This window comes from Streptomyces sp. NPDC046716, assembly GCF_040645755.1.
Lineage (GTDB): Bacteria > Actinomycetota > Actinomycetes > Streptomycetales > Streptomycetaceae > Streptomyces.
In genome coordinates this window covers 112,897-168,115 of the sequence record NZ_JBEYYU010000001.1, presented here as the reverse complement: position 1 = coordinate 168,115, position 55,219 = coordinate 112,897, and the positions used below count along the sequence as shown (strand labels likewise).

The window sequence follows — 55,219 nt, the reverse complement described above, 5'->3', positions numbered from 1 at the left end:
ACATGGCGGACGGCGACTTCGACGCGGCGTTCGGGCGGGTGACCGCGATCAGCCCGGCCGGGAGTCTCCCCGCGTACGTCGCACATGCGGCCTGGGTCTTCTTCGACCTGGTGGAGGCGGCCGTGCGCACGGACCGGCGCGCGGCGGCGGCTGCGCACACGGAGGCGCTGCGCGGGACGAACATCGCCGGTCTCTCGCCGCGCCTCGCGTTGCTGGCGGACGGCGCACGGGCGCTGGTCGCGGAGGACGACGCCGAGTCGGCCCGGCTGTTCGCGCGGGCCCTGGCCACACCCGAGGCGGAGCGGTGGCCGTTCGCCGTGGCTCGGGTGCGGCTGGCGCAGGGGGAACGGCTGCGCCGCTCCCGCGCGCTGTCCGACTCCAAGGCCCCGCTGTCCGCCGCGCTCAAGACCTTCGAGCGGTTGGGGTCCGTCGCGTGGGCCGAGCGGGCCCGCAAGGAGCTGCGGGCGGCGGGCGGGTTCGCGGTGCGTGCGGACGACGGGCCCGGTGCCGCGCTCACCGCGCAGGAGCGGCAGATCGCGGAGCTCGCCGCCACCGGCCTGACGAACAAGCAGATCGGCGGGCGGCTGTTCATCTCGCACCGCACGGTCGGCGCGCACCTCTACCAGATCTATCCGAAGCTCGGGATCGCGTCGCGGATGGCGCTGCGGGATGCCCTGGATGCCCTGGACGTCACTCCAGAGTGAGCAGTCCCGTCGTGGAGAGGTGCAGAGCGCGGCCGAGCCGGTCGGCGAAGTCGACCTTGGTGTCGGCGAGTTCGGGGTCCTGCTGCGCCTCGACGACCGCCGGTGAGGGGTGCGCGAAGGGCCACAGGCCCGCGGTGTACACGACGGTCAGGGACACCAGTTCCCGGGCGGCGGCCGGGGACAGGGCGGGCAGGTGACCGCGCAGCAGTTCCGCCAGGTCCCCCAGGAGCCGGGTGTGGACGCGCTTGAAGTCGCGTGCCGACTCGGCGGAGATGTTCCGCTCCAGCTCGGAACCGAGCGCCGCGAACAGTTCGCACAGCAGGGTCCGGCCCGTCAGGGAGCGGGCCAGCGTGCCCGTCAGGGCCCGGGGCGACGCGGCCGCGTCGGCGCCGGACGGTGCCAGCTCCGCGGGCAACTCCTCGATCCACCGTGCCAGTTCGCGGTTGAGCAGTTCGAAGAAGACCGCTTCCCTGGTCTCGAAATAGCGCACCACGTTCGTCTTCGACAGCCCGACCCGCCGGCTCAGCTCCCGCAGACTGATGTCGCGCACGGGCAGCTCGGCAAGGAGCTCGGCGGCGGCTTCGAGGATGGTCCGCTTGCGGACCTCGCGCTGCTCGGCGCTGCGCGCACGCCGGAATTCCGTCGGCCGGTCGTCTGTCATCGTCGCTTCCTCGGGGTCCCTCGTCGCGACCCGCACCCGGCGCCGCCTGCGGCAACCCTACGCCGCGTCGGGTGACACGGATCAGACGGACTCGCTCACCGCGCGCCACTCGGCGTCCGAGGCGGCGCGCTCCGTGGCCGCGTGGGCGGCGACGGCCGCGGCGTCCTTGCCGAGGAGCAGTCGCAGCGGCGGCCGCTCGGCCTCGGCGACGTCCAGCAGCACCCGCGCGATGCGGGCCGGGTCGCCGGGCTGCTTGCCGTCCTGGCTGCGGATGCCCTCGACGGAGGCTCCGACGACGGCACGGTAGGGCTCGCTGATCGGCGGGGTGGCCATGGAGGAGCCCGCCCAGTCGGTGCGCATGCCGCCCGGCTCGGCGACGGTCACCTTGATGCCGAGCGGCGCGACCTCCTTGGCGAGGACCTCCGAGAAGCCTCCCACGGCCCACTTGGCCGTCTGATACGCGCCGAGGCCGGGCACACCCACCCGTCCGCCGACGGAGGAGATCTGGATGATGTGCCCGGACCCCTGCTCGCGCAGGACGGGCAGCGCCGCCCTCGTCACGTTGACGACGCCGAAGAGGTTGGCGTCGATCTGGTCGCGGAAGGCCTGCTCGGACGTGTCCTCGATGGCGGCCATGTCGGCATAGCCCGCGTTGTTCACCACCACGTCCAGCCGCCCGAACGACTCGACGGTGGCCTCGACGGCACGGCGCGCGGCGGCCGGGTCGGTCACGTCCAGGGTGATGAGCCGGACCCGGTCGCCGTACTCGTCCGCGAGATCGGTGAGGGTCTCGGTGCGCCGGGCGGTGGCGGCCACCTGGTGTCCGGCGGCCAGGGCCGTCTCGGCGAGGGTGCGGCCGAGTCCGCGGGAACTGCCGGTGATCAGCCAGGTCTTGCTCATGATGCTGCCTCGTTTCACTGCTGCGCCAAATAAAAGGCCGGTGGACCTTTACGTGTTCCACCATAAGAGTCCACTGGCCTCTTGTCCAGTTCGGGAACGTCAGTCGATCGACTGATCCCGGGGCGCCGAGGAGTCACGACACTGGGGCGACTGCCACGTCCGAGCCACTACCGCGGAAAGGACCCGCACACTCATGACGGTCATCAACAGCCCCCTGCCGGACAAGGAACGCGCGATCGCGGGCGAGGCCCTCCAGGCGACGCTGGTCGACCTTCTCGATCTGTCCCTGGTGGCCAAGCAGGCGCACTGGAACCTGTACGGGCCGCGCTTCCGCTCCATCCATCTGCAACTCGACGAAGTGGTCGTCACCGCCCGCGACTTCGCTGACGCGGTGGCGGAGCGGGCCGCCGCGCTGGGGGTCAGCCCGGACGGCCGGGCCGCCACGGTCGCGGCCACCAGCGGCGCGCCCGCCTTCCCGGCCGGCTGGACGAAGGACGTCGACGCCGTCGACGCGCTGGTCCGGACGTTCGCCGCCGTCATCGCGCGGGCCCGCACCCATGTCGAGCTGACCGGTCCCGCGGACGCCGTGACCCAGGACCTGCTCATCGGACTGACCGCCGCGCTGGAGAAGCAGAGCTGGATGTTCCAGGCCGAGAACAGGGCCTGACGCCACCCGAGGGGCCCGCGGCCCCCGGGGGCGGCCCGACCCGTCGGGCCGCCCCCGCAGGGGATCATCCGGTGGCGCCCAGATGCGTGGCGAAGTAGTCGGCGAGCTTGTCGACGGCCTCGTCGATGTACTCCTTCTTGTCGTACAGATCGACGTGGCTGGCGCCCTCGATCCGGTACAACTCCGCGCCCCCGGTGGCCCGCTGGTGCGCCTCGACCGCCATCCATGCGGTGACGGCACGCCCCCCGACGATCTGGAGCATCGGGCGCGGCCCGATCAGCGGGACGGCGAAGAAGGCGTCGTAGAAGGCCAGTTTGTCGATGCTCTCCCAGGCCAGGAACTTGGCGGACCGCTCGTGCGCGCCGCGCGCGGTGCAGTAGTACTCGAACCCCTCGACGCCGTGTTCGCCGCCGAGCTCGCGGGCCTGCTCCGCCGTCTCGGGGAACATCGTCATCACACCCGGGTCCGTGCCCCGGGCGGCGGCGGTCCGCGCCTGTCCGGCCGCGTCCAGCAGGGACCGGAAGACGGCCGGGTCCTGGCCGCCGTCGGCGCCGAGGCGGAACTGGCGGGACGGGTCGGCGGTGGAGACCGTGGCCACGGCGCGGACGCGGTGGTCGCCGCCGGCGGCGGCCAGCGAGTAGCCGCCGGAGGCGCAGATGCCGAGCAGACCGATCCGCTCGGCGTCGACCTCGTCGCGGGTGGCGAGGTGGGAGACGGCGGCCTTGAAGTCCTCCACGCGCTGCGCGGGGTCCTCGAGGCCGCGCGGGAGTCCGCCCGACTCGCCCTGGTGGGCCGCGTCGAAGGCGAGGGTCACGAAGCCGCGCTCGGCCATCAGTTGCGCGTAGGTACCGGACGTCTGTTCCTTCACTCCGGTGCCGGGGTGCCCGACCACCAGAGCGGGCCACGGACCGGATCCGGCCCGCTCGGGCGTGTAGAGGTGGGCGGCGATCTCGATGCCGGCGCTGTCGAAGGTGACGCTGGATCTGGCCATGGGGCACTCTCCTTGGAATCCGGTGTCCGTCCTGAACACGTTTCTACGATCGCGACTGCGGACGCCCTCGAAAAGAGACAGGTTTCTGCCGGGGAAAGAACCTTCCCCCTCACATGTACGCCTCTTGCCCTCACTGTCGTCACCTGTCAAAGTGGTGACGAACAGAGATTGACGCTTTGTCCGTACGCCGCGCACTCGGCGATCCAGGAGGAATCCCATGAAGAGCAGCAACCCGGTCTTCACCCGCTGGGGCGCCGGCCGTGACCGCGGACCGGACTCGGTCGAGCCCGTGGCCGACCGTTCGACCAACCCCTACGCCGGCACGGGCGTCGCCCTCGCCGACAAGGACACCGCCACCTCGGCGATGACGGTGGACGACGTGGTGGTGCGCACCGGCACGACCCTGGGGACCGTCGTGCTCGGCGCGGTGCTGTCGTGGCTGCTGCTGCCCGTCGACGAGGCCGCCGTCGGACGCTCGTACGCGATCGCCGTCGGTGCCGCCCTCATCGCCTTCGTCCTGTCGATGATCCAGACACTTCGGCGCACACCTTCACCGGCTCTGATCCTGGGATACGCGGCGTTCGAGGGGGTGTTCCTGGGTGTGCTGTCCAGCGTGACCTCGACCTACATCGCGCCGGGTGTGGTCGTCCAGGCCGTCCTCGGCACCTTCGCCGTGGCCGCGGGGATGCTCATCGCCTACCGCATGCGCTGGATCCGGGTGACGCGCCGGTTCACCGGGATCGTCGTCTCCGCCGCCACCGGATTCGTCCTGCTGCTGCTCGCCGACTCACTGTTCTCGGCCTTCGGCGCGGGGAACGGTCTGGGCTTCCACAGCGGCGGCCTGGGCGTCGTCTTCGGAGTCGCGGGGATCCTGCTCGGCGCGTGCTTCCTCGCGCTGGACTTCCGGCAGGTCGAGGACGCCGTGGCCTTCGGCGCACCCCGGGACGAGGCGTGGTTCGCCGCCTTCGGCCTCACCATGACGCTCGTGTGGATCTACCTGGAGGTGCTGCAGGTGCTGACCGTCTTCAACAGCGACAACTGACTCGGCCGACGGCCGTCACCGCCGAATTGAGGTGCGGTGACCGGGTGGGCGTCCCTACCCTCGGCCCCATGCGCCACGAATCCGCCCTGCTGAACGTCATCGACGTGGAAGCCACCTGCTGGGACCGGCAGCCGCCGCCCGGCGAGGTGCACGAGATCATCGAGATCGGTCTCACCGTCGTCGACCTGTCGGCAGGGCGCCGTGCGTCCCGGCATCGTCTCCTGGTCCGCCCCGCCCGCTCCACGGTGAGCGCCTTCTGCACCGAACTGACAGGCCTGACGCAGGCCGAGGTGGACCGGGGCGTCTCCTTTGCCGAGGCGTGCCGGATCCTCGTGGAGGAGTACGCGGCCGGAGAGCGGCCCTGGGCGAGCTGGGGCGAGTACGACCGCCGGCAGTTCGCCCGGCAGAGCCGGGCCGACGCAGTGCCCTACCCGTTCGGCTTTCCCACGGAGCGCACCCACACCAACGCCAAGGCCGTGTTCGCCGCGGCCCACGGGCTGCACCGGCAGCCCGGCATGGCCGACGCCCTGCGGATGGCCGGACTGCCGCTCGAGGGTCGCCATCATCGCGGGGAGGACGACGCGTGGAACATCGCCGCGCTCGTCCTCGACGCATGGCCGACCACGCGTGCCTAGGGCACACACCGAGGGGCATGCGCACAGCGCATGCCCCTCGATCGGTCTTCCGCGCGACGGCCGTCAGACCGTGCCGGTGCGCAGTTGGCGGGTCTTCCAGCCCAGCAGTCCCGCCTGGGCGATGAAGAAGACCCCGCCGCCCGTGGCGTAGACGGACAGCACGTCGAGGGACGGATCGTCGCCCGCGGCCTGGAAGTTGTAGAACACACCGACGAGGAACGACAGGCCGCCCGCGATCAGCATGGGCCACTGCTTGCCCAGTTCGGGGCCGCGGCGCCGGATTCCCACGGCCACCTGGGCCGCGCCGGAGAGAACGGCCCAGGCGCCGAACACGTGCAGCACGGGCGCGACACCGCCGGCCCCCGCGATCCCCACCGCGACGGCGGCCAGGGCGCTCAGGACTCCGTTGAACGCCGTCACCCGGCGCTCCGAGCCGTCGGGCAGGGCCCGGTGGTCGATCCATGAGGACACCGCGTCGATCAGCGGGTAGACGACGAGCAGTGTGATCGCCACGGCGTCGACGCTCTCGTGGGCCCCGGCGAAGACGAGCGCCCACACCACGGCCAGGGCTCCGCGGGCCAGGTACAGCTTCAGCAGGGAGGAACGTTCACCGGTCGGCGTGTGCGCGGGCGGCGTCGGGATCTGCGTACTCATGAGGGTTCGGCCTTTCTCAGGGGCGTCGGGAAAGAAGGAGGTGCGTGGCCCGGGCGATGCCGGGACGGGATGGCACGGCGTCACACTCGCCGCGCCAGGTGTGTCCCGGCTACCGTCATGTGACTGCCGGGACCGGTCACACCAGAGGGGGTCGGACAGCTTCGGTCCGGGCTACGGCGCGGAGTTTGCGCAGGGCGTGGTGGTGGCGGCTCTTCACGGTGCCGGACGGCACCCCGAGGATTCCGGCGGTCTCCTTGATCGTGCGGTCGCACAGATAGATGTGGACCAGGACGGCCCGGTGTTCGAGGGACAGCCGGCTCAGCAGCGGCCGGACCACGAGGGCGTGCTGGACCGCTTCGATGCCGTCCGTCGTCGACACGGGCTCGTGGTGGCCGTCCGTGATCATCTCGCGCCGGGTGTGCGGCTTGCGCACCCAGTCGATGACCAGGCGCCGGGTCACACTGAAAAGCCAGCCGCGGACGGATCCCTCCGTTCCGGCCAGGCGGTCGGTGTGCCGCCAGGCCCTGATCATGGCCTCCTGGACGATGTCCTCGGCATGAGGGTGCCGAGCAGTTCGGAACGGGACATGACCGGGTGAGGCGTAGCCATCGCCGCCGCACATCAAGAAGACCCAGGATGGTTCCGTACGCCGGTGTCCCTCCTGGTTGTCGAATACATGTGTCCGGTGCCCGTGGCTCTGCGGGATGAGCGTCCGCGTCCCGCGCGCACCAGCGCCTCGGCTACTTTTCGTGAAGAGTGAACATGCCCTTCGAACATGCCGATGGGCCACCGGGTATCCACACGCATCTGCACGGCACTCTTCACATGGGTAGCATGCGCAGCGACATCCATATGGAGGGAGTGAACGGTTGTGAGCAGCCGATCAGCCGCCACGCTCCGGTCGCGGTACGCAGAACAGGCCGCGTCGGATCTGACGGACAACCGCCGGCGTCAGCAGGAACTCGCGGACCAGCTCGCGGTCCTGAAGCAGCAGGAAGCGCTGCTGGTGGACATCCTGAACCTGGCGGAGCGGTACGAGGGTTTCGCCGACGCCTCGCGCCTGCCGGAACAGGTGCAGGACGAACTCGGCGCGCAGGACGCGCCGTCGGCCAAGAAGGCCGCCGCGGTCACCAGGACTCCGGCGGCCACGAAGACGCCGGCCCGGAAGGCTCCCGCGGCCAAGAAGGCCACGGCGTCCACGAAGGCGAAGAGTGACGCGAAGGGCAAGGGTGACGCGAAGGGGAAGTCGCGCCAGCCACTGCTCGGCGATCTGCTGGTCGACCTGCTCGCCGGTCACGACACCCCGCAGCCGGCCTCGGATCTGCGCGAGGAACTGCTGGCGAAGTACCCGGACCGGAATCCGACGCCGCAGGTGGTGCGCAACACCCTCGAGTCGCTGGTCGCCAAGAGCCGCATCCGACGCCACAAGAAGCAGCGGTCGGTGATGTACACCCTGGTGAAGTCCGCGAGCTGAGCGGGCACACCCCGGCGGGCGACGGCCGGAGACACATCCTTTCCTCCCGCGGGCGGTGGCCGCCGACCCGCCGCGGGAGGGATGTGTCCGGCGGTCCCGCACCCCTCCAGGAGCCTTTCCGGGCGGGCCGCTAGGCACGCCATATGTTGTCGAACGCGTCGTCCTCGATGGCGCGGCGCAGCCGTACGGCCTCCAGTTGTGTGACCGCCTCGCCCACAGCGGCGAGCACGGTGGTGACGGCGTCGTCGGCCCGGTCGTCCTGCCGGAGCCACGACGTCGTTTCCTGACGTCTCGTGGCCGCCAGCAGCCCGGCGAGTACGGGCTCGCAGGACGCGGCGCGCGCCTGGGCGGCGCGGCGTGCCGGGGAATCGGCCCGGTCGGTGCCCGCGCTCCTCCGCCAGAACCCGTGGCGCTTCGGCCGTGGGCGGGCGATCGCTCCCGACCGCTCCAGCTCGGTCACGTAGGCGGCGGCCAGTCCGGGGCCGCGACGCCACAGCCAGCTCTCCACCGTCTCGTACGGCTGCGTGCGGACGAGCGCCGCGGACGCGCGGTCCAACAGGCCGTCGACCTCGGGTCGTCGCGGGCCGGGCACCACGAGGTCGCCGTCCAGGGACAGTGCCCCGCTCGCGAGAAGGTCGATCGCCTCGGCGCCCGCGAGCGCGAGGGACAGGCCGCCCGGTTCCGGCCGCTCCTCGTGCGGCACGTCCAGGGCGACCAGGGTGAGGTCTTGTGCGGTGGTCATCGGAGGAGCTCCTTGTCCGGCGGACGTGTTGACGCCTTTTCCACGGTGACGCTCCGCTTCAGAGGAAGGCCGAGGCCGACGGGCCGTAGCCCCACATGACCGCCGTCGCGGACCAGCTCCACAGCTGTGTGGTGTCGGACCGCTCGTGGTCCGTGAGCGGGGCGGCGTCGGTGGGGTGGGGGACGGTGCGGGCCGGCGAGGTGTCGGCGACGGTACGGCGCCGCTCGGGGGTCCGGGTGCGGGTGTACGTGACGGAAGCCATGGCGTGTGCCGTCTCTCTCCGGTCGGCGGTGCGTACGGGGGTGGGAGGGGAGCGCGAGGGGGGTGCGGGCCCCGTGCCGGGGGAAGGGGCACGGGACCCGCGGTCAGGGGAAGGTCAGGCGGCGGCGCGGGCGTCGATGACGACCGGAACGTTGCCGCGCGTGGCCTTGGAGTACGGGCAGATCCGATGGGCGGCCTCGGCGAGCTCCTGGGCGGTGCTCGCGTCGACGCCGCCGAGCACCGGCGTCAGGACCGCGGAGAGGGAGAACTCGCCGTCGTCGCCGTGCGTGAGGGTGACCTCGGCGGTGATGGCGGTGCTGGTCAGCCGGATCTTGCGGCTCGTCGCGGCCCGGCGCAGGGCGCCCAGGAAGCAGGCGGCCCAGCCAGCGGCGAGCAGCTGCTCGGGGTTGGTCGCTGCGCCCGATCCGCCGAGTTCCTTCGGCAGGGCGAGGCCGGTCTCCAGCAGTCCGTCCGAGGAGCGGACGCGGCCGCCGTTGCGGCCCTCTCCGTCGACGTCGACAACAGCGGTGTAGCTGACAGCCATGACTCGTGCTCCCCATCTGGGTCGGAAAGTGTTCGAGCGCCACGATCCGGGCCCGATCGGGGGCACCGGTTGAGGCGGTGATGGAATCGTGGCAGACATTTGCATCACCCGTCAAGACGGTTACAGCGCACATTCGCGCCCCTCGCGGCACTCACACCCGCACCCTTCGTTCGCCTTGACAGGTCACACCCGATCGTGCGAGCGTTCGTCACCAGTCAGACCAGTTACTTTCTGTGAGGGGAATTCCCATGGCAGTCGTCCGCTTTCATCTCGTGTCCACGCTCGGCCCGTCCGAGGTCCTGGCGGTGCTGACGGACTTCGGCCCCTCCCGCGCCGCGTCCTGGCCCACGATCGACGCCGACCACTTCGAGGTGCACGGCCTCGGGGACACCTGGGCCGAGGTGACCGAGGGCACCGCTGCCGCGTGGGAGCGGGCGCGCTACGAATGGCAGCCCGGGGGTGACACGGTCACCGTCACCACCCTCGACTCGAAGCTGTTCGGAGCCGGCGGCGGCTGGGTCTTCCGGATGACCCCGGAAGGCGCCGGCACCCGGGTCGATGTCGAACTGACCCGCACACCCGGCACGTTCAAGGGCAAGGTGCTGGCCTCACTGCTGCCGCTCGCGGCCCCCGCATCCCTGCGCAAGTCGTTCGCGAAGCCGCTCCAGGCAGCATGACACATGTGTCGTCGGCGAGCAGCACTCGCCGCCCATCACTCACACCTCCCAGCCGCCCCACCCCCGTCACACCTCGCCCCACCAGGAGTCTCCGATGACCGCATCGCCCAGTCAGGGCGCCAGCCCGCTCTCCCCCGGCACTCACACCTATCAACTGGCCGGCATCGTCCAGCGGTATCATGTGCACGGTTCCGGACCGATGTGCGTGGTCCACTCCGGTGGGCCCGGTATCGCCTGGGAGTACCTCCGCATGCCCGTGCTGGAGGAGCATCTGACGATGGTGTACGTCGAGCCCATCGGGACCGCCGAGGACAACCGGCTGCCCTCACACCCGCACGGCTACACCCGGGAGCGGTACAGCGGCTTTCTCGACGTCCTCATCAGCCGCCTGGGCGTGCCCGAGGTGTATCTGCTGGGGCACTCGCACGGCGCGTTCGTGGCCGCTCACCACGCGCTGCACCGGCCCGAGCGGCTCGCCGGCGTGGTGCTCTACGAGGGTGCTCCCGTCACCGGGCCCGAGCACGGGGCCGAGGCGGGCCGCAGGGTGGAGGCGTGGGCGGCGCGGCACGCGGGGCACCCCGGACTGCCCGACGTACTGGCCGCGTTCGGCGCGATGTCCCGCATCTGCGACGACGAGGGAACCGTGGCCGTGGCCCGTGGTGTGCTGCCGTCGTACTTCGCCGACTACTGGGCCGACGAGGCACGGCTGGCTCCGTTCCGGGACGCGATCCGGGCCACGTACATCTCCGGCCTGGACGAGGACCTCACACCCGACGTCATCGACGACCGCGTCGCGCTCAAGGGACTGACCGTGCCCGCCCTGGTCGTGGTGGGCCTGCACGACGTCATCTGCGGTCCGCGCTGGGGCCGCGAACTGCACGAACTGATCCCGGACGCCCGGCTGCTGACGCTGGAGAACAGCGGGCACTTCGGCCATCTGGAGGAGCCCGGGCTCTTCGCGGGCGCCGTGCGCGACTTCGTCCGGAGCACCGGCGCCGGAGAGCCGGACGACCGTCGCCGGCCGACGGGACCTACGGCCACGGCCTGATGACCGGACTCCGCCGTCACGGGGATGGGACGGCGGAGCCGGCACCCCCATTGTTCCCGGTTCAACTTCGCCGCCGCCAGAGGGCGTACCCGGCTCGCGGAGGCGCGGCACACACGTCGCTAGACTCCCCCGCATGTCCGACATCGACGCGATCCGCCGCGCCACCTACATCAGCCTGACGACGTACCGGAAGGACGGCACTCCGGTCGCCACGCCCGTGTGGCAGGTGCCGCGGGCCGACGGCACGGTGCTCGTCGTGACGCCCGCCGACTCGTGGAAGGTCAAGCGGATCCGCAACAACGACGCGGTGACGGTGGCCGTCTGCACCGTGCGCGGCCGCACCGCCCCCGATGCCCCCGTCCTGTCCGGCACCGCGCGCCTCCTCGACGAGGCGGGCACCGCCGACGCGCAGAAACTGCTCGGGAAGAAGTACGTCAGCTCGCGGATCGGCAACGGATTCCTCAAGATCCTCCGCGTCCGCAAGAAGCCCAACATCGGTATCGAGATCACTCTGTGAATGTTCCCTTCTGATCGATTCGATTGATCAAATTCGGGCCGAAGGGCACACGAAAGCGCACGAGTACGCGCGTAAAACGTCTCTGGCTGCCGTTTTGGGCATATGCCATACCGAGTTGCCGTCAACTGCCTAGGGTTCCGGCGGGGGTTGGAGAACCGGCCCTCGCATCCCGTGGAGGAGAACCCGTGACCAATGTGGAAGTGTCCCTCAAGACCCTGCTGACGGAGGTCGAGGGTGCGCTGGGTGCCGCCGTCGTCGACTACACGAGCGGTATGGCGCTGGGCACCCTGGGCGGCGGCAAGGAATTGGACCTGACCGTCGCGGCGGCCGGCAACACCGATGTGATCCGCGCCAAGATGCGCACCATGGAGACGCTCGGCCTCGAGGCCGAGATCGAGGACATGCTCATCACCCTCGGCACGCAGTACCACCTGATCCGCCCCGTCTCCGGGCGGACGGGGAACGGGCTGTTCATCTATCTCGTCATCGACAAGGGCCGGTCGAACCTCGCCATGGCACGGCACCATCTCCGGCGCGTCGAGGAGCAGTTGGACGTCTGAGCCCCGCTCCTTTTTCTTTGCTCACCACTTGAAGACTTCTTCAAGTCTCGATCTCTGCATCCGTCGAACTCTCGGATCCGACGGCCCCCGGCCGGGAAGGATGGGACGGCACAGCGGGCGCGGCGGCGGGCGTGGCCGCCGCTCCGCGTCTCCACACCCGCATCCGCAATCCGAGCCAGGGAAGTGAGCGATCCCGTGCAGGCGCCCCTCTACCAGGTCAAAGCAGAGTTCTTCCGCATGCTCGGGCACCCGGTCCGGATACGTGTTCTGGAACTGCTTCAGAACGGACCGGTATCGGTACGCGACCTGCTGATCGACATCGACATCGAACCCTCGAACCTCTCCCAGCAACTCGCCGTCCTGCGCCGTTCCGGCATCGTCGTCTCCACCCGCGAGGGCGCCACCGTCAACTACGCCCTCGCCGGTGGTGACGTCGCCGAACTCCTGCGCGCCGCCCGCCGCATCCTCACCGAACTCCTCACGGGCCAGAGCGCCCTGCTGGCCGAGCTCCAGGACTCCGAGCTCCCCGGGGATCACGAGCGCCCGGAACACACCGACCGTCCCGGGCAGCCCGCCGCGCACGTCCGCCATTGACAGCATGGGGGCATGACGACGACTCTCGGTGCCTTTGTCCTCGGTACACCCGACCCGCCCGCGCTGGCGGACTTCTACCGGTCCCTGCTGGGCTGGGTGGAGGTGGACCGCCAACCCGACTGGGTCCGGCTGCGTGATCCGGAACGCGAACGCCCCGGTCTCAGCTTCCAGAGGGAGCCCGACCACACCCCGCCCGTCTGGCCCCCGCGCCCCGGCACCCAGCAGATGCAGGCCCACCTCGACATCCAGGTCGACGACCTGGTGGCGGAGACCGAGCGGGCCCGCGCGCTGGGGGCGACGCTCGAGGACCATCAGCCGCAGCGGGACGTACGGGTTCTGCGCGACCCGCACGGTCATCTGTTCTGTCTCTTCCTGCCCGGCGCCTGACCGGCAGCGCTCACCCGGACACGGGTTCCTGGTCGCCGGGGCCGGGCGCGGCGACCTGGGCCACCACGGTGGACAGCGCCTCGCCGAGCGGCAGTTCGACCCGGCCGGCGGCCCAGCGGTCGCCCCGGGTCGGGCCCTGGTTGACGACCAGGACGGGGGTCCCCGCGTCCGCCGCGCGGCGGACGAAACGCAGCCCGGACATGACCGTCAGGGACGAGCCGAGCACCAGCAGCGTGGTGGCGCCGTCGACCATCTCCCGGCATCGCGCCACCCGCTCGGGCGGGACGTTCTCGCCGAAGAAGACGACGTCGGGCTTGAGGACTCCGGTGCCGCAGGCCCTGCACGGCACCAGCCGGAACTCGCGCACCGCCTCCTCGGGCAGTTCCACGTCACCGTCCGGGTTGACCCGCGCGGCCCGGTGCCGCTCGGCGACCGCCTCGAACCCCGGGTTGGCCTGCCGCAGCCGCTGGTCGAGCTCCGCGCGGGTGCTGGTGCGGCCGCAGTGCAGGCACACCACCCGGCTCAGGCTCCCGTGCAGCTCGACGACGTGGCGCGCGCCGGCGGCCTGCTGGAGTCCGTCGACGTTCTGCGTGATCACTCCGGTGACCAGGCCGGCGCGGCTCAGCGCGGTGACCGCCCGGTGCCCGGCGTTCGGCCGGGCCCGGGTCATGGCACGCCAGCCGAGCTGGCTGCGGGCCCAGTACCGCTGCCGGGCCTCCTCGCCGCCGAGGAAGTCCTGGTACGTCATCGGGGTGTGCCGGCGCAGTGAGCCGTGCTCGCCGCGGTAGTCCGGGATGCCCGACTCGGTGGAGAGGCCCGCGCCGCTCAGCACCACGACGCCACCCGCCCGGACGGCGTCGACGACGGCCGACAGGTCGGTCGTGGGCGCGGGCAGATCGCCGGTGGGCTCCCAGTTCAGCGTAGGTCTGATCCGCATGCCTGCCAGCGTACGCAGCCCGGCCGGCCGGGCTGCGTCAGGTGCCGGTCAGAGCGCGGCAGGCCATCTGGAGGGCCAGCCGGTAGCTCGCGTCGTCCAGGTCGATGCCGAGGCGGTCGCGGACCTGGTGCAGCCGGGCGCCGACGGTGTTGCGGTGCAGGCCGAGGGCGCGGGCCGTGGCGGCGGCCGAACCGCCGCTCTCCAGGTAGACCCGCAGCGTCGTCAGCAGATGGGCGTGCTCGGGGTCGCGCAGCGGGGCGAGTGCCGTCTCGGCGAAGGCGCGGGTGATGTCGGACTGCTGCCAGGCGGCCAGCAGCTGGCCCACGCCGAGTTCGTCGGTGTGCTCCACGGCGGGGCGGAACTCCCGCGCGGCGGCGAGGCGGGCGGCGTTGCGGGCCTCGGTCAGCGTGTCCGCGAGGCCGCCCGGCCCCTGGTGCGGTCGGCCGATTCCGGCGACGAGGCGCCGTCGCACGGGCAGTTCGGCGAGGGCCCTGCGCACGTCGCGCAACAGGCTGCGCGGGTCGTCGGTGGCGGGCCTGCGGGTGCTGCTGGCCCACAGGTCCCAGGCGGCGTCGTCCTCGGCGACGGCCTGCACCGTGAGCCCGTGCCGGGCGAGCGCCGCGACCAGCGCCGTGACGAAGGTGTCGGGGCCGTCGCCTGCGGGGGTCCGCTCGGCGCGGACGAAGAGCCCCAGGTGCCAGTCCTCCAGGCGCCAGCCGAGGGCCACGGCCCGCTCCACGGTCTCCCGGCTGACGCTGGACCGGCCGGTGACGACATCGGTGAGCAGCCGGCGGCGGGCGGCCCGGTCGTGGTCGGCGCGGGTGCGGGCGCCCGCGAGCCAGGACCGGACGAAGGGTTCGAGCACGGCCAGGCCGAGGGCGATGGTCTCGGCGCGGCTGTCGTCGACGCCGTCCACGGGACACAGCAGCCAGGCCGGGACCGGTGCGGCGCCGCCCGGCCGGTGCCCGGCGTGCACGGGGTGGGCGAGCAGCCGGGCGGTGCGCTGCGGGACGGCGAGTTCGGGGCGCAGGGTGTCCGGCGGCACCGGGTCGCCGAGGATCGCGGCGCCGTCGGGGGTGACCAGGCTGATGTCGGCGGTGAGGACGGAGCGGGCCGCGACGATGAGGTCCGGGCCTTCGGTGTGGTGGGCGAGGCGGCGCACCAGGGTCTCGACGGTGCGGGCCCGCGCCACCTCGGGCGCGCGCACCCGCAGCGTGAGGTCGAGGGCGAGGCGGAACGGGTCGTCGGTCGGCACCCACAGCACGGGGATGCGCAGCCGGTCGGCGAGCCGGACGGCCGAGAGGGGCGGCCGGTCGGTGTCGTCCACGGTCACGCAGAGCGCGGCCGCACCGGCCTCCTGCGCGCGGCGCACCAGCGCGTCGAGCCGGTAGGCGGGGGCGGCTTCGCGGGCATCGCAGATCACGAGGTGCCCGGCGATCGCGTCGAGGGCGCCCTGGTAGGCGATGACGTCGGTGACGGGCCGGTCGAGACCGGCATGCCCGGCCAGGGTGCGGGCGGTGCGCAGCAGCGGATCGGCGAGCAGGTCGGCGACCGTGGGAGCGGCGCTCATACCGGGCTCCCTACTCGGGTCGTCTCGGCGGGGCACTCGCACGGGAGTGGTACGGCTGGGTGTCGTGCGGTGCGCAGCTGACGACACCCTCTCCCCGACCGAACCGCCTCGGCCCACCGCCCGGCGGGAAAGGCCACGGGCTGACCGGCACGCAGCGGACGACACCCGCCCAGGGCGGCGCTCCCGCACCGGACCGCCTCGGCCCACCGCCCGGCAGGAGGGGCCACAGGCTGACCGGCACGCAGCGGACGACACCCGCCCAGGACGGCGCCCATACCGAGGCTCCCCGACCGGACCGCCTCGGCCCACCGCCCGGCGGAAAGGGCCACCGGCTCACCGGCACGCAGCGGACGGCACCCGCTCAGGACGGCGCTCATGCCTGGCTCCCCGACTCGCGCCGACGGCCCCAGCCGGGCGGGGCCGTCCGGTGGGGGGCGGGGGCCAAGTTGAGGCCGAAGGCCTCGGGGCCCACCAGGGCTGCGGCCTCGGCGGGCCAGTCGTACAGGGCGGGCAGGGCCAGCAGGGCGAGGTGCTGGCCGGTGCGGAGCTGGTCGGCGCGCAGGGGGCGGCGTCCGCTGGGGTCGACGGCGGTGACGATCCGCGGGCAGGCGGCGCGGGTGACGCCGTCGACGGTGACGGCCAGGTACTCGTCGAGGAGGTCGACGCGGACGACGGCGCCGGTGCGCCGGTCGGTGAGCGTGGCCCAGCCGGGACTCAGGTCCTGGCGCGGGACGATCTCCTCGGTGCGGCCGACCGCGAGCAGTTCGGCGTCGAGGGCGGCGGCGAGGTCGTCGGGGGTGGTGCGGTGGTCGTCGGCGGCGGCGAGGAAGCGCTCGCCGAGGCGGAGGCAGGCGCTCACCGATCCCCGTACGCCGATCCGGGCGAGGGTCGCGGCGGGCAGCGGGTGCAGGGCGACGGCGGCGGCTCCGCCAAGGGCCAGGACGTTGGCGCGGAGCAGGGGTTCGACGCGGCGGGGCGCGCAGTCCCGGACGACGACGGTGTCGCCGCCGGGGCCGACGAGGGCGAGGGGGTGGGTGGGCAGGCCGTGCAGGGCGGCGACGGTCTGGTCGATGCGCGGGAAGGCACGGCCCATGAGGTCGCCGTCGACGAGCGGCAGGCCGAGGCGGGCCGCGGCGACGCCCGCGATCAGCGCGTTCAGGCCGCCCACCTCGATGACGCCGACCGCGCCCGCGGGCCGCCCGGTCACGTCGGTGACGGTGCGGACGGCGCGGACGAAGTCGTCGGGGTCGGCGAGGCGCTCGGCGAGGACGTCGGGAGCGCCGCCCTGGCCTACGTGCACCACGAGGGTGTCCGGCGGCAGGGCGGCGGCGGGGGTCAGCGTGACGGGCGTCCGGTCGAGTTCGCGGCGCAGGAGCAGCGCCCCGGTGTCGACCTCTCCGCCGCCGCCCGAGCCGAGCAGCTGGGCGCCCACGGCCAGCGCGGGCAGCCGCGCGGACGTGAGCGTGCGCTGCGGCGCGGGGGCGGTCGGCGGGGTGGTCACGCTTCGATCATCACACTTCGGCGGCGGGCAGCGGCACGTAGGTGTGGTCGTAGCCGAAGTAGCCGGGTCCGGCGAGGGCCAGGCCCTCGGGGGTGCGCCAGCGCGGGTCGCAGGGCACACCGAGGACGCTGACCCGCAGCCCGTAGCGGAGCGTCTCGGTGGTGACCGGTTCGCCGGAGTCGGTGTCCAGGACGCAGATCAGGTCGGGCACGCTGACCACCACGTTTCCGTCGTGCGTGGCGACCAGGTTCTCGTTCTGGAAGGACAGCTCCAGGGTGGATCCGCTGTCCTGGGCGAGTCCGGCGAGGCGGGCGGTGCCGCGGGCGAAGCCGCCGGTGGTGGTGCGCTGCACGTCGGCGACCTTGCCCGTGAAGACCAGGCGCCCGCCGAGGGTGGCGGCAGCGGCGGCGACCGGGTCGTCGTGGCCCTCGCGGGCCTCGCGGATGGCGCGGCCGACCCGCTCGCACAGGGTGAGGGTGCCGGGGACCAGGTGGTCCTTGGCCTGTCGTCCGGTCAGCGCGTAGAGGCTGACGGCGGCGCTGCACCCCATCTCGACGGTGGCCGCGCGGGCCAGTCGCTCGGCCCAGGCGTTGCCGTCGGTGCGCAGCGCGACGGAGTTGCCGCGCTCGTCGGCCAGGGCCATCGGGGAGGCCGATATCCCGCCGAGGGTGGGCAGCAGCATCTGGAGTTCGGGGAAGGCGCGGCCCATGCCGTCGGCGTCGATGAGCGGCACCCCGGCCTCGGCGGCGGCGACGAACGGGGACATCGAGTTCAGTCCGCCCGCCTCGATGGAGACGGTGTGGGTGGCGCGCGTGCCGAGAAGATCCTCCAGGGCGCGCATCGCGCCGAGGATCTCGTCGCCCGAGGGCAGCTTCTCCAGCATGACGGTGGGGGCGCCCATGAACGCGGTGGGGATCACCACGGCGTCGTCGTCGACCTCGTCGACGTCGAGGAGGGTGACGGGCCCGTGCTGCTTGAGCGCCTGCTCGGCCAGGAGCCGGCCGACGAACGGGTCGCCGCCTCCGCCGGTGCCGAGGACGGCGGCGCCGCGCGCCAGGTCGGGCAGATTGTCGGCGGTGATCTCACGCATCGTGGCCTCCCAGGCTCAGCTCTCCGACGGCCTTGACGCGGATCCGGGTCGCGTTGCCCGGCAGGTAGGCCAGTGGTACTTCCTCGATGTCGACGATCTCGACGGAGCCGGGGCGGGCACCGGCGGCGACGGCGCGCTCGACGGCCTCCTGGCGGGCCTCGTCGAGGACCGTGTCGCGGGCCTGCGGCACGACCGAGTAGACCCGGTCGACCTCGCCGCCGACCTGGGCGATCGCCGCGCCGATGGCGTTGGCGACGGCGAAGTGGTCGGGGCGCACCACGCTGGAGGCGCCTTCGAGGTTGTCGGGTACGAGGATGCTGCCGCCGCCGACGGCGACGACGGGGACGGGTTCGGCGGAGGCCCGCATCCGGTCGACGACCTCGGCGAGGCGGTCGTCGACCTCGCGCAGCGCCGCGTCGACCACGGACTTCTCCAGGTGGGCGACGAGCGACGGGTCGCCGACCTCGGCGCGTCCGCCGGCGACGGCGATGTCGGTGGCGGTCAGCCGGGTGCCGCCGAAGACGAGGGCCTCCTGGCCGAGCCGGTAGCCGACGCTGGCCGGGCCGACGGCGATACCGGACGCGCCGTGCACGACGTGGCTGCCGCCGCCGATGCCGATGGAGAGCACGTCGGGCATCCGGAAGTTGGTCTGCACGCCCGCGACCTGTACGTCGGTGGAGGCTTCGCGGGGGAAGCCGTTCTGCAGGATGCCGACGTCGCTGGTGGTGCCGCCGATGTCGACGACGGCGCAGGACGGCAGCTTGGACAGGAACGCGGCGCCGCGCATCGAGTTGGTCGGCCCCGAGGCGAAGGTGGCCACCGGGTAGCGGCGGGCGTAGTCGACGTCCATGAGGGTGCCGTCGTTCTGGCTGAGGAACACCGGGGCGCTGATGCCCGCGTCGGCGACGGTGCGGGTCAGTCCGGTGGCGACCTGGTCGGCGAGGCCGCGCAGGGCGGCGTTGACGACGGTGGCGTTCTCCCGGCCGAGCAGGCCCATCCGGCCGATCTCGTGGGAGAGGCTGACGGGGGCGCCGGGCAGCTGCTCGCCGATGATCTCGGCGGCGCGGGTCTCGAACTCGGCGTTGACCGGCGAGAACACCGAGGACAGGGCGAACGAGGTGGCGCCCGCGGCGACGGCCCGGTCCAGGACCTCGCGGAACTCGGCCTCGTCGAAGTCGGCGATGGGGCTGCCGTCGTACTCGTGGCCGCCGTGGCACAGGTAGCTGTGCCCGCCGATGGCGGCGACGAGGCGTTCGGGCCAGGCGACCAGCGGGGGCAGCGCGCGGGTGGCGGGCAGTCCGAAGCGGATGGCGGCGGTCGGGGCGAGGCGTTCGCCCTCGACGAGCGCGTTGATGAAGTGGGTGGTGCCGATCATCACGGCGTGCACGGCGGCGGGGTCGAAGCCGGTGGCCGCGCGCAGGTCGCGCAGCGCGGTGACGATGCCGCCGGTGACGTCGGCGGTGGTGGACGCCTTCACGGCGCCCAGCACCCGGTCGCCGTCGATCAGGACGGCGTCCGTGTTGGTGCCGCCCACGTCGATGCCGAGTCGGAGCATGGCGGGGTCCTTTCTCTTGCGGGTCCTGGCGCCGGGGCGCCCGGGGTCAGACAGAAGGCTGTTCGGCGGCGCGGACCGCGGAGGTCTGCGCGGGCGTGTCCTGGTCGGTGGGCACGGTGCCCACCCCGCGCACCAGGCCGAGGCGGGCCGCCGCGAGGTAGAGCACGAGGGCGACGACGATGGAGTTGATGGACGGCAGGCCCCAGTCGACGTACTTCCCCACGACGGCGGCGACTGCCCACACGACGAGGCCGGCCGGCACCCAGGCGGGCGCGTCGGCGGGCAGGGTGCCGGAGGGGCGGGTCGCGTCGAGCGCGGGACGCCAGGTCCGGGTCGCGAAGTACTCGGCGACCATGATTCCGGCGATCGGCGGGAAGAGCACGCCCAGCAGGTTGAGGAAGCCGCTGAAGCTGTCGAGGACGCCCAGGGCGCCGAGGACGGAGCCGAGGACGCCGACGACGACGGTGACGGCGGCCCGGTTGAGGCGGCGGCCGAAAGTACGGTCGGCGAAGGTGACGATGCCGAGCGAGGCGGCGTACAGGTTCCAGTCGTTCACCTTGATCGTGGCGGCCACGATGACGAGGGTGCCCAGGAACCCGGAGGTGGACGTGACGATGGCGATGACGTCGTTGGTGCGCAGGGCGAGGGCGAGGAGCACGCCGATGAGGCCGATGACGTACTCGCCGACGGTGATGCCGAGGACGGTCTGCTTGACGACGTCCTTGCCGGTGCGGTTGAAGCGGCTCATGTCGGGGGTGATGACCGCCCCGACGATGAAGCCGCCCGCGACGAGCGTGGTGCCCTGGAGCAGGGAGAGCGGCGGGCCGGCGGGCTGGGCCGAGGTCAGGGCGCCCAGGTCGTGCCGGGACAGCTCGACGGCGATCGACCAGCCGGCCAGGACGAGGAAGGCGGGGACGGTGATGTACGCGGCCCAGGCCATCGAGCCGACGCCGTAGACGACGACGGCGGTGATGATCAGGCCGACCACCAGGGCCCAGCCCCAGGCGGGGAGGACGCCGACGAGGTCGACGAGGCCGTCGGCGGAGACGGCGTTCTGGATGCCGAACCAGCCGACGGCGCTGATGCTGATGGCCAGGCCGATCAGCGCGGCCCCGTTCGCGCCGAAGCCGGTCCAGCGGGCGAGGAGCGACGTGGACAGGCCCTCGCGCTGGCCCGCGATCCCGGTGAAGATCGTCATGATCTCCAGGATGACCGCGCCGAGCGTGATGGCGAGGACGGCGTTCCAGAACGTCATGCCGAAGCCGAGGGTGGCTCCGATGAGGAAGCTGGCCAGGGTGGAGAGCTGGCCGAAACGCTGGGTGGCGACCGAGAACCAGTGGAAGCGGGCCGTCGGGGGGACGCGGCCGAGCGCGTGGTCGTCGTGTCCTGAGGTGGACGCCATGGGGACTCCAGGGGGGGCAGGCAGGCGGGGACAGGGAGCGAACGGCCGGCGCGGTGTGCGGTGGGGTGAGGTTAGGCCGCGACGCCGGGCGGGTCACCGTGCACATGGCACGGCCTGCCGGGTGTGGCAGTGCGTCGTGCACAGCCGCGGTTCCGGCCGGGCGCCGGGCAGCACGCGGGGGCGGTGCGGGTCGCCCTGCCCGGCGGGCACGGCTGTGCACGGTGCACGTTGTGGCGGCGGTGCGGGGCGGCCGAGGGTGTGCGCACGTCCTTGTCACCCCTGGAGGTGCTGTGAAGCTCACGGTCGTGCTGCCCGTCATCACCGACGCGTTCACCGAGGAAGTCCGCCGGGAGGTCGCCGCGTGGGCGGCGCCCGGCACCGAGATCGACGTCCGGCGCATCGCGCGCGGCACCGCGTCCATCGAGTCCGAGTACGACGAGGCGCTGGCCGGTCCCGGCATCCTCGACGCCGTCCGCGAGGCGGAGCGGGACGGCGCCGACGCCGTCTTCGTCAGCTGCTTCGGCGACCCCGGTGTGCACGCGGCACGGGAGATCGTCGACATACCGGTGGTCGGCGGGTTCGAGCCGGCGGTGCTCACGTCGCTCGCCCTGGGTGAGCGCACCGGTGTGATCACGGTGCTGCCGAACGTCCTGCCGATGCTGCACGGGCTGGTGCGCCGCTACGGCCTGTCCGAGCGGGTCGGATCGATCCGCGTCGTCGACATCCCGGTGCTCGACCTGGATCCGGGCGAGCGGCTGCTGGACGGTCTCGCCGAGCAGGCCCGGGCGGCGGTCGCGGCCCGCGAGGCCGATGTCGTCGTCCTCGGCTGCACCGGCATGCTCGGGGTGGCCGCCGCCCTCCAGGAGCGGCTGGCGCAGGACGGTAGTTACGTGCCGGTCGTGGATCCGACGGGCGCCGCCGTGATGTGGCTGGAGTCGCAGGTGCGTCTCGGGGTACGACCCAGCCGGACGACGTACATGCCGCCGCGCGCCGTGGACCGCGTCGGCTGACCGCCGCCGAGCACCCTCGACCGCCCGCGTCACCTGGAGAAGTCCATGTCTTTCGATGCAGCCGCGCTGCGTGCGCAGATGCCCGCCCTGAAGTCCGGTTCCGCCCGGTTCGACGCGCCGGGCGGGACACAGACCCCGCAGCCGGTCGTGGACGCGATCGCGGCGGCGATGACCGCGCCGCTGGCGAACCGGGGCCGCGCCACGGAGGCCGAGCGCAACGCGGACCGGATCGTGGTCGAGGCGCGGGAGGCGCTCGGGGACCTGCTGGCCACCGCGCCGGAGACGGTCGTGTTCGGCCGCAGCGCCACCCAGCTCGCCTACGACCTGTCCCGGATGCTGGCCAAGACCTGGCAGCCCGGTGACGAGGTGGTGGTGACACGGCTCGACCACGACTCCAACATCCGGCCCTGGGTGCAGGCGGCCGAGGCCGTGGGCGCGACGGTGCGCTGGGCGGACTTCGACCCGGACTCGGGCGAGCTGCGGCCCGAGCACATCGAGGCGGTGCTGTCCCCGCGGACCCGGCTGGTCGCGGTGACCGCCGCGTCGAACCTGATCGGCACCCGCCCCGACCTGCCCGCCGTCGCCGCGCTCGTGCACGGTGCGGGCGCGCTGCTGCACGTGGACGCGGTGCACTACGCCGCTCATGGCGCCGTCGACGTCGCGGCGCTCGGCGCGGACACCCTGGTCTGCTCGCCGTACAAGTTCCTCGGCCCGCACCTGGGCGTCCTCACCGGGCGGGCCGACCTGCTGGAGACACTGCGCCCGGACAAGCTGCTGCCGTCCAGCGACGCGGTGCCCGAGCGCTTCGAACTGGGCACGCTGCCCTACGAGTTGCTGGCGGGCGCGCGAGCCGCCGTGGATCTGCTCGCGGGGCTCGACCCGCGGGCGCGGGGCAGCCGCAGGGAGCGGATCGTCGCCTCCTTCGCCGCGCTGGAGACCCACGAGCACACGCTGCGCACCCGCCTCGAGGACGGGCTCGCCGCACTGCCCGGCGTCACGGTGCGTTCGCGGGCCGCGGACCGCACGCCCACCCTGCTGTTCACCGTGGAGGGCCGGGAACCCGCCGACGTCTCGCGTCATCTGGCCGAGCAGGGTGTGGACGCGCCGGCCGGTTCGTTCTACGCCGTGGAGGCGGCCCGGCGGCTCGGACTGGGCGACCGGGGCGGTGTCCGCGTGGGGCTCGCGCCCTACACCGACGAGGAGGACGTCGACCGGCTCCTGTCGGCGCTCGCCGGCCTCACCGCGTAGCCCGCGCCGCCGGTCCGCTCGCCGATCGGTGGTCCGCGGGCGGGTCCGCGCACGGTCACGCCGGGTTGTCGATCCCGGTCACGACGGGCGGTCCCAGCGGCGCGTCGTTGTCGTCGAAACCGGCCGCGCGCAGCGCCTGCGCGGCCAGTTCTCCGGCCTGGGCGCGGGCCTGTGCGCTCGCGTCGGCGGTCACTTCGAGGCGCATGCTGAACGTGTCGTCGTCGTTGACGGTGAGCAGGTCCAGGTCCTCCTCGCGGCCCAGCTCGGTGCGGTGCGGGTCGGCCTCCCGCAGGTGCCGCTCGACCTGGGCTCTCACCTGGGCGTCCGCGGTCCGCACGAAGGTGCCGGGGATCGTGATGACGAAGGTCGTCATGTGCGCTGCTCCTGTCTGTGCCGTGGCTCGGCTGCCGTGTCGAGTCTGCTTCCCCGGGTTGCCCCGCTCACTCGGGCCACTCAGCTGCGGTGCCGCCGCGGGTCCAGTCCAGGAGGCGGTCCGCGGGCCAGGTCGTCACCACGCGGTCGGCGGGTACGGCGCACTCCTCGGCCCGGGCGCAGCCGAGCACCTGCCAGTCGAGCTGGCCCGGCGCGTGCGCGTCGGTGTCGACCGCGAACAGGGTGCCCGCCGCGACGGCGCGCCGCAGCAGCCGGCGCGGCGGGTCGAGCCGTTCGGGGCGGCTGTTGATCTCGACCGCGGTGCCCGCCTCAGCACAGGCGGCGAACACCGCGTCGGCGTCGAAGACCGACTCGGGGCGGCCGCGGCCGGTGACGAGGCGGCCGGTGCAGTGTCCGAGGACGTCCGCGTGCGGGTCGCGCACGGCGGCGATCAGGCGGCGGGTCATGGTGGCGGCGTCCATCCGGAGTCTGGAGTGGACGGACACGACGACCACGTCGAGCCGGTCCAGCAGTTCGGGCTCCTGGTCGAGGGAGCCGTCGTCGAGGATGTCGCACTCGATGCCGGTCAGCAGCCGGAACGGCGCCCAGCGGGCGTTGAGTCCGGCGATCACGTCGAGCTGTTCGCGCAGCCGTTGCGGGGAGAGTCCGCGGGCCACGGTCAGCCGTGGCGAGTGATCGGTGAGCACCGCCCACTCGTGGCCGAGGTCGCGCGCCGCGCGGCCCATCTCCTCGATCGGGCTGCCGCCGTCGGACCAGTCGGAGTGCAGATGGCAGTCCCCGCGCTGCAGCGCCCGCAGCCGGGTGCCGGCGCCGTCCGGCACGAGGGGGGTCAGGGCCGCCTCCTCCAGTCGGGACAGGTACTCGGGCACCTCGCCGGCGACCGCCGCGCGGATCACCTCGGCGGTGGTGGGGCCGATTCCCCTGAGCGCTTCCAGGGTGCCGTCGGCGGCGCGGCGCGCCGTCTCGTCCGGGCCCCGGTCGGCGATCACCCGGGCCGCGGTGCGGAAGGCGCGTACACGGTAGGTCGGGGCGCGATCGCGCTCCAGGAGGAACGCGATCCGCTCCAGGGCCTGCGGAGGGCGCATGGTCACCTCCGGCCCGGCCGTTGCGTCCGCGGACTCGCCGTCATCCGTCCAGCGTCGCTCAGCCCGCGCCGCCGGGCACCTCGGCGGCCCGGCGCAGCAGCTGTCCGATCTCGGGGCGGACGACGTCGTGGTGGCCGCTCAGGGGCCGGTCGGCGGTGCGGATCAGCTCGGAGGCGTCGATGTTCAGGTAGGGCATGCGCCGCAGGTCCTGCTTCCCCATGTCGTCCAGGCACACCGGGGGCGGCCCGTCGAGGCCCTGGACGCCGTCGAAGCCGAGCGCGCCCCATTTGCGGGCGATCGACGTCAGGTCGGCGGAGTCGCCGATCATCTGGGCGGAGAGCGGGTACAGCACGCCGAGGTGGAAGTCGAGGTGGGAGAACGTGCAGAACAGCGGCCCCCGGACCAGGCGTTGCAGGTTCCACAGCGCGCCGTGGCCCGAGACCTGCTGGGGCAGGCTGTCGGCGAACGCGAAGTGCGACATCTCGGCCTGGAGAAGCGTGAGAGAGGACAGCAGGACCGGATCCGCGCCGCCGCTCTCCAGGCCGCGCAGCGCGAATCCGGCCAGCCGGGCGCCGAGGCCGTGCCCGACGAGGTGCAGCCGCACCTCGGAGTCCTCGGCGAGGCCGGGCAGGACGGGACCGAGGCCGAGTTCCCCGATGAATCCGGCGCGGCGGCGCAGCATGTGGCGTACGACCTGGCGGAAGAGTTCGTGGGCGCCGTTCCACAGCTCGGCGTGGCCGGTGCGGGCCCGCTCCCCCAGCGGGCCGCCGGAGGAGACCGTGCCGGCGCGGGCCACCCGTTCGCTCAGCGGCCTGGCGGGGCGCGGACCGGCGACCCGGACCTCGGCGATGGTGCCCTCCTCGGACGCGTCGGGCCCCTTCCGCCCGTCCTCGTGCCGGGCCGGCCGCGCGGGCCGCGTGTCCCCGGCCCGGCGCAGGTCGTCGAGCGCGCCCGCGAACTCGACGCACATGGTCCGGGTGTCCTCGAAGAGCATGAGGGGGTCGGACTGCGGCATGATCTCGCCCTCGGTGTCGGCGGCGAACGGGGCCACCGGGTCCTGCAGCGGGACCTCCGCCAGGCGGCGCAGTTGCGAACCGAAGTCGTCGAAGGCGGTCTCGTGGTCGGGGCGGTCCCGCAGCAGGGCGACGATCTCCGTCAACTCGGCCTCGTGACCGGGCAGCTGACGCACGAGGTCGTCCAGTGTCTCCCGGCCGGCCTCGGCGCCGTCCGGCCGCTGTACGCCGGGCAGGTCCTCGTCGCGGAAGCAGAGCGACGGCCAGCGCACGCCGAGCATGCCGGCCCGGCCGGGCGCGTCCTGCCAGGCCTCGGCGAGCATGCCGCGGTACGCGCCGTCGACGGCGGCGCCGACCGCATCGTCGTTGTGGGCGCCGTGGACCACGACGTACAGATCGCGGACACCGGTGTCCCGCACGGCCGCACGCACCCGGTCCACGGAGCCGGGCTCGAGCGCGGCCCCGCCGTCGAATCGCAGGGTGCCGAGATCGTGGAATGCGGCCGGTTGCGGCATGACTCACTCCCGTGGGGCGCCGCCCGTCGCGGCGAGGTCCGGGAAGCGGGCCGGAGTGCCCGCTTCGCAAGGCACTCCGCCTTCCCGCCGCGCCGCCCGGCACGCACCGCGCGACGCCGATGTACGGCGTTTCTACGCCACGCATGCCGCTCGCAGCAGACACCGGGAGGGACGTGGCCCGCCCGGCGGACACGGCGCCCTGCGCGGTGGCGGCGCGTGGGCGCGGGAGGGGCACCCTGCCGGAATCCGCGGCGCGGCCGTCAGCGACCGGCATGCGGAGGGGGATCGGGTCGCGGTGTGGGTCCTGCCCGGCCCCAGTGGGCTCGACGCCGACCACCCTCCCCAGGCGGCCCGCCGTCCGTCTCCGCCGCGCCTCAGCGGCCCCGGTTGTTGTCCTGCACGACGCTCTGGGCGCGGGCCAGGGCCTCCTCGGCGGAGAGTCCCGCGTCGCAGACGATCGTCACCACGCTGCCGTCGTCCAGCGGCACACTGCGCATCTCCACACCCAGCAGTCCCGCGCGCTGCGGCTCGTCCTCGGGCATCAGGGCACCTCCTCGTCGACAGGTGCCCCAGGCTAGGACGGAACGGGCGCGGGGCCGGGACGCGGGGTCCGCGCGTCACACGATCGAAGCCCGGCACTGCGGCAGACGCCATCGCGTCAAGCCGACGCGCCGGTGGTGCGGAACCGGGCGCGGTACTCCGACGGCGCCACGCCCAGCGCCCGCTGGAACGCCCGGCGCATGGACTCAGCCGAGCCGAACCCGGCGCTCCGCGGGGTGGCGGGCGCTGAACTGCGACTGACCACCCGGCGTGATCCATCTCGCGAGTGACGAAAGGTGTGGATCCTGTCAGCGGGGTAGTGGGGCATGACAGCCCGTACGGTACGAAGGGAGACACACCCCCATGAGTCTGCAGAGCACTCCGAAGTACACCGTCCCCGGCCTCACGGTGGACCAGGCCGGAGAGCTGATCGAGATTCTCCAGATGCGCCTGCACGCGCTCAACGATCTGCACCTCACGCTGAAGCACGTGCACTGGAACGTCGTCGGCCCGCACTTCATCGCCGTCCACGAGATGATCGACCCGCAGGTGGACAAGGTCCGCGCGATGGCCGACGACGTCGCCGAGCGCGCGGCCGCCCTCGGCGGGGTCAGCCAGGGCACGCCCGGCGCGCTCGTGGCCGCCAGGACCTGGCAGGACTACAGCGTGGGCCGGGCGGACGCCATCGCCCATCTCGGGGCGCTCGACGTCGTCTACACCGGGATCATCGAGGACCTGCGCAAGGCGGTCGCGACGGCCGGAGGCATCGACGCGGCCACGGAGGATCTGCTGATCGGCCAGCTGCGCGACCTGGAGCAGTTCCAGTGGTTCGTCCGCGCGCACCTGGAGACGGCGGGCGGTTCGCTGCGCACCGGCTCGGCCGACACGGAAGCGGAAGCGGCGCACCGAGCCGTCAACTGACCGCCCACCAGGGCACGTTCGCGAGTGAATCAGGTCACGTCGAGCACGCCGTGTGCATGGACGGTGACAGGCGGGGCATGGGGAGGTACCGCCCCCCGAACGAGAGCAGGCCTTCCATGCTGATGCCCGACGCCACGTTCGTCCGTACGCTGCTGAGCCGCTACGCCGACCTGCAGATGCGGCACTGCGAGCGTCCGTCGCAGGAGTTGCGCTGGCAGCTGGACGACGTGACCTACACGCTGTGCGTCTGCACCGGGACCCGCACCATCCGCGACGCGCTCGCCGCCGCCGACCTGGTCCTGGAGCAGGCCGCGGCGCGCGGGTCCGACGAACCGCAGGCCGCGTGAGCACGACGGGCACCAGGCCTGTTTGAGCCGGACCGACGGGGGCACTCGGAGTGAGGCCCCGACGTTCGAGCCGCGGGGTCCGATGAGCTGGGGGCGCGTCCTGGGACGAGGACGCGCCCCCGTTGTCATGGCGTACGGACGGTCCTGGTCGCACCGTCAGCGGCAGGAACACGCAGGGGCCGCCCAACTCCTCCCTGCCGGGGGGGACGTTGGGCGGCCCCTTGCACGTCAGACGCGGCCGCCGGTCAGTCGCGTGAGCGGACCCTGGCTGCCGCGCTCCGCCCGGCGTCCGGCCGCATAGGAGCCCGCGACCAGGGCCGTGGCACCGGCCGTCACACCGGCGGCGACGATCTTGCGGTGCTTGATCACGGCCCAGGCCGTCGTCGCGGCCGAGACGGCGTGTCCCGCGGCCGTCGTCGCGGCGGAGGCCGCCTGGCCCGCCGCCGATGTCACGGTGGAGCGGGCGCTGTCCAGCGCGGCGGTCGCGGTGGTCGCCGCGTCCGCTCCCTGGGATCCCGCCGTACGGGCCGCGCGGCCCGCGCCCGCACCGGCCGACTCCGCCTTGGCCGCGGTCTTCTCCGCGGTCTTCTTCGCTGCCTTCGCCGCGGCCGGCTGTGCCGTCCTGTTGGTCCGTGCGGCTGTCTCTCCGTTGCCCTGTGTATTCGCCATGGTGTGCGAATTGCCGGATCCGGCCGGGACAAACAGCGGGACCGCTCCCAGGGTTCCGCCGGGCCCGTCGGCCGCCCCGCATGGCGGTGGTCCGGCCGGTGGACGACGATGGGCACAGGCCGAAGCGAAGGAGCAGGCATGGCTCAGGACAACCCCGACTACCGGCCCGTGGTCTTCCGGGACAAGGCCGCCGGCTACGCGTTCTTGACCCGGTCCACGGCACGGACCGACGCGACGATCGAGTGGGACGACGGGGAGACCTATCCCGTGGTCGACGTGGAGATCTCCGCGGAGAGCCATCCCTTCTACACGGGGAAGGCGCGCACCGTGGACACGGAGGGGCGCGTCGCGGCGTTCGAGCGCCGCTACGGCAAGGACGAGGGCTGACGGCCGGCCCCGGGCATCCGCCCGGGGCGGCGCGGGCTCATACCGGCACGGCCGTGGAGCGGCCCAGGTACCAGACCGGCCCGGGGTCGGGAACGTCCAGCAGCCGGAAGTCCAGCCGGTCGTAGAACGCCCGGGCCGCCGTGTTCGCCCGCACCATGCACAGGTGGACGGCCGGCACACCCCGCTCGTGCAGCGCGCCCAGGAGCGTGCGCATCAGAGTGCGGCCGTATCCCCTGCCCTGCCAGTGCGGGAGCAGATCGATGTGCAAGTGCGCCGGGAACGCGGCGAGTTCGGCACTGACCATGCGTTCGGGCGTGTGCAGCAGCCCGATCATCTCGTCGCTGGGCGTCCGGGCCGCGCCGACGACCGGCGGGTAGCGGCCCGCCACCCCGGGCAGCCACTCGGTGCGGAAGCGGGCGGCGAACTCGGCGGTGTCGGGGACGCCCAGGACGTATCCGACGGCCGTTCCCCCGCCGTCGTCCAGGACGAAGGCGAAGTCGGGCTCCAGATGCACGTAGGGGTAGGCGAATATCGTCGGCATCAGTTCGCGGTCGGGGTAGAGCGCGGTCGAGTCCTGCCCCTGATGGGCCGTCATGACGCAGATGTGGCCCACCGTTTCCCGGTCGGACGGCCGGTAGGGGCGGACGAACGGAGTGTTCTTCATGCGCCGCACCCTGCCACGATGGGAGCGCTCCCGCACCGGATTCCCGAGGTCTCCCCGGCCGCGGGGAAGAACCCGTCCACACGCCCGCCACTCCGACGGTCCACACCTGCCCGGTGTAGGGCCCGCGCACCGGGTAGGGCTCATCCGCACGACCGTCACCACCATGAGGAGCAGCCCGTATGCAGATCGATCTGGCCGGACGGACCGCGCTGGTCACCGGCTCCACCCAGGGGATCGGAGCAGCGATCGCCACCGGACTCGCCCGGTCCGGAGCCCGCGTCGGCATCAACGGCCGTACGCGGGAGCGGGTCGAGGAGGCCATCGAGCGGATCGGCGCCGACGCCCCCGGCGCGGAGCTCGTGCCGGTGGCGGCCGACGTCGCCACCGACGAGGGCGCCCGGCAGGCGGCCGAGGCACTGCCCCGGGTCGACATCCTCGTCAACAACCTCGGCATCTTCGACTCGGCCGACCCGCTGGAGATCAGCGACGAGGAGTGGCGCCGCTACTTCGAGGTGAACGTGCTGGCGGCGGTCCGGATGATCCGTCAGTACCTGCCGGGGATGACCGGGCGCGGCTGGGGCCGGGTGCAGAACATCGCCAGCGACTCGGCGGTGGTGATCCCCGCCGAGATGATCCACTACGGCATGTCCAAGACGGCGCTGCTCGCGGTCACCCGCGGCTTCGCCAAGCAGGCGGCCGGAACCGGGGTGACCGTCAACTCGGTCATCGCGGGTCCGACCCACACCGGTGGCGTCGAGGACTTCGTCTACGGCCTGGTCGACCGGGACCTGCCCTGGGACGAGGCCCAGCGGACGTTCATGCGCGAGTACCGACCGCAGTCGCTGCTCCAGCGCCTGATCGAGCCCGAGGAGATCGCCAACATGGTCGTCTATCTCGCCTCGGCCCAGGCGAGCGCCACCACGGGCGGCGCGCTGCGCGTGGACGGCGGCTACGTGGACTCGATCCTGCCCTAGCCCTGATCTGGGCGGTCCAGCCGTGGCGCGTCGCCCCACCGGGACCACGCCTCGTCCCGGGCCGGGGTGGAGCCGCGTCCGGCTCCACCCGTCCTCCGGTCAGTCGAGATGGTCGGCGACCATCGCGGCGAACTCGTCCGGGGTGGCGAGCCGGATGCCGAGGCTCTCGGCCTTGGCCCGCTTGGCTCCCGCGCCCTCCCCCGCGACGAGGAGGCTGGTGTTCTTCGAGACGCTGCCCGAGGACTTGCCGCCGGCCCGCTCGATCAGCTCGTTCATCTGGTTGCGGGAGAGCTTCTCCAGGGGGCCGGTCATCGCCCCGGTGACGACGACCTTCAGCCCCGCCAGCGGTCCCGCGTCGGCGGGCACGGCCTCCGGGTCGTCGTCGGCGGGCGGCGGTGTGGCGCCGGGCTCGGTCATGCTCAGCCCGGCCGCCGCGAGCCGGTCGATCTGGTCGGCCAGCTCCGCGAGTTCGGCGACGATGACGCGGGCCTTCTCCGCGCCGATGCCGTCGACCCGCTGCATCGTCTCCACGTCCGCCGCCCGGATCCCGTCCATGGTGGCGAAGTACCGGGCGATCCGGCGGGACATGGACCGGCCGGTGCCGCGCACGCCCAGGGCGCACAGCACCCGGGACAGCGGCTGGGCCCTGGCCGCCTCCAGCGCCGCCAGCAGATTGTCGGTGCTGGTCTCCCCCATCCGCTCCAGGCCGAGCAGCTGCTCGCGGGTCAGCCGGTCGAACAGGTCGGGCAGGCCGGTGATCAGGCCCGCCTCGACGAGCTGGACGACCCGGGTGTGTCCGAGGCCCTCGATGTCGAGCTGGTCGCGTCCGGCCGCGTACGCGATCGAGGCGACGAGATGGCAGTTGCGGCCGCGCTCGCACCGCCAGCGCTGCTCGCCGGTGTCGATGCCCGAGCCGCACTGTGGACACTCGGCGGGGAAGACGATCTCCCGCTCGTCGCCGGTGCGCAGGTGCGCGACGGGCGCCTCGATGCGGGGGATGATGTCGCCCGCCTTGTAGACCATCACCTGGTCGCCGAGGAGCAGGCCGCGGCGGGTGATGTCGGCGGGGTTGTGCAGGGTGGCGTACGTGACGGTGGAGCCGTCGATCTCGACCGGCTCCAGGACGGCGCGCGGCGCGATGATGCCGGTGCGGCCAACGTTCCACTCGACGTCGAGCAGCCGGGTGATCTTCTCGACAGCCGGCAGTTTGAACGCGATCGCCCAGCGCGGCGCCCGGGTGCCGGAGCCCGCGGCCTGCTGGTCGGCGGCGAGGTCGGCCTTGACGACGATGCCGTCGATCCCGAACGGCAGCTCGGCGCGGAGCCCCGCGATCCGCTCGACCTGCTCCACGACCTCCTCGACGGTCGTGACGACGACGCCGGGCACCTGGGTGCCCGTCGGAGTGTTGACGCCCCAGGCCGCGGTGCGGTCCATGAGGGCGCCGTGCGCGGCCTCCCGGAGCTCGGCGGCGAGGGCGGCGTCGGTGCCGGGCAGCGGCAGCAGTCCGTAGCCGAAGAAGGTCATCGGCACCGTGTAGGCCCGGTCCTTGGCGCGCAGGGTGCCGGCCGCGGCGTTGCGCGGGTTGGCGAACGGGTCGCCGCCATGCTCGGTGCGCACCTCGTTGGCGTACTCGAACTGGGCGGCGGTCATGAGGACTTCGCCGCGCACCTCCAGCGTGACGGACTCGGTGAGCCGGTCGGGCAGGCCCTCGATCGTGCCGATGGCGTGCGAGACGTCCTCGCCGGCCGTGCCGTCGCCGCGGGTGACCAGGCGGGTGAGACGGCCCTCCTCGTAGCGGGCGGCGATGGCGAGGCCGTCCAGCTTCGGCGAAACGTTCCAGCTCTTCACCTCGCGGCCGATCCTGCGCTCCACGGAGGCGGCCCAGGTGGTGAACTCCTCGCCGGAGAAAACATTGTCCAGACTCAGCATGGGCACCGTGTGCGGGACGTCGCCCTCGACCGCGCCGCCGGCGACCTTGCCCGACGGCGAGTCGGGCAGCACCTCGTCCGGGTGTTCGGTCTCGTACACCGTGATCGCCCGCACGAGCCGGTCGTAGGCGTCGTCGTCCAGGGCGGAGGTGCCGCCCTCGTAGTACGCGGCGGCGGCCCGGCGCGCGTCCCCCACGGCCTGGGTGTAGGCGGCGGAGTCGGGCAGCGCGGGCAGGCCGGAGGGAACGGCAGAAGTCGTCGTCATGCTGTTCATTCTTCCTGGTGCCACTGACAATGACGGGTCGTCAGGCCAGCGACAGGTCCGCCTGCCTCGAGCGCGGGGCGCGTGCGGTCTCGCGGGTGAGGGCGACGACGGCGATGTCGTCGGTGAGGTGATGGGTCCAGTCGTGGACGTCCTGGTTGAGGTGGGTCACCAGGGCGCCGGGGTCGGTGCCGCCCGCCTCCTCCAGGCGTTCGGCGAGGGGGTAGAACTCGCCGGAGGAGTTGCGGGCCTCACTGAGCCCGTCGGTGTGCAGCAGGAGCGTCTCGTCGGGGGCGAGTGCGACCGTGGCGGGCCGCGGACGGTCGTCGCCGAGGGCGCCGAAGCCGAGCGGCAGCAGGGCCGGTACGTCGATCTCCCTGACGCTCCGTCCGGAGACGGCCAGCGGGGCGAGGTGGCCGCAGTTGACCACCTCTACCGTGTCCCCCGCGGCTCCGTGCTGGAGCAGGACGGCGGTGGCGAACAGTTCCTCGTCGCCGCGGGCGCCCGCGGCGCGCACCAGTTGCCGGTCCAGGCGGGCGGCGAGTTCGCCGAGGTCCGCGACCTCGTGCGCCTGGCAGCGGAACGCGCCGAGGACGTCGGTGACGGTCTGGACCGCCGGCATGCCCTTGCCGCGGACGTCGCCGACGAGGATGCGGGTGCCGAAGGGAGTGTCGACGGCCTCCAGGAAGTCGCCGCCGATGCCGGTGCCGACGGTGGCGGGGCGGTAGAGACCGGCCAGCCGCAGCCCGCCGAGCCGGGACGGGATCGGGTGCAGCACGGCGTGCTGGAGGGCGCCCGCGGCCTGCTCGGTGCGGACGTGCCGTTCGGTCTGCTGGCGCCGCAGGAAGGTCAGGGCACCGGCGAGGACGCCGATGGCGAGGACGGTGATGACGGTGCCGGGCCGCTGCGCCACCTGGTCACCGGCGAAGCCGCGGATGAGCAGGTACTCCAGGCCCGCCGTGGCCGCGACGGCGAGGGCGACGGCGGGCCGTCCGACGACGAGTGCCGCGGCGGCCACGACGGCGACGGCCACCCACAGCAGTTCGCCGGTCTCGGCGGAGGTCGGTCCGGTGCGCAGCACGGAGGTGGCGGGCATGGCCTGCGCGGCGGCCGTGCCCAGGACGATCGCGGTCGGGTGGAGGGCGGAGAAGGCGCCCAGGCGCGAGTGCGGGAGGGCGGCGAGGAAGCCCGCCATCTGCGGGGTCTGGGCGGTCATGATGCCGAAGCCGACCAGGGCGGACATCGCGCAGCACATGGCCGTCGCCGGGCCCGCGCCCATCGGGACGGTGTGCAGCAGGGCCAGGCCCACCGCCGCGAGGGGCAGCCCGAGCGAGCAGCCGGTCAGCGGGGTGAAGGCGGTGTGCCGGGCGAGCAGGCAGGCGGCGGCGCCGCCGAGGCCGAACGCGGAGACGGCCAGGACGCTCTGGGTGGCCGTGCCGCCGCCCGCGATCACCAGCGCCGGGAGCGCGAGGGCGATGACGATCTGGGTGAAGCCGACGACGACTCCGGCGACGAGCGCCGTGCCGGGCTGGCGCAGCGGGGCGCCGGTGAGGCGCCGGCGGCTGCGCGAGCACAGCAGACCGGCGGCGACCGCGCCGGGCGACGCGGCGAGCAGCGCCAGCACCCAGGGGTCGGACCAGCCGCGTACGGGCGCGAGGTAGAGGCCGGTGATCAGCAGCACGGCCGCGCCGAGGCAGCCCGAGAAGAGCACGTCGAGGCGGGTCGAGGTGCCCGCGACGGCCGTCTCGGGCACGATCCGCAGCACGGCGAAGGTTGCCGCGACGGCGAGCACGGCGAAGGCCAGGGAGACGGTCCGCCAGCCCAGCGTGGAGACGATCGCCGAGGCCACGTTGCTGATGCCGAGGAACACCAGGGACATGATCGCGAGCCAGGTCCCCATGATCCGGCGCAGCCGGCCGGGCAGCGACAGGGAGGGGACGAAGGCCAGGCAGGTCACGAAGATCGCGGAGGCGGCCATGGTCACCAGGACGCGTCCGGCGACGTACGCGGAGGGCTGCGCGACGAACGCCACGAACAGGCAGCCGGTGCCGAACGCGATCAGCGACCAGACGAGCACCCGGCGGCGGCCGAACCGGTCGCCCGCCCGGCCCGTGACGAAGAGCGCGACGACACCTGCGACGGCGCCGAGCACCTCGCCCACGGCCATCGCGTCGCGGCTCACGCCGAGGTCGCGCGTGAGCTCGGGTCCGGCGGCCGCGCGGAGCACGGGTCCGACGACGTACAGCGCCGCCAGTGCGGCGAGCACGGTGTACACCCGTTTCGGCGCCCGGCCCGGCACGCCGATCCGCGGTGGACCTCCGGGTCCGCGCGGGTCCGCTCCTCGGACGACCATGTCCCTCGCCACGTGACCGCCTCTTCCTTTCCTCGCGCCCTCCCCTGCCGCTCGACCCCTGAACGTGCGCCCCTGATGTCGCACTCCTCATGAGATGCCCGCTTGATCCGCAAATATTCACATGGCTAAGTTTTAAGGTCTAAAGTCACAGCCCTCACGGGCGAACGGCCCGGGGCCTCTTCGTATCCTGCCGTCGTGCTCACTCCGCCCCAGGACGCCACGTTGCGCCAGGTCCTCGACCACGACGAGGACGGCGTGCTGCGCCTCGTCCTCGCCCCGTCCGGGCCCGACGCCCCGGTGCGCGGCGTGCTCATCGGCGACGAGGACGCCACCCGGCCGCACGACGGGCACATCGTGCTCGCGGCGGGGCTCGCGCCGGACCCGGCCGTCGCGGCGGAGCGGGTGCGCGAGCTGGCCCGGCGGGGCGCCACCGCCCTCGTCCTCAGGGACACCGGCGACGGGCCGCCCCCGGCGGAGCTGGTCGCGGCCGCGCGGGAGACCGGTCTCGCCCTGCTGATGCGGGCCGGGTGGGCCGACTGGGCGGACACCGTCGAACTGGTCCGGTCCGCCTGCGCCTTCGCGGCCCTCGGCACCGGGGACCGGCTCGCCGGGGACATCGCGGGCGGCGGACTCGCCGTGCTGGCCGCCGAGGTCGCCCGGTACTGCGGGGCCTCCCTCACCGTGGAGGACACCCAGTTCCGGGTCCTGGCGCACTCCGCGACCGGCCCCGACGCCGACCCCGTCCGGCAGTCGACCATCCTCGGCGGGAAGGTCCCCGACTGGCGGGTGGCGGAACTGCGGCGGGCCGGCCTGCTGCGCGCGCTGTGGAGCTCCCGGGACGTCATCCACCGCGCCGCGGACGGCGGCGACCCCGAGCGGCTCATCGTCGCGATCCGCAACGGCGGCGAGATGCTCGGCTCGATCTGGGCGGCGGCCGACGGCGGCGGCTTCACGCCCGAGGCGCCGGAAGCGCTGCGCCGCGCCGCCGAGGTCGCCGTGCCGTATCTGCTCCAGCACCGGCTGCGGGTCGGCTCCGAGCGCCGCCGCGAGCAGCACGCCGTGCGCGGACTGCTGTCCGGCGAGGGCGACCGGCGCTCCCACATGTGGTCGCTCGGGCTCACCGCGCGGACGCCCTGCGCGGTGGTCGTCGCCGAGCAGGAGGAGTCCGCCGCGCCCTTCCCCGAGCGCGTCTTCCAGGCGCTCGCGCTGCAGGCCAGGGCCCACCGGACGGGTACGCGGTATCTGCGCGAGAGCCGCCGGCTCACCGTGCTGCTGCCGGTCCCCGACGGACAGGACCGGGACGCCGCGGCCCTCGCCCGGGACCTCGCCTCCCTGGCCGCCGCGATGCCGGACGCCCCGGTCGTGCGGGTCGGGGCGGGCCCGGTCGTGGCCTCCCCCCTGGCGGCCACCGCGTCGGCGGAGGAGGCCCGGCTCGTCGTGCGCGCCCTGCGCGAGCGCGAGACGCGCGCCGCGCGGACCGGCGACGAGCCGCCGCTGCGGCACGCGGGTCCCGCGGACGTCCGGCAGAGCGTGGCGGTGCTCCGGGTCCTGGACGCGGTCCGGCCGCTGTGGGAGCGGCACGGCGGGCCGGTGCACGACATGGTCGCCGCCGATCTCGCCACCGGGGGCGACCTGGTCCGCTCGCTGACGGCGTACCTGGACGCGGCGGGCGACATACCGCGCGCGGCGCTGCGTCTGGTGCTGCACCCCAACACACTGCGGTACCGGCTCAAGCGGGTGCGGGAGCGCTTCGGCCTCGACCTCGACGATCCGGACACCCGTCTGATCGTCACCCTCGCGATGCGGCTCGCCACCTCGGACGACACCCCGGACAGGACCTCGGGCAGCGGCTTCGACAGCGCTTCGGACAGCACGGAGATTTGAACCGGTTCGTGGGGGTGTTCAGAGCGGCGCACAAAAGAAGGCCGCTGTTTTGGCCCGGCGTACGAAGACGTGCCCGCGCGGCGGCGGCCAGGCTCGGGACACCTTCCCCGTTCCCGTGACCAAAGGCGCCCCGTGACTCTGGACCCCGCCGCATTCCCGGACCCGCGTACGGCCGACGAGCGAGTCGCCGCCGTGCTGCGGCACGCCGTCGACCGGAAACTGGTCGGCACCGAGCAGCCCGTGGCCGGCTTCCTCGACACCGACGGCATCCGCGCGTCCGTCGCCGCCCTGCACGCCGCGTTCGCCGGCGTCCCCGACGTGCTGCACACCTTCGCGGTCAAGGCGTCCTCGCTGGTCCCGGTCCTGCGGCTGCTGGCCGACCTGGGGATGGGGTGCGAGGTGGCGAGCCCCGGCGAGCTGCGTCTCGCCCTCGACGCGGGCTGCGCACCCGACCGGATCGTCCTCGACTCCCCCGCCAAGACCCGCGAGGAGATCGCCGAGGCGCTCGCCCTGGGCGTCGCGCTGAACGCCGACAACCTCGACGAGCTGGAGCGCGTCGACGCGCTGCGGCCGCCGGGCAGCGCGTCCGTGCTCGGGCTGCGCGTCAACCCGCAGGTCGGCTCCGGTGCGATCGGCGCGATGAGCACCGCCACGGCCACCTCCAAGTTCGGGGTCGCGCTGCGGGACGCGGGCGCGCGCGAGCGGGTGGTCCGGGCGTTCGCCGAACGTCCCTGGCTGACCCGGCTGCACGCACATGTCGGCTCGCAGGGCTGCCCGTTGGAGCTGATCGCCGAGGGCATCGCCGAGACCCACCGGCTGGCCGAGGAGATCAACGCGACGGTCGGGCGGCAGCAGATCACCAGCCTCGACATCGGCGGCGGCCTGCCCGTGAACTTCGCCGACGACACGGTGCGGCCCACCTACGAGGACTACACGCGCGCCCTGCGCGCCGCGGCACCGAGCCTGTTCGACGGCCGCTACGGCCTGGTCACGGAGTTCGGGCGGTCGCTGCTCGCCAAGAACGGCTTCATCGCGGCGCGCGTGGAGTACGCGAAGGAGGCCGGGGGCCGCCGTATCGCGGTGACGCACGCGGGCGCGCAGACGGCGACCCGCACCGTGCTGATGCCGGGCGCCTGGCCGCTGCGCGTCGGCGCCTTCGACGCGCAGGGCCACCCGAAGGACGGCGCACCGGTGGCCCAGGACGTCGCGGGACCGTGCTGCTTCGCGGGCGACGTCGTCGCCGAGGACCGTGCGCTGCCGCCGCTTGCGGAGGGCGACTTCGTCGTGCTGCGCGACACGGGCGCCTACTACTTCTCGACGCCCTGGGCCTACAACAGCCTGCCCCGGCCCGGTGTGCACGGGTACGCCACGGACGCCGCCGGAGACGTACGGTTCGCGCCCGTCCGCGACGCCCAGACCCTCGACGAGATCGCCGCCGAGAGCGGCACCCGGCACGCCGACCGCCTGACCACGCTGTCCGCCACCTGCGCGACGCGCTGACCCGCGCGATCAGCCACGGCGAAAGCCGCACCCGACATCCGTCCAACCGTCCCCTCCCCCGCGCCGAGGATCCGCCATGCCCAAAACCGCCGCGGCACCAGACGCCGCCCCCGCCAGATCCCGTCCCCTGCGCACACCGCTCGCCCTGGCCGCCGCCGCCCTCGCGCTCGTCCTGAGCCTGGCCGTCGGCCTCACCACCGGCACCCCCACCGTCTGGGGGCTGCTCCCCATCGCGCTGTACGCGGTGCTCGCCCTCACCGGCCTGGACCTCGTCCTCGTCACCGGCGTCGCCCTGCTCAGCGCCGTCCTGGTGGCGCTGCCCTCACCCGGGCGGGCCGGTGAAGTCCTGGGCGCCTCCGTCACCGACCCGGTGACCGTCATCGGCCTGATCATCGTGCTGGGGTCGGCGGCGGGCGAGGTGCTGCTGCGCACGGGCGTCGCCGACACCCTCGTCCGCGCCGTCATGCGCGGCGCCGAGGGCCGCGGCACGACCGTCCTGATGTACGGGATGATGGCGGCCTGCATGGTCCTGGTGGCCGGGCTCGGCACCCTCGCGGGGGCGCTCGCGATCGCCGCGCCGCTGCTCGTCCCGGTGGCCGCGCGGGCCGGTTTCACCCGCTCGGCGACGGCGGCGACGATGTTCCTCGGCGGCTGCGCGGGCCTCGCGCTCGCGCCGTTCGCGGGCTCCAACATCGCCATCATGAACACCGCCGACACCGGCTATCTCACCTACGTCGCCGTCGGCGCGGGCCCGCTCGCCGTCCTGTCGCTGCTGCTCGCCGCCGTGGTGGTGCCCTGGGTGCAGCGCCGCAGCGCCGCGCAGGGCGACCACTACCGGCCCGAGGAGGTCACCGAGGAGCGGCGGGCCGAGCCGACGCCGCGCGAGGCCGCCCGCACCCGCCGGGCCACCTGGACCTTCGTCGCGGCGCTCGCCGCCACCGTCTGCTACGCCACGGCGACCAAGGCGGACACGACCTTCCCGCTGATCGCGCTGCCGCTGCTGATCGTGGTGACCGCGGCCGCCGCCGGGCTCTCCCCGAGGCGCGCCGCCGCCGCGGTCCTCACCGGCGCGCGCCGCATGCTGCCGATGCTGCTGCTGTTCTGGATGCTGGCCGCCCTGTTCGGCTTCATCGATCTGCTGCACCCGTACGACGTGGTCCTCGACCGGTTCGGCCCCGGGCTGCGCGACATGTCGCCGGTGCCGTTCGCGCTCGCCGTGGCGGCGCTCGGCTGGGTCGGCGTGCCGGGCGCGACGGCGGCCCAGGTCATCCTCATCGGCGAGGTGTTCGGCCCGCTCGGCGACCAGCTGGGGATCACCCCGGCCGCCTGGGTCGTCATCCTGCTGTGGGCCTCGAAGGCGGACACCTACGGCCCGCTGCCCAACGCCAACATGGTCGGCGCCATGGGCATGGCCCGCGCCGACCGGCTCCCCTATCTGCTCGGCACCGGCTGGGCGCTGCTCGTCCCGGCGTGCGCGCTCTACGCCGTTCTGCTCGTCTTCATCCTGTGACCCCGCACGTCACCCGCCCGCCCGCTCCCCCCGCCTTTCAGGAAGTGATCCGAGATGACCGACCCCACCGCCCCGTACGACGTGCTGATCACCGGCGCCACCGTGGTCGACGGCACCGGAGCGGCCCCGCGCCGCGCCGACATCGGCGTACGCGACGGCCGTATCGCCCATGTCGGCGCGCCGGATCCCGGGGCGACGGCCACGACGGTCCTCGACGCGGCCGGGCTGACCGTCACCCCCGGCTTCATCGACCTGCACTCGCACGCGGACTTCTCCGTGCTGGCGATGCCGGACGCGGAGGCCTGTCTGCGGCAGGGCGTGACGACGGTGGTCACCGGCAACTGCGGTCTGTCGCCGTTCCCGACGGCGGCGGGCGGGGCGGCGGAGGCCGGCGGGCCCGGCACGCTGGCCGGTGCCCAGTGGACGGACCTGGACGCGTTCGCCGCGGCCGTGGACGCCGCGCGGCCCGCCCTGAACGTCGCCCCGCTCGTCGGGCACGGCGCCCTGCGCACGGCGGTGACCGGCGCCGCCCGCACCCCGGCCGGCCCCGCCGAACTGGACGCCATGCGCGCCCTGTTGACCCGCGCCGCCGAGCAGGGCGTCTTCGGCCTGTCGACGGGGCTGATCTACGCGCCGGGCTCCTTCGCGACCACGGACGAGATCGTCGCGCTGGCCACCGAGGCGGCGCGGCACGGGCTGCTCTACGCGACCCACATGCGCGACGAGGGCGACCGGCTCGTCGAGGCCGTCGAGGAGGCGATCGGGGTCGCCGAGGCGTCTCACGTACGCCTGCAGATCTCGCACCTGAAGGCGATGGGCCCGGCCAACCACGGCAAGGTCGACACCGCTCTGGCCCTGATCGACGCGGCCGCCGCGCGGGGCCTGGACGTGGCCTGCGACGTGTATCCGTACACCGCGTCCTCGACCCGGCTGACCTCGCGGCTGCCCGACTGGGCGATGGACGGCGGCCCGGCCGCCCTCGTCGAGCGGCTCGGCGATCCGGAGACCCGCGAGCGGATCCTCGTCGACCTGCGGCCCGCCGTCGGCCGGACCTTCCTGCCCGAGGGCGTGGTCCTCGCCATGATGGGCCCGGGCCGCTACAGCGACCGGATCGGCGACAGCATCGCGGACATCGCCCGGGACGAGGGCACAGAGCCCGCCGCCGCGGTCCTCGACGTGCTCGCCGCGCACCGGGGCGAGGTGATGATCGTCAATCACGCCATGGCGGAGCGGGACGTGGAGACGGTGCTGCGCCACGACGGCGCGGCCGTCGCCAGCGACGGCTGGGTGCTGCACGCGCCGGGCGACGGTCATCCACACCCGCGCAACTTCGGCACCTTCGCCCGCGTCCTGGCCCGCTACGTCCGCGAGCGCAAGGTGCTCGAACTGGCCGACGCCGTACGGAAGATGACCTCGCTCCCGGCGTCCCGGCTGCCGCTCCCGGACCGGGGCACGCTGGCGCCGGGGCAGGTCGCCGACCTCGTCGTGCTGGATCCGGCACAGGTCACCGACACGGCGACGTTCGAGGACCCGTGGCAGTACGCGACCGGTGTCCGTGACGTCCTCGTGGCCGGTGAGTTCGTCATGCGGTCGGGCGCGACGACCGAGGCCCGTCCCGGCCGCACGTTGCGCCGGTGACATCGGGGACGAACCTGTGACAAAGGTGCGCGCAACGCACCGGCCGGGTCGCGGGTCGTATCGGGTGAGGCGGCGGACGCCGAGCGTGTGCCGCCCCGGACCGTGCAGATCGCACAGTCCGGCCGCACGACCGACACGGGGGATGACACACATGAACGTACGAGAGAACCGGGCCCTGTTCGCGACGGGCGCGGCGGCGGCCGTCGCGGTGGTCGCCGTCCTGGCCGCACCGGCGTCGGCGGCGGGCACACCCCGCTTCCTGTCGCCGTCCGAGCTGCCGCCGCACCCCTCGTCCGCCTGGACCGCGGGGCCGGTCACGGCCGGGCAGCCCGACCCGCTGCCGCTGTGCGTGGGCGACGCCCTGCCGTCGATCTCGGTGCACCGCGCCTACCGCACCGATCTCGACACCGGCGCCCTCCAGGTGACGGTCGTCGAACGGGACACCGCGGCGGCCAAGGAGTTCGCGGCGCTGCTGCGCCGGCACCTCGACAGCTGCGCGCAGGACGTCGCGGCGCAGGACCCCGAGGTCACCGCCGAGCAGAAGTACTACGGGAAGCTGTCCGTGGAGGAGGGCGCGTACGTCTACGGCGTGCACACCGAGACCTCGTGGGGCGCCTCCGACATCAACCTCTTCTCGGTCGGCCGGGACGGCGCGGTCGTGACGGTCGTCCAGTGGGGCGAGCTGGGCGGCTTCGCGCAGGCGCCGGTCGCGGCCTTCAAGAAGACGACGGTGACGGCGGTGAACAAGCTGCGCTGACGCGGGGCCGCGCTCAGGAGGCGGGTACGGCGAAGTCGCACCACACCGCCTTGCCCTCGCCGCGCGGTTCGACTCCCCAGCGCGACGCCGTCGCCTCCACCATGACCATGCCGCGACCGGAGGTGGCCGTCTCCCCCGGGGTGCGCCGGTGGGGGCGGGCGCTGGAGCGGTCCTTGACCCACAGCCGGACCGCGCGCGGCGGGCCGGTGAGCACTTCGAGGGTGAGCACGGCGCCACCCTCGGTGTGCATGAGGGCGTTGACGAGCAGTTCGCCGGCGGCGGTCTCGACGTCGTCGGCCATGGCGCCGAGGCCCCACGCGGTGAGGTGTTCGCGCAGGGCGGCCCGAGCGTCGGCCAGGCCCTCGGGGTCGGCCTGGTGGACGTAGCGGTGCATGCGGGGCGCCTGCGGGGTGCCCGAGTCGGGGATCCGGCGCAGGACGAGGAGGGCCACGTCGTCCCCGCTGCCCCACTTCTCCCACAGGGAGCGGGAGAGGTGGTCGGCGACCTCCTCCGCGGTGGGCGGCCCGGCGCCGAGCGCGTCGGCGAGTGCGCGCAGCCCGTCGTCGATGTCGACGCCGGGCTCCTCCACGAGACCGTCGGTGCAGAGGACCAGGGTCTCGCCCGGGACGAGGTCGAGGCGGGTCTCGTGGAAGTCGTCCTGCTCGAACTCGGTGGCCAGACCGAGGGGCAGCCCGCCGCGCAGCCGGGGAATGCCGACCCGGCCGTCGGTGTGCCGCACGAGCGGGGGCAGATGTCCGGCCCGCACGGCGCGGACGATGCCGGTGGCCGGGTCGAACTGGGCGTACGTGCAGGTCGCGAAGCGGTCCGTGTCCAGTTCGGCCAGGAACCGGGAGGCCCGCGAGAGCACCGTGGCGGGTGGGTGCCCCTCGCCCGCGAAGGCCCGCAGCGCTATCCGGAGCTGGCCCATGATCGCGGCCGCGTGGGTGTCGTGTCCCTCGACGTCGCCCACGACGATGCCGAACCGGCCGCGCGGCAGCACGATGACGTCGTAGAAGTCGCCGCCGACCTGCCGCCCGCCCCACGCGGCGTGGTAGCGGACCGCGAGTTCGGTGTCGGGGACCTCGGGGATACTCTTGGGCAGCATCGTGCCCTGGAGGCTGCGGGCCAGGTCGCGCTCCTCGTCGAAGAGGATGGCCCGCTGGAGCGACTGGGCGACGATGCCGGACAGGCCGATGCAGAGGTTGCGGTCGGCGTCGGTGAACTCGCGGCGGCCCCGGTAGAACAGGGCGAGGCCGCCGATGGCGCGGTCCTGGGCGACCAGCGGCAGGAACGCCGCCGCCTCCAGCTTGAGCCGGTCGATGTAGGGGGCCAGACGGGTGAAGCGGGGGGCGAGGTCGGACAGGTCCCCGACGAACCGGGGCCGGCGGTTCATGACCACTTCGGCGAGCGGCAGCGAGTCGTCGATCTGGTGCAGTTTGAGTTCGTCGAGGGCCTGCATCGACTGGCCCACGAGGGCGATCAGCTTCAGGTCGGCGCCCTCGACCAGCCCGAGGACGAGTCCGTCGGCGGCGAACCGGTCGAGGCCGCCGGCACCCGACAGCACGGCCACGACGTCGTCGACGGTCACGGCCCGGGACAGCGCCTCGGTGGTGCCCTGGACCATGAGGGCGACCCGGCGGCGCTTCGCGTCGGCCCCGTCGAGTCCGGCCAGCTCGGCGGGTTCGTGGGGGGCCGCGCGCACCACCCCCACGATCCGCACGGCACGCCCCCGGTCGTCGCGCAGAACGCGCCCGGAGGCGTGGGTGAGGCGCGCGGTGCCGTCCCGCAGGCTGATCTGGAAGAAGACGCCGTAGGTGTCGCTGCCGCTCTCGACCGCCTCGTTGACGACCGCGATGGCGCGCACGGCCTCCTCGGGCGGAATCCGGGACAGCACCGACTCGACCGTGTCCCGGAACTCGTCCGGTGGCAGGTCGAGAACGGCCAGGCAGTTGTCGTCCAGGCGGAGAGCGCCGCCCTCCAGATCCCAGTCGAAGCTGCCCATGCCGGTCAGCCGCAGTCGCTCTTCGAGGCCGATGTCCGGCTCGTGTGCAGGGCCCATATGACTCTCCGGTGTACCGCTTCGTCACGATATCGGCACGTTGGCGCAGCCGCGCGGCGGCCGGAAGCACCCCGCCCGCGTGATCAGTAGCGCTCGGCCGTCCCCAGGTACTGCTCGGCGAACGCGGCGGCGGCCCGCGGCGAGGTGAACAGGCGGCGCAGCCTGGCCAGACTCGTGCCCGTACGGAACGGGTCCCCCGCCGCCGCACCGTGGTACACCTCCGACAGCCATTGGGAGAACTCCTGGTAGTCCCAGACCCGGCGCAGGCAGGTGGGCGAGTACTCCGCGAGAGCGATGCCGTCCGGGTCGGCCCCGGTGAGGCGGGCGGTGAGCGCGTCGCCGAGGAGGAAGGCGTCGTGCAGGGCCAGGTTCATGCCCTTGGCCGCGATGGGGGCGACGAGGTGGGCGGCGTCACCGGCGAGGAGGAGCCGGCCGACGGCCATCGGCTCGACGACGTAGTCGTGCATGTCGAGGACCCGCTTCTCGATGAGCCGGCCCTCGGTCAGCGGGGCGGCCCCGTCGGCGGCGAGCCGCCGGTGCAGCTGGGTCCAGACCCGGTCGTCGGGCCAGGCGTCCGGGGTGTCGCCGGGCGGGCACTGGAGGTAGTAGCGGGTGAGCTCGGGGCTGCGCGGCATCTGCCCGGCGAAGCCGTCCGCGTGCACCCCGAAGAGCACGCAGTCGGCGGAGGGCGGCGCCTGCGCCAGCAGGGCGAGCCAGCCGATGCCGTAGTCGTGCCGGGCCACGCGGACCCGCCCCTCGGGCAGCGCGGCCCGGGTGGCGCCGCGGGCCCCGTCGCAGCCCGCGACGAAGGCGCAGTGCAGCAGGTGGCGGCGTCCGGTGTCGGGGCAGGTGTAGGAGACGGCGGGCCGGTCGGACTCCACGTCGTGCAGGGTGACGTCGCGGACACCGAAGCGGATGTCGCCGCCGCGCACGTCCGCGTAGGCGCGCACCAGGTCCGTGACGAGCAGCGGCTGCGGGTAGACGTAGTGGTGGCTGCCGGTCAGTGCGTGGTAGTCGAGGCGGTGCTGTTCCCCCTCGAAGCGGAAGGCGCAGGCGGTGTGCCGTTCGGCGCGCGCCAGCAGGGGTGCGGCGAGGCCCCGCCGGTCCAGGGCGCGCACCGCCCGTTCCTCGATGACGCCCGCGCGCGGCCGCTGCTCGATGAACGCGCGGGTCTCGCACTCCAGGACCACGCAGTCGACACCGGCGGCGCGCAGGATGTTGGCGACGGTGAGCCCGGCCGGGCCCGCACCGACGACGACCACCGAAACGCGTTCGGCGACAGGGGAGTTGACGTCCGGAGAGGGGATCACGCGGTCATTATGGAGGCGCGCGCGGACGGCCGTCAGGCCCCGAGATCGACGCGGGTGCCCAGCCCCCTCCGCTCGGCGAGGTCGGTCAGCAGCCGGGTCACGGCGAGGTCCTGGAGGCCCACGCCCACGGAGTCGAACAGGGTGAGGTCGGTGTCGGCGGTGCGACCGGGCGCGGTGCCCGCGAGGACGTCGCCGAGTTCGGTGCGGAAGTCGTCCTCGTTCAGGGCGCCTTCGGCGAGCGGGATCAGGACCTCGCCCGACTTGGTGCGGGCCGTGTCGAAGGCATCGACGACGATCCGGCAGCGCCGCATCGCCTCCGTGTCGAGTTCGCGGTGGTCGGGGCGGGGCGGCGCGCCGACCGCGTTGATGTGCTGGCCGGGCGTCAGCCAGGCCCCTTCGACGAGCGGTTCGCGGGACGGGGTGAGGGTGCACAGCACGTCGCAGGCCTCGGTGACGGCCCGTGGTCCGTCCAGGACCTTGGCGGGGACGCCGAGTTCGGCGGTGATCCAGGCGGCCAGGTCGAGGGCGGCGGCCGGGGTCCGGCCCCAGAGGACGACCTGCTCGTAGGGGCGGCCGGGCAGCAGGGCCCTGGCGTGGGCGCGGGCCAGCGGTCCGGTGCCGACCAGGCCGAGGGTGCCGGCGTCGGCGCGGGCCAGGGCGCGGGTGGCGACGGCGGTGGCGGCGGCGGTGCGGACGCGGGTGAGTTCGGCACCGTCGAGCAGGGCGTGGCAGGCGCCGGTTGCCGTGTCGGTGGCGAGGACGGCGGAGCGCTGGACGGGGAGGCCGTGGTCCCGGTTGCCGGGGAGGTCGGCGAGGAGTTTGACGACGGCGAGACCGTCGGGGCCGGAGGCGGCGGCCATGGCGAGGAACCTGCCCTGGGTGCCCGGGAGTCTCAGGGCGGGCGGGGCGGGCAGGACGGCCGTGCCGAGGGTGAGGTCGCGGTGGGCGCGGGCCACGGCCGCCTCCACCTCCTCGACCTGGTCGGCCAGCAGCTCGCGGATGGTGGACCGGGTGAGGATCAGGGTCATGGTGCGGGTTCTCCTGACGGGGTGCGTACGGGCGGGTGCGGGTGCGGGGTGGGTCAACTGCCGCGCAGGAACGGCACGGTGAGCGCGGAGGGGGCGCGGCTGCGGCCCACGAGACCGCTCACGGCGAGCAGCGCGAACACGTACGGGAGGGTGACGAGCAGCGGCGCCGACAGGTGCAGGCCGAGGGCGGGGGCCGCGAACTGGAGGGACTGGGCAAGGCCGAAGACGAGGCAGGCGAGCAGGGTCGGCCAGGCGCGCCAGCGGCCCGCGATGACGGCGACGACCGCGAGATAGCCGATGCCTCCGGTGATGTTGTCGCTGAAGGCGTGCACTTCGGAGAGGGCGAGGTGGGCGCCCGCGAGGGCGGAGGTGGCGCCGGTGAGCAGGACGACGGCGTAGCGGATCGGCCGGACGGGAAGGCCGCACCGGTCGGCGGTGAGCGCGTTCTCGCCGACGGCGTCGACGGCGAGTCCCCAGGTCGTGCGGCGGCTCAGGGTGAGGGCGAGGAGGGCCGTGATCGCGAACGCGGCGTAGCCGAGGACCGTCTGCTCGAAGAGCGCGGGTCCGAGCACGGGGATGGCGTGCAGTCCGGGTACGGGCAGCGGGTCGAAGCCGGGCAGGGCGCTGTTCCGGCTGCCGTCGCCGAACAGGAGCCGGGAGCCGTAGGTGGTCGCGCCGAGGGCGAGGGCGTTGGCGGTGATGCCGGTGACGATCTGGTCGGCGCGCAGGGTGACGCTGAGGAGTGCCTGGAGGGCGGCGAAGAGGAGGCCCGCGGCGAGTGCGGTGAGCACGCCGACGCCCGCGCTGCCGGAGGCGTGGGCTCCGGCAGCGCCCGCGAAGGCGCCGGTGAGCATCATGCCCTCGACGGAGAGGTTGAGGACGCCCGCGCGTTCGCTGAGGAGTTCGCCGGAGGAGGCGAGGAGCAGCGGCAGCGCCATGCGGACGCCGCCGGAGGCGAGTTCGTCGACGACGGCGCTCATGAGCCGCTCCTCGTTCCACGGTGGGTGATCAGCATGGCGGCGGCGATGAACAGCACGAGCAGGCTCTGCACGATCTGTACGGTCTGGGCGGGCACCTGGGCGGCGAGCTGGAGGTTGATGCCGCCGCTGGTGAGGAAGCCGAAGAGCAGGCTGGCGGCGGCGACGGCGGTGAGCGAGCCCCGGGCGAGCAGCCCGACGACCAGGCCGGAGAAGCCGTAGCCGGAGGAGAAGTTCTCGGCGAGCACGTACGGGGCGGTGGCGATCAGGGCGGCGCCCGCGAGTCCGGCGAGGCCGCCGGCGAAGGCGAGCGAGCCGCCCTCCAGGCGGGCGACGGGCAGTCCGAGCCGGGCGGAGGCGGCGGGCGAGTGCCCGACCGCGCGCAGCCGCACCCCGGTGGCGGTGTGCCGCAGGGCGGCTCCGACGCCGAGGGCGAGGACGGCGGCGATGATCACGACGGCCGTGGCGGGCGACTCGGCGCCGCCGATCAGCGGGAGTTGGGCGCCGGCGGGCAGCGGCGCGGACTGCGGCAGCGTCTCCGACGAGGTCACGGGCTGGCGCAGCAGGGCCGCTTCGTGGACGGACACGGAGACGAGGCCGAGGCCGATGAAGTTGAGCAGCAGGGTGGTGATCACCTCGCTGGTGCCGCGCCGCACCTTCAGCCAGGCGGCGATGCCCGCCCAGGCGGCGCCGCCGAGGAATCCGGCGAGCAGGACGAGGGGCACGCCGATCGCGCCGGGGACGGCGGCGGGCAGGGCGAGTCCGGTGGCGGCAGCGGCGGTGCCGCCCGCGCAGAGCTGGCCCTCGCCGCCGACGTTCACGAGTCCGGCGCGGTGGGCGACGGTGAAGCCGGTGGCGATCAGGGCCAGGACGGCGGCGGAGTTCAGGGAGCTGCCGATGGCGTACGGGGAGCCGAACATGCCCTCGTCGAGGGCGGCCCAGGCGGTGGCGGGGTCGGCGCCGGCCGCGACGACGAGCAGGATGCCCGCGCCGAGGGCGAGCAGGGCGGCCAGGACGGCGACGGAGACGGGGTGGCGGGCGAGGTCGGCGGGGCGGGGGCCCGTTCCGCGGCCCGGTGGGGGCGCGGTGGTGGTGACGGTCACGGGGGTTCCTCGGGCGGTCGGGATGCGGTGCGGGACGGGGGCGGTGGGTACGTGCGTCAGGTCTCGGCGGGTGCGTGTGCGGGGGCCTGGGTCCGGGCCGCGCCCACCATCAGCTCGCCGATCAGGTCGCGGGCCCGGCTGTCGCGCGGGTCGACGGGCCCGAGCAGGCGGCCCCGGTAGGCGACGAGGACGCGGTCGCTCAGGGCGAGGAGCTCGTCGAGTTCGGCGGAGACGAGGAGCACTCCGGCGCCGCGCGTGGCCGCTTCCCTGATCCGGGAGTGGACGGCGTCGACGGCGCCGATGTCGAGGCCGCGGGTCGGCTGGGCGGCGGCGAGGGCGATCAGCGGTTCCAGGGCCAGTTCGCGGGCGAGCACGACTTTCTGCTGGTTGCCGCCGGACAGGGCGGACATCGGCGCGTCCGGTCCCGGGGCCCGGATGCCGTGGGCGGCGATCGTGTCGGCGCCGGCCCGGGCCAGTGCGGCCCGGTCGAGGGCGACGCCCCACCTGCGGAACCGGCCGAGCCGTCCGAGGTGCAGGTTCTCGGCGATCGACAACTCGGTTACGCAGCCCTCGTGATGGCGGTCCTCGGGGACCACGCCGAGCCCGGCCCGGGTGCGGGCGGCGGGTCCGGCGCCGGTGACGTCCCGTCCGTCGAGGGCGATGCGGCCGCTCCTCGGGGCGAGGGAGCCGCCGAGCAGGGCCATGAGTTCGCTCTGCCCGTTGCCCTCGACCCCGGCGATGCCGACGATCTCGCCGCGGCCGATGTCGAGGTCGACTCCGTCGAGGGCGTGGGTGCCGTCGGGGCGGCGCACGGTGACGCCGCTCAGTGTGAGGGCTGAGCCCGCCGCGCGGGGTGCTTCGCGTGCGGCGGTGGTGACCGGTTCGGCGAGGCCGACCGCTCCGGCGAGGGCCGGGTCCAGGGAGTCGGCGGCGCGGCCGATCATCATCGGGACCAGGTGCCGGGTGCCGAGTTCGGCGAGCGGGCCGCCGCCCGCGACCCGGCCGCCGCGCAGCACGGTGGCCTCGTCACCGGTGCGCAGCGCCTCGCCCAGCTTGTGCGTGACGAGGACGACGGCGCCGCCCGCGTCGGCGATGCTCCGGCAGGTGGCGAGCAACGCGTCGGTCTCCGCCGGGCCGAGGACGCCGGTCGGTTCGTCGAGGACGAGGAGTCGCGGGGAGCGCAGCAGCGCCTTGACGATCTCGACCTGCTGGCGGGCGGCCACCGGCAGTTCCTCGATCCGGGCGTCGAGCCGGACCTCCAGGCCGTACGCGTCCCGGACCCGGGCGAGGGCGCGGTGGAGTCCGGGCAGGCGCAGCAGCCGCAGGTTCTGCTCGACGGTCAGGGTGGGGACGAGGCTGAAGTGCTGGTGGACGAGGGCGACTCCGGCGGCGAGCGCGTCGGCGGGGCGGCGCGGCGCGTACGGCCGTCCGTAGAGGCTGAGGGTGCCCGTGTCCGGGGTGAGGGAGCCGCCGACGGCGTGGCACAGGGTGGACTTCCCGGCGCCGTTCTCGCCGAGCACGCAGTGCACGGTGCCGGGGCGCACGACGAGGTCGATGCCGTCCAACGCCGGTGCTCCGCCGTAGGACTTGGTGAGTGCGGTGATCTCCAGTGCGGGTGCCGCGTGGGTCATCGGGTGGTGATCTCCCCGGACGCGAGCTTCGCCTTGATGGCGTCGAGCTTCTTCTTCGCGGCGGTCACGGCGTCGCCGGTGCCGCACAGGACGAGGTCGTTGTGCGGGGTGGCGAAGGTGAGGCCGAAGTGCACCGACTCCGCCTTCCAGGCGCCCTTCACCAGCTGGTCGGTGGCGTACTCGATCTCGGCGCCGATGTCGGTCTCGACGTATCCGGCGTAGGCGGGGTCGCTGCCGCAGTCGTGGGCCAGGGGGCCGCCGACGAGGCGTCCGTCGCGGCCCGCCGCGGCCTGGGCGATGCCCTTGTGGCCGAGGTTGAGGATCTGGCCGAGGACGTCGGCGCCCGCGCCGTAGTCGGCGAGGGCGGACTGCTTGGACTTGGCGGCGTCGTTGAAGTCGCCGACGTACTGCGGCGCGAGGACTTCGACCTTCGGGTCGGCGGTCTTCGCGCCGCGCTCGAACTCCTTGGCCGCGTTGACGATGGCGGGCAGTTCGGCGCCGCCGACGAAGCCGACGGTGTCCTTCTTGGACAGCAGGGCGGCTGCCGCGCCGGACAGGAACGCGGCCTGGGCCTGCTGCGGGTCGTAGAGGGCGAGGTTCGCGGTGGGCTCGGCGTCGGCCGGGCCGCCGATCTCGGCGAACTTCACCTTCGGGAAGCGGGCGGCGACCTTGCGCACGGCGGCGTCGGTCTGGCCGCCGAGCGAGATCACCAGGTCGGAGTGGGTGGCGAAGCGGACGAGCGCCTGCTCGTAGTCGGCGGCCTGGACCTGCTCGACCTTGCTGAACGCGACCTTGCCCGTGTGCTGCTTCGCGGCGCGCTGATAGCCGCGGTGGGCGGACTCCATGAACCCGTCGTCGGAGAGCGAGCCGGGGAAGAGGACGCCGACCTTGAGGTCGCCGCCGGAGGACTGCCCGGCGTCCTGCGCGGAGGACGCGCCGCCGCATCCGGTGAGCAGGGCGAGACAGGCTCCGGCCGCCAGCGCGCCCGGCCGGCGGAGAGGGGTGTGTGCCACTGGGGTGCCTCCAAAGGGCGGGGCCCGTGGGCCCGTTAGTGGTATACCGTTACGCGCCCTCAGTCTGGGAGCCGCATGTTGCCCGCGTGTTAGCGGCCGGTTAGCACTGCGCGCACTCCCCCGCGGTCCGCTTACTGTGAGATCCGGACCCGAGCGGAGGAGACCCTGGTGACAGCGGCACAGGCGGCGGGCGCGGAGCGCGGCTCGCTGCGCGACCGTGCGTACGACACGCTGCGGCGGCGCATCGTGGAGGCTCAACTCCAGCCCGGTGAAAGGCTGGTGGAGCGCGATCTCGCGGCGGAGCTCGAGGTCTCCCGGATCCCGCTGCGCGAGGCGCTGCGCCGTCTGGAGGCGGAGGGGCTCGTGGTCCTGGTGCCGCGGCGCGGGGCCCTGGTGTCGCCGTTCACGCCCTCCGACGTCCGCGATCTGTTCGACGTACGCGAGTCGCTGGAGTCCCTGGCGGCGCGGCTCGCCGCCGAGCGGGCCGACGCCGAGGGGCTCGCGCGGCTCGCGAGCCGACTGGACGCGGCTCGCGCGGCGACCCGGAAGCGGGACCGGGCGGCGATCGCGGCGGCGAACGCGGGCTTCCACACCGACATCGTGGAGCTGTCGGACAACCCCCTCCTGACGAACATGATGCGGCCCCTGGAGGCGCGCACGCTCTGGCTGTTCCGGCTCACGGCGCAGCGGGACCCGGCCCGTCAGTGCGCGGAGCACGAGGAGCTGTACGAGGCGATCGCGGCCGGTGCCGCGGACCGCGCGGCGGTGCTCGCCCTCGGCCATGTCGCGGACGGGCGCGCCGAGTCGCTGGCGCTCGCGGCCGCGTGGTCGCATCCGGAGATCGACCCGCAGGCGGTCGCGGCCCGCAGGCGCAGGCGCGGGGCGTGACTATCCGGCGTCCGGCCGGTCCACCGTGTCCGCGCCCTCCAGCGGGGCCCGTTCGAGATGGGCCACGGCCTCGGGCACGAGGGAGCGCAGCCGTACCAGGCCCGCGGCGGTGAGGGTCCGGCAGACGGTGTCCCGCTCGGCCAGCACGCGGCGGGCGATGCGGGCGGGGAAGTCGGCGGGCGTGAGCGCCGCGCCGGGCCCCGCGGACCAGGTGCGCAGGGCGGGTACGGCCTTGGCGGAGTCGGCGCAGACGGCGAGGCGGCCGGATTCGACGTACCAGAGGACGATGCGTTCGCGCAGTTGCCGTCCCGGTGGTTCGACGCTCTCCCCCTCGGCGAGGCGGAGGGTGTCGAAGGCGTCGGCGAGGGCGGCCCGCAGGTCCGGGTCGATGCGGCCGAACAGGTCGCAGGCGGCGAGCGGCACCGGCGCGGCCGGGTCGAGGCCGAGCTCGGTGAGGAAGGCGTCCTCGCAGGTCTCCAGGGCGCGGCCGAGGTCGGGGAACTCGTCGGCGGCGTGGACCATGGCCTGGCGCTGGTCGGGGTCGGCCAGCACCATGCGCACGTCGCGGCCGCGCAGGTTCTCGCCGAGGGCGCGCAGCAGGTCGGAGGCGACGGGTTCGATGCGTCCGACGCGCGTGAGGTCGAGGGCGAACCAGCCCGCGGCCGCGGGGAGTTCGCGGGCGGCGCGCAGGGTCTGTTCGGCGGTGGCGAAGTCGAGGTCGCCCTGCATGACGTGGACGCGGATGCGGTCCGGGTGGGCTTCGAGGGCGGCGCGCTGGTCGCGGGGGCGGTGCCGCAGGGAGCGCAGCGGCGCGGGGTCGAGCGAGCGGGGCGGCATCGGCCGCCGCTCGGGCACGCTGGCCCGCATCAGGTGCAGCCCGAACTGGTCGGACAGGAGGTGGCAGGCGGCGATGCCGCGCACGCTGTTGCCCTTCTCCTCCAGCGGCGGGCTGAACACGCCGATGCCGAACTGGCCGGGCAGCGCGACGCCGATGGCGCCGGAGACACCGCTCTTGGCGGGCATGCCGACCTGGAGCATCCACTGGCCCGACGCGTCGTACATGCCGCAGGTCGCCATGACGGCGAGGACGTGCTGGGCGTGGCGCGGGGCGACGACGCGTTCCCCGGAGACGGGGTTGATGCCGCCCGCGGCGAGGGTGGCGTGCATGACGGCGAGGTCGTCGCAGGTGACGAGGACGGAGCACTGCCGGAAGTAGACGTCGAGCTGGTCCTCGACGTCGCCGGTGAGGGAGCCCGCGTTGTGCATGAGGTAGGCGAGGGCGCGGTTGCGGTCGCCGGTGGCGCGCTCGGAGACGTAGACGGCCTCGTCGACGGCGAGCGGCCGGGCGGCGAAGGCGCTGAGCCCGTCGAGGATGCGGTCGAAGCGGGCCTCGGGGGTGTCCCCGGCGACGAGCGAGGTGGTGACGATCGCTCCGGCGTTGACCATCGGGTTCGGCGGCCGGCCGGTGCCGGGTTCGAGCCGGATGGAGTTGAACGCCTCGCCGCTCGGCTCGGCGCCCACCCGGGTGAGCACGTGCTCCAGGCCCCGGTCGGCGAGGGCCAGCGCGAACACGAACGGCTTCGACACGGACTGCACGGTGAACGGCGCCTGTGTGTCGCCGCTGCCGTAGACCTGCCCGTCGAGGGCGCACAGACTGAGCCCGAACAGGTCCGGATCGACCCGGCTCAGCTCGGGGATGTACGAGGCGGGCGCACCGCCGCCCAGATCGCGCAGGCTGCGGCGCACCTGGTCGAGGAGACCGCTCAGCGGGTCGCCCGGAGGGCCTTGCGGGTCGTGTCGCATCCGTCCATCGAAACCCATGGAGCGCCGGTACGCGCCCCGGCAGACTGCCCCCATGACCGAGAACGATCACAAGAGCGACCTGCTGCGCTATCTCCAGGACGCCCGCGAGGCGCTGGTGTGGAAGCTGGACGGGCTGAGCGAGTACGACGTGCGCCGCCCCCTCACCCCGACGGGAACCAACCTCCTGGGCCTGCTGAAGCACCTCACGAGTGTGGAACTGGGCTATCTCTGCGACACGTTCGGCCGGCCGCACGACGAGCCGCTGCCCGACTTCCGGGACGGCGCGGATCCCAACGCGGACATGTTCGCCGCCGCCGACGAGTCGCGGGAGCTGATCGTGGAGCGCTACCGACGGGCCTGGGAGCTGGCCGACGCCACGGTCCGCGCCCTCCCGCTCGACGCGTCCGGCACGGTGCCGTGGTGGCCCGCGGAGCGCGCCGCGATCACCCTGCACCACGCGCTGGTCCGGACGCTGTCCGACACCCAGCGGCACGCGGGGCACGCCGACATCCTGCGGGAGGGCCTGGACGGGGCGGTGGGGTACCGGCAGGACAACGACTCGCTGCCCTCGCACGATCCGGCCTGGTGGCAGGAGCTCCGCGACCGGCAGGAGCGGATCGCCCGGGAGGCCGGGACCTGAGCCGGTGAGGGCCGGGACGAAGGGCCTCACCCGCATGGCCCAAAGCCCCGTTCGCA

Annotated in this window: 54 protein-coding genes and 1 pseudogene (1 of these 55 cut by a window edge); 24 read left to right on the top strand and 31 right to left on the bottom strand. The window is 73.7% G+C overall.

Annotated elements, in window-relative coordinates; all coding sequences use genetic code 11:
• Window positions 1-704, top strand: partial view of an AAA family ATPase gene (locus ABZ930_RS00750; RefSeq protein ID WP_361539215.1) — the 3' end only. 2,131 nt of this gene lie to the left of the window's left edge; the window shows 704 of its 2,835 coding nt (coding positions 2,132-2,835); its start codon lies off the left edge, out of view; it ends in the stop codon at window positions 702-704.
• Here the strand turns inward: ABZ930_RS00750 and ABZ930_RS00745 are convergent.
• The gene (locus ABZ930_RS00745) at window positions 691-1,365 is read right to left on the bottom strand and encodes a TetR family transcriptional regulator (RefSeq protein ID WP_361539212.1); all 675 of its coding nucleotides are present in this window, start codon (window positions 1,363-1,365) and stop codon (window positions 691-693) included. The two genes, ABZ930_RS00750 and ABZ930_RS00745, sit on opposite strands and share 14 nt — an antisense overlap.
• Before the next feature lie 81 nt (window positions 1,366-1,446).
• Window positions 1,447-2,265, bottom strand: a complete 819-nt coding sequence (locus ABZ930_RS00740) for an oxidoreductase (protein WP_361539209.1) — start codon at window positions 2,263-2,265, stop codon at window positions 1,447-1,449.
• Between the two features lie 193 nt (window positions 2,266-2,458).
• Here ABZ930_RS00740 and ABZ930_RS00735 point away from each other — a divergent pair, with 193 nt between their 5' ends.
• Window positions 2,459-2,932: a DNA starvation/stationary phase protection protein gene (locus ABZ930_RS00735; protein ID WP_361539206.1), complete on the top strand. Its 474-nt coding sequence runs from the start codon at window positions 2,459-2,461 to the stop codon at window positions 2,930-2,932.
• Between the two features lie 64 nt (window positions 2,933-2,996).
• On the opposite strand, the gene ABZ930_RS00730 is transcribed toward ABZ930_RS00735, so the two are convergent.
• Entirely contained in the window at window positions 2,997-3,923 is a 927-nt protein-coding gene (locus tag ABZ930_RS00730) for an alpha/beta hydrolase (RefSeq protein WP_361539203.1), read from the bottom strand.
• Between the two features lie 217 nt (window positions 3,924-4,140).
• Between ABZ930_RS00730 and ABZ930_RS00725 the strand changes: the two genes are divergently transcribed.
• Together ABZ930_RS00725 and ABZ930_RS00720 are read left to right on the top strand one after the other, a co-directional pair.
• A complete protein-coding gene (locus ABZ930_RS00725; RefSeq protein WP_361539200.1) occupies window positions 4,141-4,965 on the top strand; it encodes a Bax inhibitor-1/YccA family protein in 825 nt (274 codons plus the stop codon).
• Between the two features lie 68 nt (window positions 4,966-5,033).
• The gene (locus ABZ930_RS00720) at window positions 5,034-5,600 is read left to right on the top strand and encodes a 3'-5' exonuclease (RefSeq protein WP_361539197.1); all 567 of its coding nucleotides are present in this window, start codon (window positions 5,034-5,036) and stop codon (window positions 5,598-5,600) included.
• A 63-nt stretch (window positions 5,601-5,663) separates the two neighbouring features.
• On the opposite strand, the gene ABZ930_RS00715 is transcribed toward ABZ930_RS00720, so the two are convergent.
• Both ABZ930_RS00715 and ABZ930_RS00710 read right to left on the bottom strand, forming a co-directional pair.
• Window positions 5,664-6,254 (bottom strand): DUF308 domain-containing protein, encoded by a 591-nt coding sequence (locus tag ABZ930_RS00715; RefSeq protein ID WP_361539194.1) that lies wholly within the window; start codon window positions 6,252-6,254, stop codon window positions 5,664-5,666.
• Between the two features lie 136 nt (window positions 6,255-6,390).
• Window positions 6,391-6,876, bottom strand: coding sequence for a sigma-70 family RNA polymerase sigma factor (locus ABZ930_RS00710; RefSeq protein WP_361539191.1), 486 nt, complete (start codon window positions 6,874-6,876; stop codon window positions 6,391-6,393).
• Between the two features lie 249 nt (window positions 6,877-7,125).
• Between ABZ930_RS00710 and ABZ930_RS00705 the strand changes: the two genes are divergently transcribed.
• On the top strand, window positions 7,126-7,728 hold the full coding sequence (locus tag ABZ930_RS00705; RefSeq protein ID WP_361539188.1) for a hypothetical protein: 603 nt from the start codon (window positions 7,126-7,128) through the stop codon (window positions 7,726-7,728).
• Between the two features lie 130 nt (window positions 7,729-7,858).
• Here the strand turns inward: ABZ930_RS00705 and ABZ930_RS00700 are convergent, their stop codons facing one another.
• The 3 genes from ABZ930_RS00700 to ABZ930_RS00690 all read right to left on the bottom strand — a co-directional run bounded on the left by ABZ930_RS00700 (window position 7,859) and on the right by ABZ930_RS00690 (window position 9,275).
• Window positions 7,859-8,470 (bottom strand): GPP34 family phosphoprotein, encoded by a 612-nt coding sequence (locus ABZ930_RS00700; RefSeq protein WP_361539185.1) that lies wholly within the window; start codon window positions 8,468-8,470, stop codon window positions 7,859-7,861.
• Window positions 8,471-8,528: 58 nt separating this feature from the next.
• On the bottom strand, window positions 8,529-8,732 hold the full coding sequence (locus tag ABZ930_RS00695; protein ID WP_361539182.1) for a hypothetical protein: 204 nt from the start codon (window positions 8,730-8,732) through the stop codon (window positions 8,529-8,531).
• 114 nt (window positions 8,733-8,846) lie between these two features.
• Entirely contained in the window at window positions 8,847-9,275 is a 429-nt protein-coding gene (locus ABZ930_RS00690) for an Ohr family peroxiredoxin (RefSeq protein WP_361539179.1), read from the bottom strand.
• A gap of 248 nt (window positions 9,276-9,523) precedes the next feature.
• On the opposite strand from ABZ930_RS00690, the gene ABZ930_RS00685 reads away from it, so the two are divergent.
• The 6 genes from ABZ930_RS00685 (at window position 9,524) to ABZ930_RS00660 (ending at window position 13,058) form a co-directional block, all read left to right on the top strand.
• Window positions 9,524-9,952 carry a hypothetical protein gene (locus ABZ930_RS00685; RefSeq protein WP_361539176.1) on the top strand — a complete coding sequence of 143 codons (429 nt, stop codon included), beginning with the start codon at window positions 9,524-9,526 and terminating at the stop codon, window positions 9,950-9,952.
• Between the two features lie 94 nt (window positions 9,953-10,046).
• Complete coding sequence (locus ABZ930_RS00680; protein WP_361539173.1) at window positions 10,047-11,000, top strand: alpha/beta hydrolase; 954 nt, start codon at window positions 10,047-10,049, stop codon at window positions 10,998-11,000.
• Window positions 11,001-11,133: 133 nt separating this feature from the next.
• Window positions 11,134-11,517 carry a PPOX class F420-dependent oxidoreductase gene (locus ABZ930_RS00675; protein WP_361539170.1) on the top strand — a complete coding sequence of 128 codons (384 nt, stop codon included), beginning with the start codon at window positions 11,134-11,136 and terminating at the stop codon, window positions 11,515-11,517.
• Window positions 11,518-11,702: 185 nt separating this feature from the next.
• Window positions 11,703-12,077, top strand: coding sequence for a hypothetical protein (locus ABZ930_RS00670; RefSeq protein ID WP_361539167.1), 375 nt, complete (start codon window positions 11,703-11,705; stop codon window positions 12,075-12,077).
• A gap of 195 nt (window positions 12,078-12,272) precedes the next feature.
• A complete protein-coding gene (locus ABZ930_RS00665) occupies window positions 12,273-12,671 on the top strand; it encodes a metalloregulator ArsR/SmtB family transcription factor (protein ID WP_361539627.1) in 399 nt (132 codons plus the stop codon).
• Between the two features lie 12 nt (window positions 12,672-12,683).
• Complete coding sequence (locus ABZ930_RS00660) at window positions 12,684-13,058, top strand: VOC family protein (RefSeq protein ID WP_361539164.1); 375 nt, start codon at window positions 12,684-12,686, stop codon at window positions 13,056-13,058.
• A gap of 10 nt (window positions 13,059-13,068) precedes the next feature.
• Here ABZ930_RS00660 and ABZ930_RS00655 read toward each other — a convergent pair whose 3' ends face one another.
• From ABZ930_RS00655 to ABZ930_RS00630, 6 genes are all read right to left on the bottom strand, one after another.
• The gene (locus tag ABZ930_RS00655) at window positions 13,069-13,995 is read right to left on the bottom strand and encodes an NAD-dependent protein deacetylase (RefSeq protein ID WP_361539161.1); all 927 of its coding nucleotides are present in this window, start codon (window positions 13,993-13,995) and stop codon (window positions 13,069-13,071) included.
• Window positions 13,996-14,032: 37 nt separating this feature from the next.
• Entirely contained in the window at window positions 14,033-15,565 is a 1,533-nt protein-coding gene (locus tag ABZ930_RS00650) for a helix-turn-helix domain-containing protein (RefSeq protein ID WP_361539158.1), read from the bottom strand.
• A gap of 373 nt (window positions 15,566-15,938) precedes the next feature.
• Window positions 15,939-17,066, bottom strand: a complete 1,128-nt coding sequence (locus ABZ930_RS00645; protein WP_361539155.1) for a DUF917 domain-containing protein — start codon at window positions 17,064-17,066, stop codon at window positions 15,939-15,941.
• 10 nt (window positions 17,067-17,076) lie between these two features.
• Window positions 17,077-18,156, bottom strand: a complete 1,080-nt coding sequence (locus tag ABZ930_RS00640) for a DUF917 domain-containing protein (RefSeq protein WP_361539152.1) — start codon at window positions 18,154-18,156, stop codon at window positions 17,077-17,079.
• Entirely contained in the window at window positions 18,149-19,711 is a 1,563-nt protein-coding gene (locus tag ABZ930_RS00635; protein ID WP_361539149.1) for a hydantoinase/oxoprolinase family protein, read from the bottom strand. The genes ABZ930_RS00640 and ABZ930_RS00635 overlap by 8 nt, the downstream gene beginning before the upstream one ends.
• Window positions 19,712-19,757: 46 nt before the next feature.
• Window positions 19,758-21,113, bottom strand: a complete 1,356-nt coding sequence (locus ABZ930_RS00630; protein ID WP_361539146.1) for a cytosine permease — start codon at window positions 21,111-21,113, stop codon at window positions 19,758-19,760.
• 290 nt (window positions 21,114-21,403) lie between these two features.
• On the opposite strand from ABZ930_RS00630, the gene ABZ930_RS00625 reads away from it, so the two are divergent.
• Both ABZ930_RS00625 and ABZ930_RS00620 read left to right on the top strand, forming a co-directional pair.
• Window positions 21,404-22,123: an aspartate/glutamate racemase family protein gene (locus tag ABZ930_RS00625; RefSeq protein WP_361539143.1), complete on the top strand. Its 720-nt coding sequence runs from the start codon at window positions 21,404-21,406 to the stop codon at window positions 22,121-22,123.
• A gap of 45 nt (window positions 22,124-22,168) precedes the next feature.
• Window positions 22,169-23,371, top strand: a complete 1,203-nt coding sequence (locus ABZ930_RS00620; RefSeq protein WP_361539140.1) for a cysteine desulfurase-like protein — start codon at window positions 22,169-22,171, stop codon at window positions 23,369-23,371.
• 55 nt (window positions 23,372-23,426) lie between these two features.
• Here ABZ930_RS00620 and ABZ930_RS00615 read toward each other — a convergent pair whose 3' ends face one another.
• The 5 genes and pseudogenes from ABZ930_RS00615 to ABZ930_RS00595 all read right to left on the bottom strand — a co-directional run.
• Window positions 23,427-23,744 carry a hypothetical protein gene (locus ABZ930_RS00615; protein ID WP_361539137.1) on the bottom strand — a complete coding sequence of 106 codons (318 nt, stop codon included), beginning with the start codon at window positions 23,742-23,744 and terminating at the stop codon, window positions 23,427-23,429.
• A 67-nt stretch (window positions 23,745-23,811) separates the two neighbouring features.
• On the bottom strand, window positions 23,812-24,849 hold the full coding sequence (locus ABZ930_RS00610; protein ID WP_361539135.1) for a PHP domain-containing protein: 1,038 nt from the start codon (window positions 24,847-24,849) through the stop codon (window positions 23,812-23,814).
• 58 nt (window positions 24,850-24,907) lie between these two features.
• Window positions 24,908-26,377 (bottom strand): hypothetical protein, encoded by a 1,470-nt coding sequence (locus ABZ930_RS00605; RefSeq protein WP_361539132.1) that lies wholly within the window; start codon window positions 26,375-26,377, stop codon window positions 24,908-24,910.
• A gap of 374 nt (window positions 26,378-26,751) precedes the next feature.
• Window positions 26,752-26,919 carry a hypothetical protein gene (locus tag ABZ930_RS00600; protein ID WP_361539129.1) on the bottom strand — a complete coding sequence of 56 codons (168 nt, stop codon included), beginning with the start codon at window positions 26,917-26,919 and terminating at the stop codon, window positions 26,752-26,754.
• 116 nt (window positions 26,920-27,035) lie between these two features.
• Window positions 27,036-27,143 (bottom strand): annotated as a pseudogene (locus ABZ930_RS00595) (GlxA family transcriptional regulator); the annotation flags it as partial.
• A 137-nt stretch (window positions 27,144-27,280) separates the two neighbouring features.
• On the opposite strand from ABZ930_RS00595, the gene ABZ930_RS00590 reads away from it, so the two are divergent.
• Together ABZ930_RS00590 and ABZ930_RS00585 are read left to right on the top strand one after the other, a co-directional pair.
• Window positions 27,281-27,838: a DNA starvation/stationary phase protection protein gene (locus ABZ930_RS00590; RefSeq protein WP_361539126.1), complete on the top strand. Its 558-nt coding sequence runs from the start codon at window positions 27,281-27,283 to the stop codon at window positions 27,836-27,838.
• Window positions 27,839-27,954: 116 nt separating this feature from the next.
• A complete protein-coding gene (locus tag ABZ930_RS00585) occupies window positions 27,955-28,185 on the top strand; it encodes a DUF5133 domain-containing protein (RefSeq protein ID WP_361539123.1) in 231 nt (76 codons plus the stop codon).
• Between the two features lie 228 nt (window positions 28,186-28,413).
• Here the strand turns inward: ABZ930_RS00585 and ABZ930_RS00580 are convergent, their stop codons facing one another.
• Window positions 28,414-28,854, bottom strand: coding sequence for a hypothetical protein (locus ABZ930_RS00580; RefSeq protein ID WP_361539120.1), 441 nt, complete (start codon window positions 28,852-28,854; stop codon window positions 28,414-28,416).
• Window positions 28,855-28,992: 138 nt separating this feature from the next.
• On the opposite strand from ABZ930_RS00580, the gene ABZ930_RS00575 reads away from it, so the two are divergent.
• Window positions 28,993-29,241, top strand: coding sequence for a type B 50S ribosomal protein L31 (locus ABZ930_RS00575; protein WP_111665025.1), 249 nt, complete (start codon window positions 28,993-28,995; stop codon window positions 29,239-29,241).
• Window positions 29,242-29,278: 37 nt separating this feature from the next.
• Here the strand turns inward: ABZ930_RS00575 and ABZ930_RS00570 are convergent, their stop codons facing one another.
• The gene (locus tag ABZ930_RS00570; protein ID WP_361539117.1) at window positions 29,279-29,905 is read right to left on the bottom strand and encodes a GNAT family N-acetyltransferase; all 627 of its coding nucleotides are present in this window, start codon (window positions 29,903-29,905) and stop codon (window positions 29,279-29,281) included.
• 179 nt (window positions 29,906-30,084) lie between these two features.
• On the opposite strand from ABZ930_RS00570, the gene ABZ930_RS00565 reads away from it, so the two are divergent.
• Complete coding sequence (locus ABZ930_RS00565) at window positions 30,085-30,879, top strand: SDR family oxidoreductase (RefSeq protein ID WP_361539114.1); 795 nt, start codon at window positions 30,085-30,087, stop codon at window positions 30,877-30,879.
• A gap of 99 nt (window positions 30,880-30,978) precedes the next feature.
• Here the strand turns inward: ABZ930_RS00565 and ligA are convergent, their stop codons facing one another.
• The gene (ligA, locus tag ABZ930_RS00560; protein WP_361539111.1) at window positions 30,979-33,081 is read right to left on the bottom strand and encodes an NAD-dependent DNA ligase LigA; all 2,103 of its coding nucleotides are present in this window, start codon (window positions 33,079-33,081) and stop codon (window positions 30,979-30,981) included.
• 31 nt (window positions 33,082-33,112) lie between these two features.
• Window positions 33,113-35,335: an MFS transporter gene (locus tag ABZ930_RS00555; RefSeq protein ID WP_361539108.1), complete on the bottom strand. Its 2,223-nt coding sequence runs from the start codon at window positions 35,333-35,335 to the stop codon at window positions 33,113-33,115.
• A 282-nt stretch (window positions 35,336-35,617) separates the two neighbouring features.
• Between ABZ930_RS00555 and ABZ930_RS00550 the strand changes: the two genes are divergently transcribed.
• The 5 genes from ABZ930_RS00550 (at window position 35,618) to ABZ930_RS00530 (ending at window position 42,711) form a co-directional block, all read left to right on the top strand.
• Window positions 35,618-37,306 carry a helix-turn-helix domain-containing protein gene (locus tag ABZ930_RS00550; protein ID WP_361539106.1) on the top strand — a complete coding sequence of 563 codons (1,689 nt, stop codon included), beginning with the start codon at window positions 35,618-35,620 and terminating at the stop codon, window positions 37,304-37,306.
• A 138-nt stretch (window positions 37,307-37,444) separates the two neighbouring features.
• Window positions 37,445-38,806 carry a diaminopimelate decarboxylase gene (locus tag ABZ930_RS00545; protein WP_361539624.1) on the top strand — a complete coding sequence of 454 codons (1,362 nt, stop codon included), beginning with the start codon at window positions 37,445-37,447 and terminating at the stop codon, window positions 38,804-38,806.
• Between the two features lie 76 nt (window positions 38,807-38,882).
• Entirely contained in the window at window positions 38,883-40,316 is a 1,434-nt protein-coding gene (locus ABZ930_RS00540; RefSeq protein ID WP_361539103.1) for a Na+/H+ antiporter NhaC family protein, read from the top strand.
• A 54-nt stretch (window positions 40,317-40,370) separates the two neighbouring features.
• Window positions 40,371-41,954 carry a D-aminoacylase gene (locus tag ABZ930_RS00535; RefSeq protein ID WP_361539100.1) on the top strand — a complete coding sequence of 528 codons (1,584 nt, stop codon included), beginning with the start codon at window positions 40,371-40,373 and terminating at the stop codon, window positions 41,952-41,954.
• A 151-nt stretch (window positions 41,955-42,105) separates the two neighbouring features.
• Window positions 42,106-42,711, top strand: coding sequence for a hypothetical protein (locus ABZ930_RS00530; protein ID WP_361539097.1), 606 nt, complete (start codon window positions 42,106-42,108; stop codon window positions 42,709-42,711).
• Between the two features lie 13 nt (window positions 42,712-42,724).
• Here the strand turns inward: ABZ930_RS00530 and ABZ930_RS00525 are convergent, their stop codons facing one another.
• From ABZ930_RS00525 to ABZ930_RS00495, 7 genes are all read right to left on the bottom strand, one after another.
• A complete protein-coding gene (locus tag ABZ930_RS00525) occupies window positions 42,725-44,770 on the bottom strand; it encodes a SpoIIE family protein phosphatase (protein WP_361539094.1) in 2,046 nt (681 codons plus the stop codon).
• A gap of 83 nt (window positions 44,771-44,853) precedes the next feature.
• Window positions 44,854-46,080 (bottom strand): 4-hydroxybenzoate 3-monooxygenase, encoded by a 1,227-nt coding sequence (locus tag ABZ930_RS00520; protein WP_361539091.1) that lies wholly within the window; start codon window positions 46,078-46,080, stop codon window positions 44,854-44,856.
• 32 nt (window positions 46,081-46,112) lie between these two features.
• Window positions 46,113-47,108, bottom strand: coding sequence for an ornithine cyclodeaminase family protein (locus ABZ930_RS00515; RefSeq protein ID WP_361539088.1), 996 nt, complete (start codon window positions 47,106-47,108; stop codon window positions 46,113-46,115).
• Window positions 47,109-47,161: 53 nt separating this feature from the next.
• A complete protein-coding gene (locus ABZ930_RS00510; protein WP_361539085.1) occupies window positions 47,162-48,088 on the bottom strand; it encodes an ABC transporter permease in 927 nt (308 codons plus the stop codon).
• The gene (locus tag ABZ930_RS00505) at window positions 48,085-49,188 is read right to left on the bottom strand and encodes an ABC transporter permease (RefSeq protein ID WP_361539082.1); all 1,104 of its coding nucleotides are present in this window, start codon (window positions 49,186-49,188) and stop codon (window positions 48,085-48,087) included. Before ABZ930_RS00505 ends, ABZ930_RS00510 begins: the two co-directional genes overlap by 4 nt.
• Before the next feature lie 56 nt (window positions 49,189-49,244).
• Window positions 49,245-50,819, bottom strand: coding sequence for an ATP-binding cassette domain-containing protein (locus tag ABZ930_RS00500; protein ID WP_361539079.1), 1,575 nt, complete (start codon window positions 50,817-50,819; stop codon window positions 49,245-49,247).
• Window positions 50,816-51,832, bottom strand: a complete 1,017-nt coding sequence (locus ABZ930_RS00495; RefSeq protein WP_361539076.1) for a BMP family ABC transporter substrate-binding protein — start codon at window positions 51,830-51,832, stop codon at window positions 50,816-50,818. Before ABZ930_RS00495 ends, ABZ930_RS00500 begins: the two co-directional genes overlap by 4 nt.
• A 168-nt stretch (window positions 51,833-52,000) precedes the next feature.
• On the opposite strand from ABZ930_RS00495, the gene ABZ930_RS00490 reads away from it, so the two are divergent.
• Window positions 52,001-52,720, top strand: a complete 720-nt coding sequence (locus tag ABZ930_RS00490) for a GntR family transcriptional regulator (protein WP_361539073.1) — start codon at window positions 52,001-52,003, stop codon at window positions 52,718-52,720.
• Here ABZ930_RS00490 and glsA read toward each other — a convergent pair whose 3' ends face one another.
• Window positions 52,721-54,523 carry a glutaminase A gene (glsA, locus tag ABZ930_RS00485; protein ID WP_361539070.1) on the bottom strand — a complete coding sequence of 601 codons (1,803 nt, stop codon included), beginning with the start codon at window positions 54,521-54,523 and terminating at the stop codon, window positions 52,721-52,723. It lies immediately after the preceding gene.
• Window positions 54,524-54,575: 52 nt separating this feature from the next.
• Here glsA and ABZ930_RS00480 point away from each other — a divergent pair, with 52 nt between their 5' ends.
• Window positions 54,576-55,163: a DinB family protein gene (locus tag ABZ930_RS00480; RefSeq protein ID WP_361539067.1), complete on the top strand. Its 588-nt coding sequence runs from the start codon at window positions 54,576-54,578 to the stop codon at window positions 55,161-55,163.
• Window positions 55,164-55,219: the final 56 nt, after the last annotated feature.

Coding starts and splice junctions, on each gene's coding strand:
- ABZ930_RS00730 (WP_361539203.1), bottom strand. CDS start 3,923: ATGGCCAGATCCAGCGTCACCTTCGACAGCGCCGGCATCGAGATCGCC.
- ABZ930_RS00740 (WP_361539209.1), bottom strand. CDS start 2,265: ATGAGCAAGACCTGGCTGATCACCGGCAGTTCCCGCGGACTCGGCCGC.
- ABZ930_RS00725 (WP_361539200.1), top strand. CDS start 4,141: ATGAAGAGCAGCAACCCGGTCTTCACCCGCTGGGGCGCCGGCCGTGAC.
- ABZ930_RS00695 (WP_361539182.1), bottom strand. CDS start 8,732: ATGGCTTCCGTCACGTACACCCGCACCCGGACCCCCGAGCGGCGCCGT.
- ABZ930_RS00680 (WP_361539173.1), top strand. CDS start 10,047: ATGACCGCATCGCCCAGTCAGGGCGCCAGCCCGCTCTCCCCCGGCACT.
- ABZ930_RS00715 (WP_361539194.1), bottom strand. CDS start 6,254: ATGAGTACGCAGATCCCGACGCCGCCCGCGCACACGCCGACCGGTGAA.
- ABZ930_RS00620 (WP_361539140.1), top strand. CDS start 22,169: ATGTCTTTCGATGCAGCCGCGCTGCGTGCGCAGATGCCCGCCCTGAAG.
- ABZ930_RS00530 (WP_361539097.1), top strand. CDS start 42,106: ATGAACGTACGAGAGAACCGGGCCCTGTTCGCGACGGGCGCGGCGGCG.
- ABZ930_RS00515 (WP_361539088.1), bottom strand. CDS start 47,108: ATGACCCTGATCCTCACCCGGTCCACCATCCGCGAGCTGCTGGCCGAC.
- ABZ930_RS00610 (WP_361539135.1), bottom strand. CDS start 24,849: ATGCGCCCTCCGCAGGCCCTGGAGCGGATCGCGTTCCTCCTGGAGCGC.
- ligA (WP_361539111.1), bottom strand. CDS start 33,081: ATGAACAGCATGACGACGACTTCTGCCGTTCCCTCCGGCCTGCCCGCG.
- ABZ930_RS00630 (WP_361539146.1), bottom strand. CDS start 21,113: ATGGCGTCCACCTCAGGACACGACGACCACGCGCTCGGCCGCGTCCCC.
- ABZ930_RS00700 (WP_361539185.1), bottom strand. CDS start 8,470: ATGACCACCGCACAAGACCTCACCCTGGTCGCCCTGGACGTGCCGCAC.
- ABZ930_RS00585 (WP_361539123.1), top strand. CDS start 27,955: ATGCTGATGCCCGACGCCACGTTCGTCCGTACGCTGCTGAGCCGCTAC.
- ABZ930_RS00690 (WP_361539179.1), bottom strand. CDS start 9,275: ATGGCTGTCAGCTACACCGCTGTTGTCGACGTCGACGGAGAGGGCCGC.
- ABZ930_RS00500 (WP_361539079.1), bottom strand. CDS start 50,819: ATGACCCACGCGGCACCCGCACTGGAGATCACCGCACTCACCAAGTCC.
- ABZ930_RS00605 (WP_361539132.1), bottom strand. CDS start 26,377: ATGCCGCAACCGGCCGCATTCCACGATCTCGGCACCCTGCGATTCGAC.
- ABZ930_RS00570 (WP_361539117.1), bottom strand. CDS start 29,905: ATGAAGAACACTCCGTTCGTCCGCCCCTACCGGCCGTCCGACCGGGAA.
- ABZ930_RS00660 (WP_361539164.1), top strand. CDS start 12,684: ATGACGACGACTCTCGGTGCCTTTGTCCTCGGTACACCCGACCCGCCC.
- ABZ930_RS00540 (WP_361539103.1), top strand. CDS start 38,883: ATGCCCAAAACCGCCGCGGCACCAGACGCCGCCCCCGCCAGATCCCGT.
- ABZ930_RS00720 (WP_361539197.1), top strand. CDS start 5,034: ATGCGCCACGAATCCGCCCTGCTGAACGTCATCGACGTGGAAGCCACC.
- ABZ930_RS00710 (WP_361539191.1), bottom strand. CDS start 6,876: ATGTGCGGCGGCGATGGCTACGCCTCACCCGGTCATGTCCCGTTCCGA.
- ABZ930_RS00575 (WP_111665025.1), top strand. CDS start 28,993: ATGGCTCAGGACAACCCCGACTACCGGCCCGTGGTCTTCCGGGACAAG.
- ABZ930_RS00675 (WP_361539170.1), top strand. CDS start 11,134: ATGTCCGACATCGACGCGATCCGCCGCGCCACCTACATCAGCCTGACG.
- ABZ930_RS00735 (WP_361539206.1), top strand. CDS start 2,459: ATGACGGTCATCAACAGCCCCCTGCCGGACAAGGAACGCGCGATCGCG.
- ABZ930_RS00590 (WP_361539126.1), top strand. CDS start 27,281: ATGAGTCTGCAGAGCACTCCGAAGTACACCGTCCCCGGCCTCACGGTG.
- ABZ930_RS00580 (WP_361539120.1), bottom strand. CDS start 28,854: ATGGCGAATACACAGGGCAACGGAGAGACAGCCGCACGGACCAACAGG.
- ABZ930_RS00685 (WP_361539176.1), top strand. CDS start 9,524: ATGGCAGTCGTCCGCTTTCATCTCGTGTCCACGCTCGGCCCGTCCGAG.
- glsA (WP_361539070.1), bottom strand. CDS start 54,523: ATGCGACACGACCCGCAAGGCCCTCCGGGCGACCCGCTGAGCGGTCTC.
- ABZ930_RS00635 (WP_361539149.1), bottom strand. CDS start 19,711: ATGCTCCGACTCGGCATCGACGTGGGCGGCACCAACACGGACGCCGTC.
- ABZ930_RS00655 (WP_361539161.1), bottom strand. CDS start 13,995: ATGCGGATCAGACCTACGCTGAACTGGGAGCCCACCGGCGATCTGCCC.
- ABZ930_RS00565 (WP_361539114.1), top strand. CDS start 30,085: ATGCAGATCGATCTGGCCGGACGGACCGCGCTGGTCACCGGCTCCACC.
- ABZ930_RS00615 (WP_361539137.1), bottom strand. CDS start 23,744: ATGACGACCTTCGTCATCACGATCCCCGGCACCTTCGTGCGGACCGCG.
- ABZ930_RS00640 (WP_361539152.1), bottom strand. CDS start 18,156: ATGCGTGAGATCACCGCCGACAATCTGCCCGACCTGGCGCGCGGCGCC.
- ABZ930_RS00745 (WP_361539212.1), bottom strand. CDS start 1,365: ATGACAGACGACCGGCCGACGGAATTCCGGCGTGCGCGCAGCGCCGAG.
- ABZ930_RS00510 (WP_361539085.1), bottom strand. CDS start 48,088: ATGAGCGCCGTCGTCGACGAACTCGCCTCCGGCGGCGTCCGCATGGCG.
- ABZ930_RS00650 (WP_361539158.1), bottom strand. CDS start 15,565: ATGAGCGCCGCTCCCACGGTCGCCGACCTGCTCGCCGATCCGCTGCTG.
- ABZ930_RS00535 (WP_361539100.1), top strand. CDS start 40,371: ATGACCGACCCCACCGCCCCGTACGACGTGCTGATCACCGGCGCCACC.
- ABZ930_RS00600 (WP_361539129.1), bottom strand. CDS start 26,919: ATGCCCGAGGACGAGCCGCAGCGCGCGGGACTGCTGGGTGTGGAGATG.
- ABZ930_RS00480 (WP_361539067.1), top strand. CDS start 54,576: ATGACCGAGAACGATCACAAGAGCGACCTGCTGCGCTATCTCCAGGAC.
- ABZ930_RS00525 (WP_361539094.1), bottom strand. CDS start 44,770: ATGGGCCCTGCACACGAGCCGGACATCGGCCTCGAAGAGCGACTGCGG.